The sequence below is a fragment of the Parapedobacter defluvii genome (assembly GCF_014642075.1).
Lineage (GTDB): Bacteria > Bacteroidota > Bacteroidia > Sphingobacteriales > Sphingobacteriaceae > Parapedobacter > Parapedobacter defluvii.
The window spans coordinates 1-57,671 of the sequence record NZ_BMIK01000004.1 but is presented as its reverse complement, the minus strand read 5'-3'; the positions used below and the strand labels follow the sequence as shown (position 1 = coordinate 57,671).

The 57,671-nt window shown below is 48.0% G+C and carries 56 protein-coding genes (1 of these 56 running past the window's edge); 22 read left to right on the top strand and 34 right to left on the bottom strand.

What is annotated here, in order from left to right; translation table 11 throughout:
* The 6 genes from porX to IEX60_RS08415 form a co-directional block, all read left to right on the top strand.
* A protein-coding gene (porX, locus tag IEX60_RS08440) for a T9SS response regulator signal transducer PorX (protein ID WP_188749495.1) crosses the window boundary here: on the top strand, nucleotides 1-167 show its final stretch. It extends 1,387 nt beyond the left edge of the window; 167 of the gene's 1,554 nt are visible here — the last part of the coding sequence; its start codon lies off the left edge, out of view; it ends in the stop codon at nucleotides 165-167.
* Nucleotides 168-190: 23 nt separating this feature from the next.
* On the top strand, nucleotides 191-604 hold the full coding sequence (tsaE, locus tag IEX60_RS08435) for a tRNA (adenosine(37)-N6)-threonylcarbamoyltransferase complex ATPase subunit type 1 TsaE (protein WP_188749492.1): 414 nt from the start codon (nucleotides 191-193) through the stop codon (nucleotides 602-604).
* Between the two features lie 66 nt (nucleotides 605-670).
* Complete coding sequence (locus tag IEX60_RS08430; RefSeq protein ID WP_188749483.1) at nucleotides 671-1,228, top strand: RNA polymerase sigma factor; 558 nt, start codon at nucleotides 671-673, stop codon at nucleotides 1,226-1,228.
* Nucleotides 1,215-2,012, top strand: a complete 798-nt coding sequence (locus tag IEX60_RS08425; protein WP_188749481.1) for a hypothetical protein — start codon at nucleotides 1,215-1,217, stop codon at nucleotides 2,010-2,012. Before IEX60_RS08430 ends, IEX60_RS08425 begins: the two co-directional genes overlap by 14 nt.
* 31 nt (nucleotides 2,013-2,043) lie before the next feature.
* Nucleotides 2,044-2,958: an outer membrane beta-barrel protein gene (locus IEX60_RS08420; RefSeq protein WP_188749478.1), complete on the top strand. Its 915-nt coding sequence runs from the start codon at nucleotides 2,044-2,046 to the stop codon at nucleotides 2,956-2,958.
* A gap of 74 nt (nucleotides 2,959-3,032) precedes the next feature.
* Complete coding sequence (locus IEX60_RS08415) at nucleotides 3,033-4,058, top strand: ABC transporter ATP-binding protein (protein WP_229717482.1); 1,026 nt, start codon at nucleotides 3,033-3,035, stop codon at nucleotides 4,056-4,058.
* Here IEX60_RS08415 and IEX60_RS08410 read toward each other — a convergent pair.
* The 6 genes from IEX60_RS08410 to IEX60_RS08385 form a co-directional block, all read right to left on the bottom strand.
* On the bottom strand, nucleotides 4,055-5,389 hold the full coding sequence (locus IEX60_RS08410; RefSeq protein WP_188749474.1) for a TolC family protein: 1,335 nt from the start codon (nucleotides 5,387-5,389) through the stop codon (nucleotides 4,055-4,057). The two genes, IEX60_RS08415 and IEX60_RS08410, sit on opposite strands and share 4 nt — an antisense overlap.
* A gap of 144 nt (nucleotides 5,390-5,533) precedes the next feature.
* The gene (locus tag IEX60_RS08405; RefSeq protein ID WP_229717481.1) at nucleotides 5,534-6,223 is read right to left on the bottom strand and encodes a LytR/AlgR family response regulator transcription factor; all 690 of its coding nucleotides are present in this window, start codon (nucleotides 6,221-6,223) and stop codon (nucleotides 5,534-5,536) included.
* 23 nt (nucleotides 6,224-6,246) lie between these two features.
* Nucleotides 6,247-7,674 carry a sensor histidine kinase gene (locus tag IEX60_RS08400; RefSeq protein WP_188749472.1) on the bottom strand — a complete coding sequence of 476 codons (1,428 nt, stop codon included), beginning with the start codon at nucleotides 7,672-7,674 and terminating at the stop codon, nucleotides 6,247-6,249.
* A 99-nt stretch (nucleotides 7,675-7,773) separates the two neighbouring features.
* Entirely contained in the window at nucleotides 7,774-8,868 is a 1,095-nt protein-coding gene (locus IEX60_RS08395) for a DUF4407 domain-containing protein (protein ID WP_188749470.1), read from the bottom strand.
* Between the two features lie 180 nt (nucleotides 8,869-9,048).
* Nucleotides 9,049-11,634, bottom strand: coding sequence for a phosphatidylglycerol lysyltransferase domain-containing protein (locus IEX60_RS08390; protein WP_188749468.1), 2,586 nt, complete (start codon nucleotides 11,632-11,634; stop codon nucleotides 9,049-9,051).
* Between the two features lie 76 nt (nucleotides 11,635-11,710).
* Nucleotides 11,711-12,478, bottom strand: a complete 768-nt coding sequence (locus IEX60_RS08385; RefSeq protein ID WP_188749466.1) for an NIPSNAP family protein — start codon at nucleotides 12,476-12,478, stop codon at nucleotides 11,711-11,713.
* Between the two features lie 151 nt (nucleotides 12,479-12,629).
* Here IEX60_RS08385 and IEX60_RS08380 point away from each other — a divergent pair, with 151 nt between their 5' ends.
* The 6 genes from IEX60_RS08380 to dusB all read left to right on the top strand — a co-directional run bounded on the left by IEX60_RS08380 (nucleotide 12,630) and on the right by dusB (nucleotide 19,153).
* A complete protein-coding gene (locus IEX60_RS08380; protein ID WP_188749463.1) occupies nucleotides 12,630-13,907 on the top strand; it encodes a PQQ-dependent sugar dehydrogenase in 1,278 nt (425 codons plus the stop codon).
* Between the two features lie 38 nt (nucleotides 13,908-13,945).
* On the top strand, nucleotides 13,946-14,941 hold the full coding sequence (locus tag IEX60_RS08375) for an aldo/keto reductase (RefSeq protein WP_188749461.1): 996 nt from the start codon (nucleotides 13,946-13,948) through the stop codon (nucleotides 14,939-14,941).
* Nucleotides 14,942-15,164: 223 nt separating this feature from the next.
* The gene (locus tag IEX60_RS08370) at nucleotides 15,165-16,574 is read left to right on the top strand and encodes an anthranilate synthase component I family protein (protein WP_188749459.1); all 1,410 of its coding nucleotides are present in this window, start codon (nucleotides 15,165-15,167) and stop codon (nucleotides 16,572-16,574) included.
* Nucleotides 16,575-16,581: 7 nt separating this feature from the next.
* Nucleotides 16,582-17,229: an anthranilate synthase component II gene (locus tag IEX60_RS08365; protein ID WP_188749457.1), complete on the top strand. Its 648-nt coding sequence runs from the start codon at nucleotides 16,582-16,584 to the stop codon at nucleotides 17,227-17,229.
* A 26-nt stretch (nucleotides 17,230-17,255) separates the two neighbouring features.
* A complete protein-coding gene (gene trpC / locus IEX60_RS08360) occupies nucleotides 17,256-18,038 on the top strand; it encodes an indole-3-glycerol phosphate synthase TrpC (RefSeq protein WP_188749455.1) in 783 nt (260 codons plus the stop codon).
* 119 nt (nucleotides 18,039-18,157) lie between these two features.
* A complete protein-coding gene (gene dusB, locus IEX60_RS08355) occupies nucleotides 18,158-19,153 on the top strand; it encodes a tRNA dihydrouridine synthase DusB (RefSeq protein ID WP_188749453.1) in 996 nt (331 codons plus the stop codon).
* 1 nt (nucleotide 19,154) lies between these two features.
* Here dusB and IEX60_RS08350 read toward each other — a convergent pair whose 3' ends face one another.
* The 3 genes from IEX60_RS08350 to IEX60_RS08340 all read right to left on the bottom strand — a co-directional run bounded on the left by IEX60_RS08350 (nucleotide 19,155) and on the right by IEX60_RS08340 (nucleotide 21,644).
* Complete coding sequence (locus IEX60_RS08350; protein WP_188749451.1) at nucleotides 19,155-20,648, bottom strand: lipopolysaccharide biosynthesis protein; 1,494 nt, start codon at nucleotides 20,646-20,648, stop codon at nucleotides 19,155-19,157.
* A gap of 16 nt (nucleotides 20,649-20,664) precedes the next feature.
* Nucleotides 20,665-20,964, bottom strand: coding sequence for an acylphosphatase (locus tag IEX60_RS08345; protein ID WP_188749448.1), 300 nt, complete (start codon nucleotides 20,962-20,964; stop codon nucleotides 20,665-20,667).
* A gap of 113 nt (nucleotides 20,965-21,077) precedes the next feature.
* A complete protein-coding gene (locus tag IEX60_RS08340) occupies nucleotides 21,078-21,644 on the bottom strand; it encodes an AAA family ATPase (RefSeq protein WP_188749447.1) in 567 nt (188 codons plus the stop codon).
* 220 nt (nucleotides 21,645-21,864) lie between these two features.
* On the opposite strand from IEX60_RS08340, the gene IEX60_RS08335 reads away from it, so the two are divergent.
* Both IEX60_RS08335 and IEX60_RS08330 read left to right on the top strand, forming a co-directional pair.
* Nucleotides 21,865-22,521, top strand: coding sequence for an HAD family hydrolase (locus IEX60_RS08335; protein ID WP_188749445.1), 657 nt, complete (start codon nucleotides 21,865-21,867; stop codon nucleotides 22,519-22,521).
* A gap of 27 nt (nucleotides 22,522-22,548) precedes the next feature.
* Nucleotides 22,549-23,103, top strand: a complete 555-nt coding sequence (locus IEX60_RS08330) for an NADPH-dependent FMN reductase (protein WP_188749443.1) — start codon at nucleotides 22,549-22,551, stop codon at nucleotides 23,101-23,103.
* A gap of 63 nt (nucleotides 23,104-23,166) precedes the next feature.
* Here the strand turns inward: IEX60_RS08330 and IEX60_RS08325 are convergent, their stop codons facing one another.
* Entirely contained in the window at nucleotides 23,167-23,733 is a 567-nt protein-coding gene (locus tag IEX60_RS08325; protein WP_188749441.1) for a phosphoribosyltransferase, read from the bottom strand.
* A 339-nt stretch (nucleotides 23,734-24,072) separates the two neighbouring features.
* On the opposite strand from IEX60_RS08325, the gene IEX60_RS08320 reads away from it, so the two are divergent.
* Nucleotides 24,073-24,435: a hypothetical protein gene (locus tag IEX60_RS08320; protein ID WP_188749439.1), complete on the top strand. Its 363-nt coding sequence runs from the start codon at nucleotides 24,073-24,075 to the stop codon at nucleotides 24,433-24,435.
* 152 nt (nucleotides 24,436-24,587) lie between these two features.
* The gene (locus tag IEX60_RS08315; protein ID WP_188749437.1) at nucleotides 24,588-25,112 is read left to right on the top strand and encodes an RNA polymerase sigma factor; all 525 of its coding nucleotides are present in this window, start codon (nucleotides 24,588-24,590) and stop codon (nucleotides 25,110-25,112) included.
* A 21-nt stretch (nucleotides 25,113-25,133) separates the two neighbouring features.
* Here the strand turns inward: IEX60_RS08315 and IEX60_RS08310 are convergent, their stop codons facing one another.
* Genes IEX60_RS08310 through IEX60_RS08300 form a run of 3 tightly spaced genes read right to left on the bottom strand, consistent with a single transcriptional unit; the run spans nucleotide 25,134 to nucleotide 26,244 of the window.
* Nucleotides 25,134-25,574 (bottom strand): DUF421 domain-containing protein, encoded by a 441-nt coding sequence (locus IEX60_RS08310; protein ID WP_188749436.1) that lies wholly within the window; start codon nucleotides 25,572-25,574, stop codon nucleotides 25,134-25,136.
* A 1-nt stretch (nucleotide 25,575) separates the two neighbouring features.
* Complete coding sequence (locus IEX60_RS08305) at nucleotides 25,576-26,073, bottom strand: hypothetical protein (RefSeq protein WP_188749434.1); 498 nt, start codon at nucleotides 26,071-26,073, stop codon at nucleotides 25,576-25,578.
* A gap of 9 nt (nucleotides 26,074-26,082) precedes the next feature.
* Nucleotides 26,083-26,244: a hypothetical protein gene (locus IEX60_RS08300; RefSeq protein WP_188749432.1), complete on the bottom strand. Its 162-nt coding sequence runs from the start codon at nucleotides 26,242-26,244 to the stop codon at nucleotides 26,083-26,085.
* A gap of 152 nt (nucleotides 26,245-26,396) precedes the next feature.
* Between IEX60_RS08300 and IEX60_RS08295 the strand changes: the two genes are divergently transcribed.
* Nucleotides 26,397-27,125, top strand: a complete 729-nt coding sequence (locus tag IEX60_RS08295; protein ID WP_188749430.1) for a YciE/YciF ferroxidase family protein — start codon at nucleotides 26,397-26,399, stop codon at nucleotides 27,123-27,125.
* A 6-nt stretch (nucleotides 27,126-27,131) separates the two neighbouring features.
* Here IEX60_RS08295 and IEX60_RS08290 read toward each other — a convergent pair whose 3' ends face one another.
* Entirely contained in the window at nucleotides 27,132-27,908 is a 777-nt protein-coding gene (locus IEX60_RS08290; RefSeq protein WP_188749428.1) for an SDR family NAD(P)-dependent oxidoreductase, read from the bottom strand.
* A gap of 94 nt (nucleotides 27,909-28,002) precedes the next feature.
* Between IEX60_RS08290 and IEX60_RS08285 the strand changes: the two genes are divergently transcribed.
* Nucleotides 28,003-28,203 carry a KTSC domain-containing protein gene (locus IEX60_RS08285; RefSeq protein WP_188749426.1) on the top strand — a complete coding sequence of 67 codons (201 nt, stop codon included), beginning with the start codon at nucleotides 28,003-28,005 and terminating at the stop codon, nucleotides 28,201-28,203.
* Between the two features lie 9 nt (nucleotides 28,204-28,212).
* On the opposite strand, the gene IEX60_RS08280 is transcribed toward IEX60_RS08285, so the two are convergent.
* Nucleotides 28,213-29,751 (bottom strand): FAD-dependent oxidoreductase, encoded by a 1,539-nt coding sequence (locus IEX60_RS08280; RefSeq protein WP_188749424.1) that lies wholly within the window; start codon nucleotides 29,749-29,751, stop codon nucleotides 28,213-28,215.
* 172 nt (nucleotides 29,752-29,923) lie between these two features.
* Here IEX60_RS08280 and IEX60_RS08275 point away from each other — a divergent pair, with 172 nt between their 5' ends.
* Nucleotides 29,924-32,119 (top strand): bifunctional alpha,alpha-trehalose-phosphate synthase (UDP-forming)/trehalose-phosphatase, encoded by a 2,196-nt coding sequence (locus IEX60_RS08275; RefSeq protein WP_188749422.1) that lies wholly within the window; start codon nucleotides 29,924-29,926, stop codon nucleotides 32,117-32,119.
* Here the strand turns inward: IEX60_RS08275 and IEX60_RS08270 are convergent.
* From IEX60_RS08270 to polA, 19 genes are all read right to left on the bottom strand, one after another.
* Complete coding sequence (locus IEX60_RS08270; RefSeq protein WP_188749420.1) at nucleotides 32,109-33,896, bottom strand: glycoside hydrolase family 15 protein; 1,788 nt, start codon at nucleotides 33,894-33,896, stop codon at nucleotides 32,109-32,111. The two genes, IEX60_RS08275 and IEX60_RS08270, sit on opposite strands and share 11 nt — an antisense overlap.
* A 71-nt stretch (nucleotides 33,897-33,967) precedes the next feature.
* Entirely contained in the window at nucleotides 33,968-34,771 is an 804-nt protein-coding gene (locus IEX60_RS08265) for a metallophosphoesterase family protein (RefSeq protein ID WP_188749418.1), read from the bottom strand.
* 8 nt (nucleotides 34,772-34,779) lie between these two features.
* Nucleotides 34,780-35,505 carry a nucleotidyltransferase gene (locus IEX60_RS08260; protein WP_188749416.1) on the bottom strand — a complete coding sequence of 242 codons (726 nt, stop codon included), beginning with the start codon at nucleotides 35,503-35,505 and terminating at the stop codon, nucleotides 34,780-34,782.
* A gap of 54 nt (nucleotides 35,506-35,559) precedes the next feature.
* Nucleotides 35,560-36,069, bottom strand: a complete 510-nt coding sequence (locus IEX60_RS08255) for a GNAT family N-acetyltransferase (RefSeq protein WP_188749414.1) — start codon at nucleotides 36,067-36,069, stop codon at nucleotides 35,560-35,562.
* A gap of 3 nt (nucleotides 36,070-36,072) precedes the next feature.
* Complete coding sequence (locus tag IEX60_RS08250; RefSeq protein ID WP_188749412.1) at nucleotides 36,073-36,636, bottom strand: thiamine diphosphokinase; 564 nt, start codon at nucleotides 36,634-36,636, stop codon at nucleotides 36,073-36,075.
* A gap of 12 nt (nucleotides 36,637-36,648) precedes the next feature.
* Nucleotides 36,649-37,830: a M20 metallopeptidase family protein gene (locus tag IEX60_RS08245; RefSeq protein ID WP_188749410.1), complete on the bottom strand. Its 1,182-nt coding sequence runs from the start codon at nucleotides 37,828-37,830 to the stop codon at nucleotides 36,649-36,651.
* Between the two features lie 15 nt (nucleotides 37,831-37,845).
* Nucleotides 37,846-38,289 carry an SPOR domain-containing protein gene (locus IEX60_RS08240; RefSeq protein ID WP_188749408.1) on the bottom strand — a complete coding sequence of 148 codons (444 nt, stop codon included), beginning with the start codon at nucleotides 38,287-38,289 and terminating at the stop codon, nucleotides 37,846-37,848.
* Nucleotides 38,290-38,310: 21 nt separating this feature from the next.
* Nucleotides 38,311-41,604 (bottom strand): preprotein translocase subunit SecA, encoded by a 3,294-nt coding sequence (gene secA, locus IEX60_RS08235; RefSeq protein ID WP_188749406.1) that lies wholly within the window; start codon nucleotides 41,602-41,604, stop codon nucleotides 38,311-38,313.
* 164 nt (nucleotides 41,605-41,768) lie between these two features.
* On the bottom strand, nucleotides 41,769-42,632 hold the full coding sequence (locus IEX60_RS08230; RefSeq protein ID WP_188749404.1) for a 1,4-dihydroxy-6-naphtoate synthase: 864 nt from the start codon (nucleotides 42,630-42,632) through the stop codon (nucleotides 41,769-41,771).
* A 188-nt stretch (nucleotides 42,633-42,820) separates the two neighbouring features.
* Complete coding sequence (locus tag IEX60_RS08225; RefSeq protein ID WP_188749402.1) at nucleotides 42,821-43,084, bottom strand: hypothetical protein; 264 nt, start codon at nucleotides 43,082-43,084, stop codon at nucleotides 42,821-42,823.
* A 3-nt stretch (nucleotides 43,085-43,087) separates the two neighbouring features.
* Complete coding sequence (gene surE, locus IEX60_RS08220; RefSeq protein WP_188749400.1) at nucleotides 43,088-43,864, bottom strand: 5'/3'-nucleotidase SurE; 777 nt, start codon at nucleotides 43,862-43,864, stop codon at nucleotides 43,088-43,090.
* A 73-nt stretch (nucleotides 43,865-43,937) separates the two neighbouring features.
* On the bottom strand, nucleotides 43,938-44,123 hold the full coding sequence (locus IEX60_RS08215; protein WP_188749398.1) for a CsbD family protein: 186 nt from the start codon (nucleotides 44,121-44,123) through the stop codon (nucleotides 43,938-43,940).
* A 129-nt stretch (nucleotides 44,124-44,252) separates the two neighbouring features.
* On the bottom strand, nucleotides 44,253-45,629 hold the full coding sequence (locus IEX60_RS08210) for an OmpA family protein (RefSeq protein ID WP_188749396.1): 1,377 nt from the start codon (nucleotides 45,627-45,629) through the stop codon (nucleotides 44,253-44,255).
* A 402-nt stretch (nucleotides 45,630-46,031) separates the two neighbouring features.
* Nucleotides 46,032-47,042 carry an inorganic phosphate transporter gene (locus tag IEX60_RS08205; RefSeq protein ID WP_188749394.1) on the bottom strand — a complete coding sequence of 337 codons (1,011 nt, stop codon included), beginning with the start codon at nucleotides 47,040-47,042 and terminating at the stop codon, nucleotides 46,032-46,034.
* Nucleotides 47,043-47,064: 22 nt separating this feature from the next.
* Entirely contained in the window at nucleotides 47,065-47,712 is a 648-nt protein-coding gene (locus IEX60_RS08200; RefSeq protein WP_188749392.1) for a DUF47 domain-containing protein, read from the bottom strand.
* A 69-nt stretch (nucleotides 47,713-47,781) separates the two neighbouring features.
* Nucleotides 47,782-48,813: a sensor histidine kinase gene (locus IEX60_RS08195; protein ID WP_188749390.1), complete on the bottom strand. Its 1,032-nt coding sequence runs from the start codon at nucleotides 48,811-48,813 to the stop codon at nucleotides 47,782-47,784.
* 20 nt (nucleotides 48,814-48,833) lie between these two features.
* On the bottom strand, nucleotides 48,834-49,493 hold the full coding sequence (locus IEX60_RS08190; RefSeq protein WP_188749388.1) for a phosphatidylserine decarboxylase family protein: 660 nt from the start codon (nucleotides 49,491-49,493) through the stop codon (nucleotides 48,834-48,836).
* Between the two features lie 51 nt (nucleotides 49,494-49,544).
* Nucleotides 49,545-50,666: a toxin-antitoxin system YwqK family antitoxin gene (locus tag IEX60_RS08185; RefSeq protein WP_188749386.1), complete on the bottom strand. Its 1,122-nt coding sequence runs from the start codon at nucleotides 50,664-50,666 to the stop codon at nucleotides 49,545-49,547.
* A 14-nt stretch (nucleotides 50,667-50,680) separates the two neighbouring features.
* Nucleotides 50,681-53,482, bottom strand: coding sequence for a DNA polymerase I (gene polA / locus IEX60_RS08180; RefSeq protein WP_188749384.1), 2,802 nt, complete (start codon nucleotides 53,480-53,482; stop codon nucleotides 50,681-50,683).
* 139 nt (nucleotides 53,483-53,621) lie between these two features.
* Here polA and rsgA point away from each other — a divergent pair, with 139 nt between their 5' ends.
* From rsgA to IEX60_RS08165, 3 genes are read left to right on the top strand one after another with little or no spacing between them, the layout of a single operon-like run.
* A complete protein-coding gene (gene rsgA / locus IEX60_RS08175) occupies nucleotides 53,622-54,548 on the top strand; it encodes a ribosome small subunit-dependent GTPase A (protein WP_188749382.1) in 927 nt (308 codons plus the stop codon).
* 54 nt (nucleotides 54,549-54,602) lie between these two features.
* The gene (locus IEX60_RS08170; protein ID WP_188749380.1) at nucleotides 54,603-55,421 is read left to right on the top strand and encodes a purine-nucleoside phosphorylase; all 819 of its coding nucleotides are present in this window, start codon (nucleotides 54,603-54,605) and stop codon (nucleotides 55,419-55,421) included.
* Nucleotides 55,418-57,406, top strand: a complete 1,989-nt coding sequence (locus IEX60_RS08165) for a putative porin (protein ID WP_188749377.1) — start codon at nucleotides 55,418-55,420, stop codon at nucleotides 57,404-57,406. The genes IEX60_RS08170 and IEX60_RS08165 overlap by 4 nt, the downstream gene beginning before the upstream one ends.
* The last annotated feature ends 265 nt before the right edge of the window (nucleotides 57,407-57,671 follow it).

Sequence of the window (57,671 nt, the reverse complement as noted above, 5' to 3'; positions counted from 1 at the left end):
CCAAGTTGCACGTCAGTTCCAGCTTCATTTTTGCTAAGGAAGACATCTACTTTGTATATCCCAACAATTACAATCATTTTGTCAATTATTTCAATGAAACCTTCCAGCACGGTGGCATATCGCTGGAAGAAATGATTATCCCATTTGCAACTTATACGACCAAGTAGGCAAAAAGCGTATTTTTGCACGCATGGTTATTAGACTGGCAAGTTTATCGGAATTGCCGGATGTCGCGGCCCGTATACTTGCCGCTGCAGACGAAAGGCGTATTTTTCTTTTTTATGGAGAGATGGGTGCAGGAAAAACAACACTCATCAAAGCGCTATGTGCCCACCTGGGTGTTGTGGATGCTACTTCCAGCCCCACGTTTGCCATCGTTAACGAATACACATCCCCCCAGGGTCCGGTTTACCATTTTGATTTTTACCGGATCAAATCCCAACAGGAGGCGTTTGACCTGGGCTATGAAGACTATTTTTATTCCCATCGGTATTGCTTCGTGGAATGGCCGGAGAAGATTGCCGGCTTGTTACCTGCCGATGCAGTTTCCGTGCAGATAACGGTACAGCCGGATGGCAGCCGCCGGGTTGAAGTGGAAGATTAAAATAAAACCAACCTACCGTGCAACCTTTTTACCTATCTTATCATCTTAGTAATAAACACACGCAAGTTGGAGCAAACGGTTACCATAGAGAGTTTGTACGAAGGTTGCAAGGCAGGCAACCGGCAAGCACAGGAGAAGCTGTACCATGCCATGGCCTCAAAGATGCTGGGAGTTTGCTTACGCTATGCCAGCAGTACGTTTGAAGCGGAGGACGTGCTTCAAACGGGGTTTATCAAGGTATTCCGCCACATAGATAGTTACCGGGGAGCAGGATCGTTTGAAGGGTGGATACGAAGGATCATGGTCAATACGGCCATTGAGACCTACCGTAAAAACCAGCGGGGCGGATTATCGGTTGAAATGGAGGAGGTATACGAAGACACCCAGCAAACATTTTCAATGGATGCCCTGGAGTGTGAAGATTTGCTTCGGATTATCCAAACGCTGCCCGATGGTTACCGTATGGTTTTTAACATGTACGCGTTGGAGGGGTTTTCGCACAAGGAGATTGCCGAGGCATTGCAGATCAGCGAGGGGGCGTCGAAGTCACAACTGTCGAGGGCAAGAACATGGCTCAAAGAGAAATTAAAACAATTGGAAGGAGGGAATTATGAATCGAGGTGAAAACAAAGAATTTGACAAACAACTGCGCGACAAATTTGAGGGCTTTAGGCCGGAGGTTCCCAAGGGTTTGTGGGACAAGATTGCTACCCAACTGGATGAAGCGGAACCCCGTTCCGTTGTGGCCATGCCAGCGAAGCGACGCCGGTTCCCTACCTGGTGGATGGCTGCAGCCGCTGTACTCTTGGTTGCCTGCGGTGTACTCTATTGGCAAAGCCGTCCCGTGTCTGTTACGTACCTGCACGCCCATGTGGATGCGGAAGCAGAACCCGAAGAAGCAACCGTGGAACCAAGCACCCCTGAGGAAGCACCGGAGCCCCTAGCCGAGCCATTGGATCTGGAAAGGTTAAAACGGGTATTTGCGAAAAAAGGGCGGCAGGTGAAGGAACCCAAGCCACTGCCGGTGGTAGAAGGCGAAGAGCAACCGGAGGAAGCTTTACCTATTGAAGCGGTTGAACCCCAACAATTGGCTGTGAATGAACGGACAAGCCCTTCGCCCATCCTGCTTCCCAAGCAAAGGGATAGTTTGGAGAATGGGCAAACCGAGATAGCCGGCGTGCCTGACATTGAGCCTTTGGTGGTACTGGAAGACGAAGAAGAAATGATGCTGGCATCCACGGAACAACGTAAGCAGCCCTTCGGGATCAGCAACATTCTTAACTACGTTGTTGGTACAGTGGATCAGCGCGACGAAAAATTAGTCACCTTTTCGAACGATGAGGAAGGATCGCTGAAACTGGATTTCAATTTCGGCTTGGCTAAAAACAAGAAGAGGAAACTTAAATAGTATTAAATCAAACCTTAAATAATTAGACACAATGAAATACGTTAGCCTTACAGTGTTGTTCTGCACCGTTTTAGTACTGGCTTCCGCACAGGAGAAAAAGCAGCCCGACAGCCCCCGGAAAAGCAGGGGAACCGCCATTGATACGGTAATCATGGAAGATGTTAACACCGGGGAGAAGCGCAAGGTGCGCATCATCATACCGGGTAAGGATGAAGGGGTGATTACCATCGAGAAATCGGAAAAGACCTATGAGTATGCGCCGGAAAATGAGCCGCGCAAAAAGGAATCGCACACGGAGGTGACAGTAGACAACCCACGGAAATCACGCCCTATTTATGGAATTACGTTTTCACGGATTGACCTCGGGCTGGTTAAGCTGATTGACAACGGTAGTTTTACCCTATCAGATGACAACCGTGACTTCCGTTATCGCCCCGGAAAGACAGTTAATTTTGGTTTTGATGTACTGCAGGCGGGCTACCGGTTCAACGATAATTTCCGGATTTTCTTATCCGGCGGCTTCGATTGGACCTACATACGCTTGCGGGAAAACATTGATTTTTTGGAGAACACCACACCGCTTACGTGGGAACATTCCGACATCGATTATTCCAAAAACCGGCTTACATCCACCTACTTACGTTTGCCCCTTACCTTTGAATTGCGCAGCAAAAGTTACAGCGGGCTTGGGCGGCTCCGCTTTGCCTTTGGGCCAGAGGGGGGCTTTCTGTTGAAGGGAACACAACGTTTCAAAAGTGAGGAGTTGGGTAAACAGAAATTCAAAGACGATTATAACTTCACCCAGTTCCGCTACGGGGCATTTGCCCGGTTCGGCGTGGGTTCATTTGGTATTTATGGCAAATATTACTTCAATGACCTCTTTGAAAACAGCCCCAACCAAGCGGGTTTGCAGAACTTTACATTCGGTGTAATGCTTGGGTTTTAACCCCGTATCAATATATTTTGTACTTTTGTGCTGTCCCGATACCATATCGGGACAGCTTTTTTATGGTTTGTTCGGTGCCTAACGATATACAGCGCGAGGGTCTTCCGCTGATACATGGTAGAGACGTAAGCCGTTCCTTTCAAGGCAAAGAGGTAATCGCAGCGGTCCGTGGGTTGTCTTTTGGTATTGACGAAGGTCGGATTACCGCGATTATCGGCGAAAGCGGAAGCGGAAAAAGTACGATGTTGAAGCTTATATACGGCTTGCTGGGGCCCGATGACGGAGAAGTGCGTTATCGGGGCTGGCGGGTGCCCAATCCCCGGGAAAAGCTGATTCCAGGGCACGACGCGATGCGCATGGTATCCCAGGGTTTTGACGACCTGAATACTTACGCTAACGTGTGGGACAATGTGGCTTCTCAATTGCCGAACACCGATTTGGAAGCGAAATTCCATCACACTGCACGTATCTTGGATCGTTTGCGGATTGCACATTTGAAAACGCAGCGGATCGCAGATCTGAGTGGAGGTGAGAAGCAACGCGTGGCCATCGCACGGGCATTGGTCAACGAACCCGAGGTGTTGTTGATGGACGAACCTTTTAATCAAGTGGATGCGTCGTTCCGGGAAACCCTACAGGCAGATATCCGGCACATTGTGGCAGATACCGGCTTAACCGTGGTGCTGGTATCCCACGATCCGGCGGAGGTACTGTCCATGGCCGATGAGCTTATGGTACTAAAAAGCGGGAAATTGGTGGCAATGGGCAAACCGGAGGAGCTATACAATCGCCCTCCCAATGCATACACCGCAAGGTTGCTGGCCAAAAGCAACATCCTGAATGTGGAGGAAGCCTCGTTATTGGGCATTAAAAGCAACAGGGCGGTAGCCATTCATCCCGAATGGGTAGTGCTGCGTATACAGCCGGATGCGGCGTTTGAAGTCTTGGCCATACGATTCAAAGGGTTTTACGAAGAATTATCGGTAGGTAGCGGCTCGTTTCAGCTGAACGCCATCAATACCATCCCCGGGCAGTATCCGATTGGGTGTAAGGTGGATGTAACCCTTTCAACCTACGAGGTGCTTCCCGGTGAGGGCTAGTCCGTTTTTGGCAGAACCAGCTCTCCATGGTAATATTCCACGATCCGCTGGCGCAGGTGCCATTGGTAACGAGCGATAACCAGGTTAGCGGTTGCGTTATCCAATTTGTTTTTGGCAAACAAGTAATCCACGGAATTGATGGCACCGGCATTAAAGCGCACTTCCGCGATACGGAATGATTCCGCATAGTTTTCTACCTGGTCCATCAGATTTTTATACCGTTCTTTGGCTGCGTCCAGGTTAAATAATGCCTGGCTGGCAGCTTGCTGCAATTCGTTGCGGCGTGTTTGCGCGTTATTCTCAGCGTCCAGTAAGTCAAGTTTTGCCCGGGCAACGTTGTTGCGGACCTGGAACCGGTTTAAGATGGGAATGGATAAGGTAAATCCGAGGTTTTGCCCGATGCGGTCCCGTACCTGATCGACGTATGCTCCGTTGCCGTGGATATAGCTGCTGGACAATCCGGCGCCCATGGATAGGGACGGAAAATAAGACGAGCGCGCGGCTTTTAATCCAAACTGAGCCTGTTTTTTCCAATTTTCCGCCGCCTTAAGGATACCCAGGCGGTCGGCTGCGGTTTGGTAGAGCTGCTCATCGGTAAGGGTATCGGTAGTGGCCAGGGGCAGCTCCTGGAAAGAGGCGAGTTTGGTTTCTGCGTTGAACGGAAGATTAATCAGTTGGAAAAGTGACACCAGGGCCTCGTTGTATTGATTTCTGGCTTCATTCAAATTATTGAGGTCGCTTGCATACTGTCCTTTCAGGTCGTAATAATCACCCGGGTTTGAGGCTCCCTGGTTGAAAAGTAAGGTGCTTCGTTCCACTTGACGTCGCATGACGGCGGCAAGACTGTCTGCCTGGGCAACGACATCCCGTGCAGCGAGCGCCTGAATGTAGGCGCGGGTGACGTTAAGGGCGATCTGCTCCTTGGCATATTGTTCGTCCAATTGGGTGGCACGGTACGCATAGGCCTGTTGGGTGATGTCATGGAACATCCGTAGCCCATCGAACAATACCACGGAGCTGCTTACGCTTTGGTTGCCATAGCGGTTGGTGACGTTGTTGAGGTATTGGTTGGTTTCCGGGTCTATGGCCCGTCCTACTTCAAAAGAGTGGCCCAGCCGCGCATTCAAATCAGGAAGGAGGTTGTTTTTTGCCTGCCGCAAATTGATGGCTTGGTTTTGCGTGCGGATTTGGCTTTGCTGGACCTCCAGGTTCTGTTTCAGCGCCAGCTTAATGGATTGTTCGAGGGTCAGGGTATCCTGTGCAAAAGCCGATAGACTGGCTAGGCCAAGCATTACCCCCCCCAAAATTACATAACGGATACGATCGCGCATTTCGTTGTTCTGTTTTGGCCTAAGGCATACATAGTCTGCGCCAAAAATCTAACTGCAAGATTATAAATAGCTTGTGTAATCAGTTTTGGGAAGTGTTTGTTCGATATCGGGCAGTAAAGTGTTCGGAAACGGACAGTTTTTCTGCTAAGGTTTGGCAGAAAGTTGCTTGATAGCCGCCAGATAGGATGCGCCGATTGGCAAAATGCTACTGCCCACGGCAAGTTGATGCCGCTCGATTTTTTCCACCTTATCAATGGACACAATAAAGGAGCGATGAACACGTATGAACTGACCCGGGGGTAAGAGTGCTTCGCATTCGGTGATGGTCATCCGGCTCAATACGTGGCGGTCGCCAAGGGCGAAATTGACGTAATTGCCGGTGGCTTCGAGGTAGTCGATATCTTCGAAATCCACCCTGACCTGATCGTATCCGGTTTTGACAAAGAGGTATCCCGGCTTTGTTCCGTTTGCCCGGGGCAGTTGCTGCCATTCCTGCGCTTTGTTACATGCTTTGAGAAACCGTGCCAACGAAAACGGCTTGAGTAAGTAATCTACCGCATCAAGCTCAAAGCCAGCAACAGCGTGCTCCGAATAAGCCGTGGTAAAGATCGTCATCGGCTTTTTGCTGAGGCTCCTGAAAAATTCGATACCGGAGATATCCGGCATTTTGATGTCGAGGAACAGAAGGTCAATTGGGTGCTGCTGCAAATAGTCCATCGCTTCAAAAGCATTGGTAAAAGTAGCCTGCAAATCCAGAAAGGGCACCTTGGCCGCATGGCTGCGGACTACGTCAAGCGCAATGGGTTCGTCGTCTATGGCGATGGCGGTCATCATTTGGCTCCAAGGTACTAAGTTTATCAGACTTGGCCAAGCGGCCGTTGTGTCAGTGTCAGGTGTACAAAAAACTCCTGAGTGGTTTCCCGGATCACCAATTCATGATTGCCTGCATATAGCATCGCCAACCGCTGCTTCACATTTTCCAGTCCCACACCCGAATGACTCCGTTCCGGGTCAGCTTCTGCCTTGCGGTGTATGCTATTGTGCACATCGAAATACAGCCGTTGGTCCGATTCATACAGGCTGATTTTTATCCACGACTTTTCCTGCAGACTGATTCCGTGCTTGAATGCATTCTCCACAAACGGGATGAGCAGCATGGGTGCGATATAGGTGCCTTCCAACGCATCCTGGATGTCACATTCTACGGTAATGCCGGGAGTGCTAGCCGTACGCAGTTGCTGCAGGTCAATGTAGTTGCGCAGGTATTCGATTTCTCTTGCCAACAGGATACGGTCCTGATTATTTTCGTGTAGCATAAACCGCATCATATCGCCTAATTTTTGAATGCCCGAAGCAGTGCGCTCCGCATTTTCCTGCAATGCCAGGCCATACAGCGTGTTGAGGATATTGAACAGGAAATGGGGGTTGATCTGTGAGCGAAGGAAACTCAGGTCGGCCGAGGCCTGGCCCAACTCAATCTTTAAGTTGACCCATTGCGCGATGCGTTCTTTTTGGCGTTGATAGATATAATACGATAACGGTAAAACGACCACGGTAATGAAGAACCATAAGGCGAAGAAAACGAAGCCACTGAATTGGGTAATTCCTAAGAAAAGCACGCCAAAGGGCACAAACGCGACAAATGAAATGGGGATAGCTATCAACAGATAGGTACCCGGGTCGTTGCGGCGTTTTTCGGAAAAAGGCATCAGCCAATACGTGTTTAATGCGAATAACAAGTAGGCGTAGGGAATGGAGACCAGCCAAAGCGCCCACAGATTTCTTTCAACGCTTAACAGCGGAAGTAATATGAGCAAACCGCCCCCCAATACAATGAGGCTTTCCTGAATAATACGTGCAGCCAGGCTTTTATTTTGGGCCTGCATATAGCGGATCATACGCTTTATTCCTTCGTAGGTAAACATCAGCAAAAAAACCATAGCAGATGCACCCAACGAAAGACCCTGGAGGAGGTAATGCTGGAAACCGTTGCCCCGGTATGATTGAAACCCCTGTATCCAAAGACATCCCGCCAAGCCTCCCCAGGTGAAGAAGAACAGCAGCAAGGTCAGTGCAATACCGGCTTCTATTTTCCGCTGGATAAAAAAGGCTGGCGTGATCCATTGGGTAAACACCATAAAGGTGCCATAGATGACACTGGTATAGGCCAGCCACGAGAAAAACACCCGCCGACTTTCATGCGGTGCGCCGTTGCTATAAAGGACGATCAGGATAAAAATGAAAATGGCGGTAGCCAAGATGGATTCAATGCGTCTAAGGTTCATAACCGTTCGTTTTGTTACGGCAATGTTAGGAAATCCGCTACCGCTAAGCAACAGGATGGGATGAAAGCAGGGATATCCGGGACGAATGGGGCGGAGTCTTTACGTATAGTCTTCTGCGTCCAATTCCCGTGTACGGCGATGTATCAACGTTTGTATATGGTGGTCGTGGGTTTGGTCCATGGCGTTTATTTCGGCGTCACGGTTTTTGCCTGAGTGGTGGATATCCACTTTTTGCTGGTCGTACAACGTGATGTCGTATGCATCGCGTGCACTCATCAACTTCACGAAAACAGGAAGGCATTCAAAAAAGATGAAAAGCAGCATGATGAAAGTGATGGACCAATAATTGGTACTGTTTACGCTGCCATCTTGATTATATTTTAAGTTACCCAATGCAGCGTTCCGGTCGGCAAAGCCGGCGAGGTTTACGACGCTGTCAAGCGAACCACCGGTAAGCAATTGGTTGTCCAGCAGCCCTTCGAACTGTTTGCGTTGCCGGAGATAAATCTCCTGCTGCTGGATCCGGGATCGGAGTGTATCCAGGTATTGTTCCTGCTTATCAAGCTCGGCCTGTCGCTGCTTCGCATACGGCCCATACCCCACGATACCCGACGTTTCCACTGTTTTTTCACCGAAGGTCTCCATTTTCAGCTTGATACGGTCGGATTTAATGGCAGATTCGAGCGAATCCCGCTCGGTTTTCAATTCTGCCGTCTTGGCTAATTCGATTGCATATTTACCCTCAAAGGCTTTATTGAGCGTATCGATATGAGCACGTTGGCGGTCCAGGTAGGTGGTCCGCAGCTGTTCGCGGATTTCTTTGTCGAATACCTTAAGCTCCAAGGGCCGGGCGATGACAATGCCAATGAGGACAGCGAGCAGAATGCGCGGGGTGGCTTGCAGGAATTGCTTTCCTCCGGAAGCATTTTTGTTGATGCTCGATACGATATACCTGTCCATATTGAAAATGGCCAACCCCCACAGGAGGCCAAAAAGGAGTGCATATACGATGGAGAAGGATGTGCCACTGAAGACAAAATACAAGGCATACCCCCCAGACAGGGCCGCAAACAGTCCGGTGAAGAAAATGGTGGCCCCAATCCCCACGTATTTATTCTGTTCAGCGGGATATTTGGCTATTGTTGCCTGGTGTACACCACTGCACCACCAAAAAAATTGCGTCACCTTGTTCATTGTGTCGAGCTATTCCAAGTTATAAGACAAACGGGTTGTGTAAATTGTTACAGTCTGATCCTGATTGCCTTGCCACAAAATTAGCTGCGACGGGACAAATCAGGGAGCGGGTGGGATGAAACTGCCATAAAACGGGATGAAAAGTTGTTTGTTAACAAGATTTGGTTGAACGTATTGAATCTATCGGGAGGGCTTCATCACCTTAGCCAACGTCAACGGTGCCTGCAATAAGTCGTAGTGATGGTCAAATACCAGGTATTTGGTTTTCCACTCCGGATTGAACTTGTCTTTGAATTCCCGGAGTCCCTTATAATGCCGGAAAAGCTGAAGCCTTTCATAGGCAAATTTGACGGTGCGTTGCGGCAGGTCTGTGGGGCGCTCAATACCCGAAAAGGGTGCAAGTCCCATGTTCAATGCGGTGAGGCTACCGGACCGGCCATAATCGATCAATGCCACAATCAGGGCATCCATGCATCCGCCCGGTGCGTCGTCTGTTTTCCGGATGAGGTCGTATGTCAGTTCACCGGGCGCATAATCGGGAATGATGTTCAGGAAAGCCACTACTTTTTCGTCTGCGTTTTCCAAGGTGATGATGGTTTGCTGTTTCAGCTCGGCTTCGTCAAACATTCCTTGGGAAAAAACCTGCTCTTCCCGCTGCATGACTTCCAGCCAAGTATCAGACACGTGCCGGAGCTTCTGCAGCAGGCCGTCTTTAATGGGTGGCTGGTAAACTTGTATGCCATAACCCTTCTTGGCCACGCTGTTGAGGGCATTGCGGAGCGACTTCCGGTCTTTCCCTTCCAACCCGAACCCGGGAATGTCAACGACAGCCTCCTGACCGATAGGCAACGCCTTCCACCCGATGCCTTCATAAAACGGCAGACGCTCCTCGTCGATGCGGTAGTAGAATGTACGCAAACTGTTTTCTTTGCAAAATTGGTAAAAAGCCTGAATCAATTGGATGCGCTCGTCATCTGTCGCACACACCGGTTCATGCAGTACCACGGCATAATTGTTGGCTACCCGATAGGCGATTACCCCTTCAATACCTTCGGCAAAGAAAAACAGCTTATCCTTTGTTGCTTTGAAATGATCGCATGCCGAATTGCCGTAGCGGCTGATGTACATCTGTGCCCGCTCCCGCTCTACCTCCCCATGTTTGGTTTTCCAGATATACGGACGGATAAACGCATAGAAAAGCAGGGATAACGAAAACACGCCAAACAGATTGAGTGAATAGACGAAATACCGGGCAAATTCGGTTTGAGGCTGCAGGTAATCGGTATCCAGTAACACCAGGCAAGCGAACGTGTTTACGATGGACTCGCCCAGCGTAAAATCATCGCGGAAATGATGGATTTTGAGGAAATAGAAGCCAATGGTACCATAAATCACCACGGCCACGATCAGCAATACAGAGGTGCCTATACTGAAATAACGGATGTCCCTATGTCGTTTGATGTAATACTGTTTATACGTCAATGCCAATGTGACAATCGAAAACAGTGCAAGGGAAGCCTCCTCGTAATCAATGGCTTTGGCCATGTGACCAAAGAAAGACAGGATGCTGAGGCTCATGGCGATATACCACGCATTGCGCAGGCCTTTCAATAAAAAGGCTGAACAGATGATGAGCAGCACACCCATCAACAGCACCATGTAGGTCGAAAAATGGATGGCATCGTTGGGGATAAACTGATGCAGTATCCGCATACGCTGGGCGATTGCCGGGGTGAGCACGGACGCGATATTGATTACCCCCAGGAGGAAAAGTAGTAACGACGGAAAAATCCGCAGAAAGACATTCCCTTTTTGAAAGACAAAGCTCAGTACGCCGGCGATCAAAGGTAGCCAAAACTCAAAGAAGCGGTAAAGAAACGTTACCGACAGTGCCTGCGCATCCTCGAAGCCATAGTGGCGAAGTACGAGTACCATGGAGATCTCTACAGCTCCCAACCCTCTCATGAATGGCGATATGCATAAAAACAGGGTTGCGATGACATATCCCCCTACGGCAGCCGCCAGCGAAGGCGTTAAACCCAGGGCTTGCATCGCGATGTAAAGGTGTAGGATACCAATGGCTTCAATAGCCATGGAATAAGCCAATGTTTGCCCTAACCATCGCCTTGAAAATGACCCGGAATGGATTTCTTCGATCAGGTGTTCGAGTGAGGGCACGTAATGGACAAGTATCCGGTAGGCCCACTGTCTACGATAGAGGGATAGGCTGAGCCAGGTAACCAAGCCAACGGCCAAGACCAGCAGGGCAATCGCTTCCCATTCTCCATCCATGTGATGATCGGTAAGTGCCAGGTAAACGATAACGGGAATTGCGACCAATATGAGCGATACGATACCTACCAGTCCGTAAATGTAGGAGGCAAAGTTGATTTTGGTTTTGCTTATACCTGTCTTTTCGATTTCTTTGGTAAAAAAGATCAGCGAGGTAACGCCGCCGCCCGGGAGGAACACACTGATGAGGTTGCGTTTCAAAAACAGACCCAATGCCAGCGAAAAGCTTAAGCCGTTTCCCACGGCTTTAAAACTCGCCGTATACATCAAGGCCTGGCAACCGATATATACCGCGACCAATAACAGGCCTGCGGCCAGCCAGGAATAGGAACTCTGCTGGATGGCCGTTTTTACTTCCGCGACTTCATGGCTATGCTGCCGTAGGAAATAGACCCCGAGGATGATAAAAAGGAAGCCGAGGATTTCCTTGACGTAATAGTGCTGCGCCTTGAGGTGTGAGACAATCCGTTCCATCAATCAAAGAAACTAATTTATCTGCCAACGGAAAAGTACTGCAGTGTTAAATTTGTTTCCTGAATGGAGCTAGTCGTTAAATATCGGAATAGTCCGTCGGATGTAAGAAAATCTGTTGGTTGCGCGATACGTTATGTTGGTATTCGGGCCTGGCGGAAAGTTCTTTCCAGTACGCATCTTTGCTGAAAGCAGCCCAATGCTCGTCGCGTGATTGTTGGTTTTCAAATGTGGTGAGGTACATGAGGTTGGGCATACGGCTTCCTGCGACAACTTCACCGTAAAATACTGCATTGAATCCCAGCCGCTTGAACAGCCCGATTTCATCCCCTTTATTAAACATCTCCACTTTGTTGTGGTAGTAAGCCTCGGTTGGCCCTTCGTAGCTCCTCAATTCGTATACCCGTCCGGATTTCGGGGAAGTCAATTCCGGGAATTGGACGTGTGGGCTATTAACAAAGGCATTCAATAAAATGGTTTCAATCCGGTCGTACGGTGGGTGGTCATAAGGAGCGCGTAAATAAGCTTCGCCTGCCGTTTGATAGGCTTTATCCTGCTGTAAGACCTCGTCCAACGCTGTAAATTGGTCGTAGGAGGTATACGGGATAAATACATAAACGAGTTCTTCAGTTTCGGCTTCGGGGTTGGCAATGGGCTTGAATACGCCTACTTTTGGGATACCCGCGCGATGGAGCGCAGGCAGGTATGCATTTTGCAGGAAGTTATCTAATTGTTCCGACTGCTGAGCGGTTGTCAAATGATAGATTTTCAGTTGATAAAAATCACGGCCTCGGGCCAGTGAGGCCATTGAACAAACGATAAAAAGCAGCAATATTCTGGTTTTCATACTAAGGGGGAATAAAGAATAAAATCAGCGGTACCAAATTAACGGGATTTATGCGATATTAACGTAACAATCCTGTAACGTTTGGAGAATAATCTTACCTATTATCTGATAAATCATTGGAAATAAAAGGTGAAAGCGCGATTTTTGCTGTATGGCAAATCAATTGAAAAGCAGCTGTTTCTGGGGTGTTGCGTTGGGGGTGGCCCTTGCCTCCTGCAACCCGGATGGGAGCAAAATTGCCGCTGATGCAGACAATGCCGGTTTGACCCTGCCCAAAGGTTTCGAAGCGTTGAAAGTGGCAGATAGCATTGGCGCGGCACGGCACATAGCGGTCGGTTCAAAAGGGGGTATTTTTGTTAAACTGCAGCGACCGGTTGATAGCAAAGGCATCATCGTGCTTTCCGATACCGATGGAGATGGCCGGGCGGACGTGCAATCAGGTTTTGGGGATTATGGCGGCACGGGTATCGCGATCAAAGACGGCTTTCTCTATGCGTCTTCAAACAGCGAGGTATTCCGCTATGCGTTGGATGAGAACGAGGAGGTGCGCAATCCGATGGCACCGGACACCATCGTTTCCGGGCTGATTGACCGCGGACAGCATAATTCCAAATCGATCGCCTTAGACGGTGTTGGAAATATTTACGTGAATATTGGTGCTTACTCCAATGTATGTCAGGAGAAGGACCGGACATATGGGTCTCCGGGTATGCAGCCCTGTCCGATCCTGGATTCGGCCGGGGGTATCTGGCGATTCAAAGCAGACGGCATGAAACAGGGGTATGGCGACGGATTGCGCTATGCCACGGGACTGCGCAATGTGGTGGGACTGGATTGGAACCCGCAAGCGGGCGCGTTATTTGTGATGCAGCACGGACGTGACAACCTGCATGACTTTTACCCTGAAATGTATGATTCCGAAACGGGCGTTGATCTGCCTTCGGAAGCGATGTACCGTTTGAGTGAAGGATCTGATGCGGGTTGGCCCTATATCTATTATGACCAGCATCAAAAGAAAAAGATCGTCAATCCGGAATATGGTGGCGATGGCAAGCGGGAAGGCGGAGTGGATGTGCTGGACCCGGTAGTCGCTTTTCCGGGGCATATGGCACCCAATGCTTTGCTGTTTTATACCGGGGAATTATTTCCCGCTCGGTACAAAAATGGCGCTTTTGTAGCCTTCCATGGCTCGTGGAACCGATCACCGAATCAACGGGGTTATATGGTGGCCTTTGTGCCCTTTGAAAATGGCCAGCCTAGTGGCGATTGGGAAGTGTTTGCGAGCGGATTTGCCGGTGCAGACACCGTAGCTGCTCCCGGTGACGCGAAACACCGCCCATGCGGGTTGGCACAAGGACCGGATGGGTCGTTATATGTGTCGGATGATGTGACGGGAGCCATATACCGGATTCTTTACACGGGCGAATAGCGCTGCCTCTCGGGTCTTTTTTATAGAAATTCATTGCGATGCAATACAGCACATTAACAGGAACTGAACTGGATTTATCGGTCATTACCTTTGGCGCATGGGCCGTAGGCGGTTGGATGTGGGGTGGCACAGAGCGGAAAGATGCGGTGGAAGCAATCCGGGCTTCTTATGACCTGGGGGTAACAACGATTGATACCGCCCCGGTCTATGGGCAGGGTACGAGTGAGGAAATTGTTGGCGAAGCCATTAAAGGGATTCCACGTGACAGGGTTTATGTACTAACAAAATACGGGATGCGGTGGGACCTGGCACGGGGTACGCTTGCTTCCCACAGTAAGGACAATGCGGGGAAGAATATCGATATTTATAAATATGCGGGCAAGGAAAGTGTTGTTAAAGAATGCGAAGACAGTCTCCGTCGATTGAGAACCGATTACATTGACCTGTATCAAATCCATTGGCCGGATGTTACCACGCCGATCCAGGAAACCATGGAAGCCGTGGCACGACTGATCGAACAGGGGAAAGTCCGCTATGCGGGAGTGTGTAATTACAACGTTGAGCAGCTTGCAGAGGCATCCAAATATGTAGATGTGGTATCCAACCAGGTGCCTTACAGCATGGTGAAACGTGGTATTGAAGCGGAGGTGGTGCCTTATTGTATTGACCAGCAGAAATCTATCCTGGCATATAGCCCCATGGAACGGGGATTGCTTACTGGAAAGATAAAACCCGGCCATGTGTTTAGCGAGGGCGATCACCGTGCGGGACTTTATTTCTTCAGCGAAGAAAACTTGCGGCGTACCAACGCGTTTTTGGAAACGGTTAAGCCGGTGGCAGACGGAAAGGGAATTTCCCTGGGGCAACTGGCCCTGCTGTGGACCGTGCAGCAACCCGGAATTACCATTGCATTGGTTGGCGCCCGGAATGCTGAGCAAGCCATCCAAAATGCTCGAACCACGGATGCGGGCCTGACGGCCGAAGAAATCGCTTTTATCTCTGCGGAATTGAATAAATTGGAATTGGTGAAGTAAGGGGATTATTTTTTGCGCAAAAATTTGTTTACACAATATTTTTTATATTTTTGTCTCGTATGTTGATGAATAAGTTCCACACGGTAGCATGGTGGTGGCTCGGTGAAAAAAACGTCGGGCCAGTAGGAACAAGTATATATTCCTAATCAACCAAGGCTTTGGAATATTTAGCCCGACGTTTTTTAAAAATCCGTCGGGTTTTTTTGTGTTATTAAGTGAAGATATGGCATATCGATTTAAAACTACGTACAAACAGCTGCTGGCCGACACGACTACGCCGGTAAGCACTTATCTCCGGCTCAGGGATGTATTTCCAAACAGTTTGCTGTTGGAGAGTTCGGATTATCATAGCCGTGAAAACAACATGAGCTACATTTGCTGTGAACCCATAGCGGGCATTAAACTGGATAGGCATTTTCTCGAAATACAATACCCCCAAGGCAAGCCTGAGCGGAAGCCAGCGTCGGAGATCAATCTCCGGGAGGAGGTGTCGGGGTTCCGAAATGCATTCCAAGAGGCGGGCGATACGGATTTCAGGTTCATTTCCAATGGGCTTTTCGGTTTTTTCACGTTTGATACGGTTGCCCATTTTGAGGACATTGAGCTGAAGAGTCCGCCCGATCCGAACCGGGATATTCCCTATCTGCAATACCACGTTTATCGGTATGTGATTGCCATTGACCATTTCCGGAATCAGCTTTACATTTTCGAGCATCAGCTCGAAGACGAAGAGCGCCCATCGGGGCTGGAGAAAATGCAATACCTGATCCAGAATAAGAATTTTCCGGAGTATAGCTTTTCCCTCAACGGTGAGGAAACGTCCAATATGACGGACGAAGGGTTTGAATCGTTGGTCGCAACGATGAAAACACATATTTACCGGGGTGATGTTTTCCAGATTGTGCCCTCGCGGAGTTTTTCCCGTCCGTTTCTGGGTGACGAGTTCAACGTATACCGCACATTGCGGTCGATCAACCCGTCTCCCTATCTCTTTTATTTTGACTACGGCGATTTCAAGTTATTCGGTTCCTCGCCCGAGGCCCAATTGACCATCCGCAGACAGGAAGCCACCATCTACCCGATTGCCGGTACCTTTAAACGGAGCGGAAATCAGGAGCAGGATGAAAAAATAGCCGAGGCGCTGAAAGCGGATCCCAAGGAAAGTGCCGAGCACGTGATGCTGGTAGATCTGGCGCGGAACGATCTAAGTCGGCATTGTGAACAAGTGCACGTCAAGTCGTACAAAGAGGCGCAGTATTACTCGCACATCATCCACTTGGTATCGAAAGTGTGCGGAACATTGAAAGAAGGGGTTAATTCTTTCGATGTAGTGGGCGATACATTTCCCGCGGGTACGCTCAGCGGTGCCCCCAAGCATATGGCCATGCAATTGATTGACCGGTACGAAAATCAGCAGCGGAGTTTTTACAGCGGAGCCATCGGTTATATGGGTTTTAATGGTGATTTTAACCACGCCATCATGATCCGATCGTTTCTAAGCCGTCAGAACACGCTGCATTATCAGGCAGGGGCAGGCATTGTATCGGATTCCGATCCCGAAACCGAGCGTCAGGAAGTAAACAACAAAATAGCCGCATTGCGCAAAGCATTGGAATTGGCACAAGATATTTAATAGAAACATGAGCAGCTTGCAAACCACATCACCCAGCATTTTGGTGATAGACAACTACGATTCCTTTACGTTCAATTTGGTACATCTCCTGCATGAGTGCGGACATGACGCTACGGTATGGCGCAATGACAAGTTTGCACTGGCGGATGTAGCCGCTTTTGACAAGATTCTCCTGTCGCCCGGGCCGGGTATTCCTTCGGAAGCGGGGCTGTTATTGGATGTTATCCGCACGTATGGAGCCTCCAAAAGTATCCTCGGCATTTGCTTGGGGCAGCAGGCCATTGCCGAAGTATATGGGGGTATGCTCTATAACCTGGCGAGACCCGTGCATGGAACGGCTACGCCCATCCGTGTGACAGATCCGGAAGAACCGATTTTCAACGGATTGCCTTTGTCTTTTTCTGTGGGGCGGTACCATTCCTGGGCGGTTTCACACGAGGGGTTTCCCGATTCCCTTTCCATTACCGCCGAGGATGAACAAGGTGTTATCATGGCATTGTCTCACAAAACGTTGGACGTGAAAGGGTTGCAATTTCATCCTGAATCCGTGCTCACCGAACATGGAAGAGAAATGATTGCCAATTGGCTGGATACGGCTCGATGGAACGCAGATAACACGAATCAGGCGGATACGCATAGTTTACGCATCACATAAATACCCATGCTCAAAGGAAAAGAAAAATGACCATCCTAGACAAAATCATTGTTAAGAAAAAGGTAGAAGTCGAACAGGCTAAAGTGATTTCGACGATTGCAAATCTGGAGGCGATGCCGCTGTTTGAGCGATCGTGTCTGTCGCTGCACGACTCAATCCATCATACGGAACGGAATGGCATTATCGCAGAATATAAGCGAGCCTCACCTTCCAAAGGCATCATTAACGATCGCTCATCGGTAGCTGAGGTTGTTGTCGGTTATGAAGCAGCAGGGGCATCTGCCGTATCTGTGCTTACAGACCGGGAATTTTTCGGAGGAAGCCTGAATGACCTGGTGGCTGCGCGTGCTGAGTTGCATATTCCACTGCTCCGTAAGGAATTTATCATCGATGCATATCAGCTTGTGGAAGCAAAGGCACATGGGGCAGACATCATTTTACTGATTGCGGCTGTGCTCGACTCCAAGCAGGTGCAAGCGCTATCCGAATTTGCGCAATCGCTGGGGCTGAACGTGCTGCTGGAGGTACACAACCGGGAAGAGTTGGAACGCAGTATGGTGGACAGTGTGGATGCCATCGGCGTAAATAACCGTAATCTGAAAGATTTTTCGGTGTCGCTCGATCATTCGTTGGAGCTGGTGGATTTGATCCCTGACCGGTTCATCAAGGTGTCGGAAAGCGGTATCAGTGACCCGGAAACGATCCGGCAGTTACGCCAAGCCGGTTTCCAGGGATTCCTCATTGGCGAAAATTTCATGAAAACCGGAGATCCTGCGCAGGCAATCCGGGAGTTTGTAAACTTATTGTAAATGGGGTTTGTTTTGCGCAAAGCGTACAAACGCGTTTCGCTTTTTCGCAAAGAGTGCTGCGCGCCGTGTGAGAACCTTCGCGTAAAAATTTTTCCGTATTTTTGCGGCAGGTAACTCATATGTCTGTTAAAATCGGAAACCATATCGACTTGGGCGAATTCCCGCTACTCCTCGCACCCATGGAGGATGTGAGCGATCCGCCGTTTCGTTTTGTGTGCAAACAAAACGGGGTAGATATGATGTATACGGAGTTTATCTCTTCCGAGGGACTTATCCGGGCTGCCGCTAAGAGTCGCCAGAAGCTGGACATTTTCGAATATGAACGACCGATTGGTATCCAGATTTTCGGCAGTGACATCGATACGATGCGTGAAGCGACAGTAATTGCCTCACAGGTCGGACCTGATCTGATTGATATCAACTATGGCTGTCCGGTGAAAAATGTGGCCTGCCGAGGTGCTGGGGCAAGTCTGCTACAGGATATCGATAAGATGACAGCGATGACCAAGGCGGTGGTGGAAGCTACGCATCTGCCCGTTACGGTGAAGACACGCCTCGGTTGGGATGACAATACCAAGAATGTCTATGAAGTGGCCGAGCGGCTACAGGATGTTGGCATCCAGGCATTGAGCATCCATGGCCGTACCCGTTCCCAGCTATATAAAGGGCAGGCGGACTGGCACCTCATCCGCGAGGTGAAGCGCAATCCCCGCATCCGGATACCGATTTTCGGTAACGGCGATGTGGACAGTGTAGAAAAGGCCGCCGCATGGCGCATGGAGTATGAAGTGGATGGCATCATGATTGGCCGTGCATCCATCGGCTATCCTTGGATTTTCCGCGAAATCAAGCACTTCTTCCGTACGGGGGAATACCTCTCCGGACCGACCATTGCCGAACGGATAGCCGTTTGCCGTACGCATCTGGAAAAATCCGTGGCGTGGAAGGGTGAGAAAACCGGTATCTTTGAAATGCGCCGCCACTATGCCAACTATTTCAAGGGTATTCCCCACTTTAAGGAATACCGCATGAAACTGGTTTCGCTCAACGATATTGCAGATATCCATGCTGTGCTCGACGAAATCAACGAACTATTTGAGCCGGAGGTTGCCTAGGTTACTTTTTCAGCAGGGCGAATAACGCCTTACGCTCCAAAAAGAATGTCATTCCCGCAAATACCACGAAAAGCAGGTTACCGATGACCACATGGCGGTCAAATACGTCAAACATCAGCCAGCAAACTCCTGCACCTATCAAAATGTAAGTGAGGTTTTTGCCCACCCGGTAAGGGATGGGATATCGTTGCTGCCCCCATAGGTAAGACAGCATCACCATGATGCCATAGGCAAGCGTCGTCACCCAAACGGCTCCGACATAACTGTAACGGGGGATCAGGATCACGTTGAGTACCAGGGTGACGATGGCACCGATGCCCGATATGTAAAGCCCAAACCGGGTTTGGTCGGTCAGTTTGTACCATACCGACAGGTTCATGTAAATGCCCAGCAGTACGTAGTTGAGTAACAGGATGGGCACAATATGCAAACCCGACCAGTACAGCGCCTGTTGTTCGGCATCCTTACCCTCGATGAAATATTTGAGCCACTCGATGTTGACAGAGATACCGACCATCACCAGTACCATGGCGATGATGAAATAGTCCATGATGAGTGCATAGACGCGTCGGGCATTCTCATTTTTTGCGTAACTGAAGAAGAACGGCTCGGCACCCAGCCGGAATGCCTGGATGGCAATGCTCAAAAATACGGCAATCTTGGACACTGCCCCATAGATGCCATTGTCGGAAATACCCTGCTCACCCGGAATCAGCTTCGGGATCATGAGCTTGTCGAGGTACTCGTTGATGATAAAGGAAATATTGGCAATGAGTATGGGAAAGCTGTATGCAAACATCTCGCGAAGCAAGGCACGGTCGGGCCGCAACCGGATTTTCATCAATTCGGGCAAAAGGAGCAACAGCACCAACAGGCTGGCGCTGAGGTTGGCGATAAATACATAGCCCAGCCAGCCCGGCCGATACCAACCTTCAATATACGGTATGGTCTGTGGGACATGGGTCAAAAGCCAGGGAATGCAAACGATGAAGAACAGGTTGAGGGCAACGAGCGTAACCACGTTGGTCAGTTTGAGCCAGGCGAACCGCATGGCCCGACCCTCCGCACGTAGCTGGGCGAACGGGATGACCGCCAGTGCATCGGCAACCAAAAAAAGGGCAAAAAAACGGACATACATCACATAGTCGCCGTCGTACTGCCCATTGTTCAACCACGTTGCAATATCGGTGGCACTGGAAAAGACGGCACACAGGAACAGGGCGGAGATGATCAGCACGACAAAAAAGCTGTTGCTCAATACCCGGCCTTTATCTTCGTGCTTTTGCAGAAAGCGGAAAAAGGTGGTCTCCATGCCGAAGGCAAGGACGGCCTGTATCATGGCTGCCCAGCCGTATAAGTAGGTAAAAATCCCATATACGGCTGTGGGAAACTGCCGGACAAAGAGGGGCGTAAGCAGGAAATTAATCAGCCTGGCGATGATGGTGCTTAGCCCGTATATGGCGGTTTGCCCGGCAAATTTTCGAAGTACAGACAATGCTCAAACGTTAGGGTCAGCCCCGTGATCTCCTGATGACCTCAAAGTTACGATAGTTTTTCATTTCGCCCTCCACTTGATCTACTTTTTCCACTTCGGCCCGTTCAGGGCCTTCACGGCACCAGTCGAGAAAAGACTCCAGTGCAAAATCGTCGCCCTCCGCCTCGATGTATACCGTGCCGTCGGGTTTATTGAAAGCGATTCCCTTTATACCCAGTTGGTCTGCGACCGCCTTGGTCGTTAGCCGGAAGTATACACCCTGTACCTTGCCGTATACGGTGATATCCAGGTGTCTGCGTTGTCGGTGTTCAGCCATGGCCTTCTTCTTGTAATTTCAACGAACAAATTTCATAAACTTTTTCCGCTGTTTGAATAAACGGTTGGAAACAGCTTCTTGGTCAACAAAAACTTCTTTCAGCTGCCTCTACGTTAACGTAAAAGTAACTTTTTGGTTGTATTTTTGATGATAAACTGAACTCTTTCTTCCAGGGAAACCTTTGGGATTTCGATCAAGGAATAGCCCAGGAGCATATACACATTTGCCATGGCTTCATAGGTAGCTTTCGCTTCTTCGAAAGATTGTTTCCGTTCGTTATCGACAGTATAGATTTCCGACCATGGCGGTGCAATGAATACACGTGGATGATATCGGTATGTTTTTGCAGCAGTCCATAGCGTATCGGAGATAGGAAGGTTGCACAACATCAGGTATCCGATTACATCAGGAAGTCCTCTGTCAAAGAACGTATGCGTGTTGTTATGCAGGGCTTGTCCATAATCGGCCACGGCCCTATTGAACATTTCCTTTGCAAACCCCTGTCGATCTGCCCAGGGGAGGTTGTTGCCGCCAGATTTAAGTTCCGCCTGAATGATGTGCCGCCCGGATTCTTGCACACAAGGATATCCGATTTGTCCGAGCCTTTCGATAAGGGATGTTTTGCCCATTCCGGGGCCGCCGGTTATGATCATTGCTTTTTCGTTTAATTGAATGTCCATGAAATGCCATTTTTGGAAATTTTAATAGAAATCTAATGCTTTCAGGTGTAGTTAAAGAGGTAGGTGTAATTAAAAATAAGGCTTTTTTTGGCACGTCAAATTTAGCAAAATTTATATTGATCTGCAAGCATCATAAGCAGTAGTCACCGGGCGGGTAATCTATCCAGGGTTCTGTAGAATGCCTGTATTTGCTATCTTTACCAAGTATTTTAAAAAGCATATGATAAAAAACTGGAAGGCCGTATTGTTTGATATGGATGGGACGCTTATAGATTCGGAGTGGTTCTATTACAAAGCGTGGAGGGCGGCTCTCAAAGCGTATGGCTTCGCACTTGGAAGTGAATTGTGGCTGAATGAGCTGGCTGGAAAAACCGATGGACAGGCTTTTGAGTTTCTGCGAAGTAAACACGGTTTTGAAGCAAACCGGGAAGAGTTCTTTGAACAGGTACGTGCGCACATCGCCCAACAGCACGAAGAGGAAACTGTGCCGTTAATGCCCGGTGCTAGTGATCTGATCCATTTTTTACACCAACGGGAGATCACCATGGCCGTAGTTACTTCCAGTAAGCGTGAAGTTGCCATCTATCATCTTGAGCGAAATGGGATCAGGCATTTCTTTTCCGTATTGGTAACACGCACGGATGTACAGTGGCCCAAGCCGAATCCAGAACCCTACTTGCGTTGCGTGCAAGAACTGGGCCTGGCAGGTGAAGACTGCTTGGTACTGGAAGATTCGTTAACGGGCACCGAAGCGGCTAATTCCGCCGGTCTAACCTGCTTTGGTGTACAATCCCATGAATCCATCCGGCAGATGTTGAATGTGGATCGCTCGTTTGATAATCTCCATGAAGTACGTGAATTCTTAGAGAAATTATAGTTTGTTACTAGTTAATCGATACAAAGCATGCGTAAAGTCATAGGAATACTGGCAGGGAGCCTTCGCAAGGAATCTTTTTCAAAGAAAATAGCCAGGGTCATCACTTCAATGGCTCCCAAGGGGTTTGAATTCAATATCATTCCGCTGGATGATCTTCCCGTTTACAACCCCGATTTTGACGACGAAAATAGGGTGCCTGAATCCTATGTTGTTTTCAGAAATGCAGTAAAGGCCGTGGATGGGGTCATATTTATCACGCCGGAATACAACCGTTCGGTTCCCGGTGTTTTAAAAAACGCCCTGGATATCGGATCAAGGCCCATGGGCAGCAGTGTTTGGAGTGGAAAGCCTGCCGCCGTATTTAGTAACTCTCCCGGGAATTTGTCGGCTTTTGGCGCAAATCATCACTTAAGGCAAAGCCTTGTTTTCTTAAACATGCCGACTATGCAACAACCAGAAGTTTACCTAGCCCAGGTAAAAGAACTTTTTGACGAATCGGAAAACCTGAAAAGCGAAGAAACCGAAGATTTCTTGCAGAAAGCGGTGAATGCCTATATCGATTGGTTTATGAAAGTTATTTAAAAGCGGCTGAGCATTTTGGGATCGGTTTTCGGCAAAAATGTCGGATCGCGTGGAAAACATAGTTTAGTCCTGTGGTTCATCATGTCTCGAATCGCTTACTAACTTCACCAACTCGTTGTCTGAGAAATCACCAAAGTGACGGTAGGCTTGGCCTACGGCGTAGAAATTACGGGGCTGCACCAGTATCACAATATCGTCTGCTTCTTTCAGCCGAAGGTCAAAGTGCATTCCTGAAACGGGAGCCGCAATAACTACGTTGGATGCCCCGCGTTTTCGACAGAGTTCCAATAGGGGTACAAGTGTAACTCCGGTAGCGATTCCGTCGTCTACAAGGATAACCGTTCGGCCTTCCATGGGTGGTAAGGGTTTATTCTGCCGATATTTATGGATACGCTCTTCGATTTCAGCCAACTGCCTGGCTACGATGGCATCAATGGATGCTGGGCTGAGTGCTTCCGCACGGCCTGGGTCTACATAACGTGTCCCGTCTTCGGCTACCGCCCCGAACCCGTATTCTGGATTTCCCGGATACGGCAATTTCTTGGCCATAATGGGATACAATTCGGCGTGTAGCCTACGGGCTACGTAGTAAGCAACTTCCACCCCACCACGTGCTACGCCGAAGACCAATTTTTGTCTCGGGGCTTTTACGAAGTTGGCACTCGTCAATTACTCAAAATGCAAAAAAATCTGGTGCCCAATGGCATCTATCAGTCCCTGCTCAACGCCATCCATTCATTTAAGCTTATGTCCGCTTCATAGCAAAAGCCTTTTTGGCAGGCTTGGGAGATGGGAATGCCCTCTCCTTTATATAAATCGCCCTTGTTAGTGTTCTCCAAGATGACAGTTTAACCCTAAAATTGTTGGTCGGAATTAAAAATAAGCCACTAAAAAAAATGATACTGCCAAACAAACCTGTCCCTGGAGGGTTAGAAAAAAGACAGGTTGCGGCGAAAGGAGGATAAGCTTGTGAGATTTACAATTCCTGATTTCACATTGTTGACGGAGCTGGCACCCAAGGCAGCTTCCTTAGCGGGTCGAGTGATAATTTTTCATTTTCCGACACACACTATTCTTGAGCTTTTGGAAGCCCAAAATCCGATACTTCGAACCATTAGCCCTCGCTATGAATGGGAGCGTGTCAACAAATATGGTGAAATTGAGCAGTTTGCTTTTATTGTGCACCGGTATGTGACGGATGACCTTAATAAAGTATTTGAGCAGGCTAAGGCTTGGTATGAGGGAGTATTGAATTCGTTTGACGAACAGCATGATGCAATCGATGATTTTCTTGATGTATGGGAAAGGCGTTCCGATGATCTGCCCAATTAGGGGTATCCCATGAAGTCCAGCATCCGATAAATTTTAAAAGAATTCAAACAATTTTGGCGTCTTTTTGTCTGCTTTTTTGCCAGCACATTGAAACCAAGGATACTAGACAGCGTGATAAAATGTTGAATTACTTTCTAATTAAAAATGAAGCTATGAATAAGATAGAATTTAGCAACAAAGTAGTCCAGGAAACAGGAGCATTAACCAGTTACGCACGGTATTTTACACGGGATCCGGAAAATGCGAGTGATTTGGTACAGGACACACTGCTAAAAGCGTTTTCTTATTACAACAAATTCAGAGAAGGAACAAATTTGCAGGCGTGGCTTTACACGATCCTCAAGAATACGTTTATCAATTATTACCGGAGGAAGGTTAAAACCAATTCCCTCATTGTCAAATCAGAGGCCCTCTCCTCTTCCGATCTTTACATGAGTTCGCTGCGCAACCAAGCTGAAGGAAAGTTTGTGATGAAGGATATTGAATATGCGCTTTCGAAGCTTTCTGAAGAATATTATTATCCGTTTACGATGTACTACGAGGGTTATAAATACCACGAAATTGCGGAGCAATTCCAAATTCCGATCGGAACAGTAAAAACGCGGATCCACATGGCCCGGCAGCAACTGAAAAAGACGCTAAAGCCTTATGCCAAAGCGGCAGACCGAAAGGTTTAAACAAATCTTGAAATTCCGTTGTTAGGAAGGTATAATTGAAATTTGTCCATCTCGTTCCAATACGGCATATTTTATTTGGTGCATCTGCTCCAGTCCGTGGCTGATGCGTGCTGCCTCCAGAATGTCTTCGGTATCGACTTTGGCTTCTTTCATCCTTCCTTTTAACGGTTTCCCGTGATCCACTAAAATTAGTGGGGTTCCCTCCAATAACCTGTCCAACTTCTTGTATTTTCCCTTTAGTTTTACAAAAGCGAGGTCAATACCCATCAGTACGGTGATCAATACAAGTGCGTTGGTGGTCGAAAAATCGTTGCCTAACAACGCCTGCTGTGTTGCTTCTCCAATAATCAACAATAGGACGAAATCAAATGTTGTCGTTTCGGCGAGGCTACGTTTTCCGAGTACGCGGAAAAGCAGCAAAAGAAACAGATAAAGGGCTGCGCCGCGAAGAATAAGTTCCATATCAGGGGTAAATAAAGTGTCTCAATTGAAAACGCTGTTTATTGACCAGCCATTCGCCAGTAACGTTTCCTGTCTTTTGGGGATTCAGGTAAAAGTGGACCGGTGTCTCCGTTGTTTTACCTGACTTAAAAGTGTAGCTGACATATCCGTTGGCAGTGGCCGTTTCGTATCCCTCCGGAATGACTTTTTCGACTTTGAAACGGTCGAGATACTGCAAGGGAATCCGGATTTGGATTTCTTCTTGACCGGCTATCGTCCACTGGACGTCCATTTCCTTTTCATAGCGTAAAAATCTTTCGTATTGAAGAGAGGTGCCGTTTTTTTCGATTTTTTTATTGCTTAACAATCCATTGCCAAATAGGCCGAGGGCGGTCAGGAAAATGATAGTCCCAATCAGTACACGACCTATTTTCTGAACCATCCAACCTTTCAATTGCTGGTCCAGTTTTTCTTCCAGCTCAAGCGAATGCTCGATTCTTTCGACGCCTGTTCGTTTCATGACCGGCCCTTATTCATCCTCCTCCTTCTCATCGGGCTCGTTGTGTGGTTGTGAATACGATGGGGGATCACTCGCAGGGAATGATTGCTCGATTTCTTCATCTAATTTCCGATCCTTTTCTTCCTTCTTTTTTTTGCTTTCCGCTTCTTTGGATTCTTTTTTATGTTGCATCACGTTATCATTTAAAATTTCAACCTGTTTGTGCAAGGATAACAAGCGATGTGGCATTCTGTTTTATCATGAAATTCTTAAAACCGACGACCTGCGCTTTTGTTAACTCATCACCGCAAGCAAAAAGAAACAGGTAACGAAATTATACGAACATGACAACCCAGGAAAAAGAAACGCCGTCTGGTTTGGAGCTCTTCTACCGGACCATGTTGCAGGAAATCTATTGGTGTGAACTGCACCTGCGCGACGTGTTGGATAACATGGAGGAACGTGCGGGTACGGACGAATTAAAGTTGGCCTTCCGTACCCATCGAGCGGAAACAAATGACCACATAGCCCGACTGGAAAAAATATTCTACCTCGAAGGCATGGGGGCACAACCCATCTTCTGCGTGGGCATGCAAGGGTTGTTTGATGAGGGGTGGCTGGTGATCGATGAGACGGAAGAGGGTTCAGCCCACCGCGATGCCGCATTGATTGTGGCTGCTCAGAAAGTGGAGCATTACGAGATTGCTGCTTACGGAAGCTTAAGCACCCTGGCAAAAACGCTGGGTTTTCAGGAAGCTGCAGACCTGCTGGAACAAACGTTGGCCGAAGAGAAGAAGACGGATGGAATACTTACCCAATTAGCCGAAAGTGATATTAACATCGACGCCAGTATTGAGCCGGTTAACAAGGAACAACTTTCCCCGCCCGATACGGGAAGCATTACGACGGAATCCGAACCGGCCATAGCCACTATGAAGGGTGCAATAAAAGGTATGGATGCCGGTGCGGGTTCAAAAGCTACCCAAGCGGGTAACGAGGCGGGTATCCCCGGATCGGCCGAAGCCCTTTTGGTGAATGACTCGGGAAAACCCAAAAGAACCAAAAGAACGTGAAATCGTCTATGCCCCCTGTCCGAGTAGGATCATTAATCCTCCATCCACCGCATAAGTAGTGCCTGTAACGTAAGCGCTTTCAGGTGAGGCAAGGAAAACAGCCACATTCGCCACATCTTCGGGTGTCCCCGCCCGTTTCATGGGAATGTGCTGTTCTTTTTCCTTTCTTATCTCTTGATTTTCCATGGCTTCTTGGTTCATTTCCGTCAATATCATTCCGGGAGCGATATTATTGACCCGGATGTTTTTATCGGCCAACTCCAGCGACAGGCTGCGGCTGAAATTCTTTATTGCCGCCTTTGAGGCATTGTAATCGGCATTTCCAGCGGTATTCACGTCTTCATGAATCGAACTGATGAAAATGATATTTCCCTCGGAATCAGGGTGTACGCGTTTGCGAAGGTACTCCCGACAGCAAAAGAAAGGGCCATATAGATTTGTTTTTAGGCACTTGTCAAATGTATCGGTATTCATTTCCGCGACCGGTACGTCGCTGCCGTTGACTCCGGCGTTGTTGACAAGGATATCAATCTTTCCGTATTGTCGGATAATCTCGTCAAATGCAGCCGTTACGCTGGTTTCGTCGCTTACATCCAGGTGCAGGCAGATGGCTTCCGAGCCCTGAGCTTGGATGTCTTCAGCCGTGCGTTTTCCCCCTTCTTCATCGGAGCGATAGGTAACCCCAACCTTTGCTCCTTCTGCACCGTATGCAAGCGCGATGGCCCGGCCAATTCCGGAGTCTGAGCCGGTAATCAGGGCTACTTTATCTTTCAGTCTGTCCATATGGGGAATAACAGCATGGCCTGGCGTTTGTTTCGGATTCAGTCATCGAAACAAACACGGGATTCCCGGCGTTATTCCCTATATACGAAAAGAAATGCCCTCCAGCGTCATCAAATACATGGATTACAAAGCGGAAACACACGTCTTGAAAATCATCTTCCAAACGGGAGCGGTCTATCGGTATTTTGACGTCCCCGAAGCGGTATACGTAGGACTCCGGCAGGCACGGTCAAAGGGACGCTATTTTAACAAGCATATTTCCGGTGTCTTTCCTTTTGAGCGGCTTTCTTCCTGAATCTGTGTATCAGCCGTTAGAAATAAGTGGAATGGCCCGCAGGTTCTCCCGGGGTGGCCCGGTTAACACATTCCCATAAACATCGTATCGTCCGCCATGACAGGGGCAATCCCAGCTTTTTTCCGCATCATTCCATGTCACCACGCACCCTGCGTGTGTACACACCGGGCTTAAGGCACGGATGTTTCCCTCGGGCGACTTGTACAGGGCGATCTTTTCCTGTTCATAGTTGACTACCGCGCCAGTTCCGGGGGGCAGCTCCGCCAACACATCCAGCTTCTCAGTGTTGATCCGGTCGGATACAAACCGATAGGCCACGTCTGCATTTTCCCGTATGAAATTCGTGAAACCGGCAACGGGCTTTATCCGCGACGGCGAAAAAAGGCCTTTGTAGGGATTTTCCCTGCCGAGAATCAGATCGGCCAATAATAACCCGGAAAAACTTCCAAATAAGATGCCGTTGCCACTGAATCCTGTGGCTACGTAGGTTTCTTCATCGGCTCCCGGAAGTTTGCCGATGTAAGGCAAACCGTCGGTGGGTTCGAAATACTGGGCGGACCACCGGTAATCAATCGACGATACCTGAAAGTGCGTTCGGACATAAGCTTCAAGCGTTTGGAAAGCATTGAGTGGTGATCCGTGCCCGGTTTTATGGTCGGCTCCACCGGCAATCAGGTACGGGACGCCGTTGACCACGTGTGTACGGAAATAATGGTAGGGTTCCTGCATGTCGTAAGCGGGGTTATCCGGATAATTACCATCGGTGAGTTGCAGTGCCAACACATAGCTCCGATACGGAGCACATTTCAAGTGGAGGATGTTCAATCCCGGTGGAATGTGGGTTGCATAGACGAGCTGCCGACTCCTGAAGGGGAGGCCGGTTGTCTCAATTTGATGGACGTCGCCCTTGCGCGCGCTGCCCATTACCCGGGTATGCTCCAGGATTATGCCTCCATTGCTGGTGAAACGATCTGCTAATCCATAGACATAGTTTAGCGGGTGTATTTGTGCCTGTTTGGTGTATGTAATGGCTTTCCGGAATTCCAGGGGTACGGGTATGTGCGTCGCAGGTTCCACTTCCACCCCCGCACGTCGGGATGCCGCATATATTTTCTCCAGTTCGGCAGCTTCCTTTTCGGTTTCGGCAAATAGAAATCCGTCTTTGTATTCAAAGTCACAGGCAATGCCGTAATTGGAAACATTTTGAGCAATGAGGTCCCGTGCTGCCCGCGCCGCATGGGCCGCGATCTTTGCACCTGACGGGCCGAAATTGCTTTCAATGGTATGATAAGGCGTATCTAGCATCGTGTTGATATGCGCAGTAGTGCCTCCGGTGGTGCCAAAACCTAGGGTGTGCGCTTCTACGAGTGCACAAGTTAAGCCGGCTTCCTGCAGCAGCAGTGCCGTAGTCAGTCCGGTGATGCCGCCCCCCACAATCAGCGCATCCCAAGTCTGGTCAGTCGCTGCATTGGAGGTTTTCACCGATGTGTCAGGGACTGCAATCCCCTGTTGCCACAGGCTGGGCAACGTGCCATCTCTTGTACCCATAATGATCGTTTTCTGTGATAACAGGGAGAGATTGGGATTGTTTAGATTAAAAAAAAGGGCCAAAAAAAACCTAAACTTTTGGAGGTTTGCTTGTTTATCATTATATTAGGAAGGTTCAACTATCCGTATTTATGCAGGCATGGGAGCGTGCATATCAACAGTAAAAGCAGAAGTGAGTAAGACTATCATTGTATCCAATCGTTTACCCATCAAAATTACCGAAGATGAACAGGGCTATGCGCTACAACCCAGCGAGGGGGGGCTGGCAACCGGGTTGGCTTCCATACATGCACAGGGAGACAATAGCTGGATCGGTTGGCCGGGTATTTCAATCAGCGATCCGCAACAACGGGCGTATTTTACCTCAGCCTTAAAAGAGAAGCGATTGGTTCCACTTTTCTTAGATGAAGAAGAAATCAAGGGGTTTTACGAAGGGTTTTCCAACGAGGTGTTGTGGCCCATTTTTCATTATTTCCCTAATTATGCCAATTATAGCCTACAAAATTGGGAAACATACGTCCGCGTTAATCATAAGTTTCTGGAGCTGATTTTACGGGAGGCCGGGCCGGATGACACCATTTGGATTCACGACTATCAACTATTGTTGCTTCCGGGCATGCTGCGGAAAGCCCTGCCGGATGCGTCGATCGGTTTTTTCCAGCATATTCCGTTTCCATCGCAGGAGTTATTTCGACTCATCCCTTGGCGGAAAGAATTATTGGAGGGCATGTTGGGAGCCGACCTGCTTGGCTTTCATACCTTTGACGATGTCCGTCACTTTATCAGTTCGGCCACCCGTCTGATCGGAACAAACAATAACGCCAATCGGCTCGAAGTAGATGGCCGGCCGGTTTTTGTTGAGCCTTTTCCCATGGGGATCGATAGCAAGCGTTTTTCGGATTTATCATCGGCTGAGGCGGTTAAGAATCGGGTTGCCGAGTTGAAATCCAATTTCAGCGGACAGAAAATCGTTCTTTCCATCGACCGTCTGGACTACAGTAAAGGCATTCTCCAGCGGTTGGAGGCATTTGAGCTGTTCCTCCGTGAGAATCCGAATTTCCATAAAAAGGTGACGTTGTATATGATTGTGGTGCCCTCGCGTGATACGGTGCCTCACTATCGTGAGCTCAAGGATCAAATAGATCGCTTGGTGGGTCACATCAACGCACAATATGGGGCTTATGACTGGTATCCGGTGGCGTATTTCTATCACGGATACCCCATAACCGAAATATCCGCTGTTTACAATGTCGCTGACGTATGTTTGGTGACCCCCATGCGCGATGGGATGAATTTAGTAAGCAAAGAGTATGTCGCCAGCAGAAAAGATGAAACCGGTGTATTGATCTTGAGTGAGATGGCAGGCGCTGCCAAAGAACTGATTGACGCCGTCATCGTAAACCCGAATAATATCCACGATATCCGAAACGCCTTGTTAACCGCACTGAATATGCCGCTGGCCGAAATGAAAAAGCGGATGAAATCCATGCAGGCCATCGTATTCAAATTTACGGTGCAACACTGGGCAACCTTATTTATGAGCAGACTACAAGAGATCAAAAACGTACAATCAACCACCAAAGCGAGATTGGTGGGAGCGAGCATTGAAGAACAAATCATTACACAATATAAAGATGCCAGCAGCCGCCTATTGCTGCTTGACTACGATGGCACATTGGTCGGATTTCAGGATGATATCGATAAGGCATCGCCGGATGAGGAGCTCTATCAGCTGCTCGATACGCTGGAAGGGGATATCCTGAATCACTTGGTGATCATCAGCGGAAGAAAGCATAGTACACTCGAAAAATGGTTTCAGGGCAGGAACTATAGTTTGATTGCCGAACACGGGGTGTGGACCAAGGAACCGGGTACCGAATGGAGACTTAAAAGCGGACTTTCCAACAGTTGGAAAGACGAGGTAGGTTCACTCATGGAAGCATTCGCTGACCGTACGCCGGGTGCTTTTGTCGAAGAAAAAAGTTTTTCGCTTGCCTGGCATTACCGCAAGGTACAGCGGGACCTGGGCCCGCTGCGTGCACATGAGCTGATCGATAGCCTGCGTGATTATTCAGCAGCTTATGGATTGCAACTTCTGGATGGCGATAAAGTGGTGGAAATACGGAGCGCCGAAGTAAATAAAGGCCGTGCAACCTTAGACATCCTTCATGAAAACCGGTATGACTTTATCCTTTCGATTGGCGATGACCGTACGGATGAGGATACGTTTCAGGTGCTACCACCGGAAGCATGCACCATTAAAGTGGGAACAGAAGTGTCTGCAGCGAGGTTTTACCTGAAACAGCAATCCGATGTACGGGCATTGCTCAAGAAGCTGGCAGCAATTTCGGCTGCTCCTACCCAATAAAAATAGGGCGGTCCAGTTTCATTGAAATGCGGTATGCAGCATTCATCAACCCTACATGGCTGTATGCCTGCGGGAAATTACCCCATTGACTTCCGTTAGACTCATCGATGTCTTCACTGAAAAGCATCAGGTGATTGGCGTAGGTCAATAACCGTTCGAACGTTTCAACGGCTTCATCGATACGCCCTACACAGGCCAATGCCTCTACATACCAAAACGCACAGATCAGAAAGGTGGATTTCGGTTTGCCGAAATCATCTGCATGCAGGTAGCGATAGAAAAGTCCCTGCGGCGTTTTCAGTTCACGTTCCAATGCTTCCAGGTGGGCACGGGCTTTTTCGGATGCCGGATCGAGGTAGTGCATCATAATCAGTTGCAAGGTGCTGGCATCCAGGTAAGGGCTGCCGGCCGCATTGGCGTAGACCTTACGCTTGCTATCGTAGCAGGCTTCAATATGATATGCAGCACGCTTCATCAATGTTTCTGCCCGGCTCATCAATTGCGGGTCGTCAATGACTTTCCCAATTTTATAAGCCGCTGAACTGCCTGCCCACTGGAAAAGATTGGAATAACAGTGATGGTTCGCAAAATTCCGGAACTCCCAGATGCCCGCATCTTTTTCATCAATGGTTTTTTCGATTTTCTGGAGGATGTAATCGACCCAACGGCCGGTGTCCGAACGTTCTTTAAATACAAAGCGGTAATCGGTATAGAGGGGAAGCAATGCAATCATCGCCTGTCCATATACATCGTTCTGAATGTGTTCGTAGGCTTGGTTGCCGATACGCACAGGCTTGTTCCCCATGTATCCCTCCAGGTTGTCCAAAATGTGCTCCGTTAATTCGAACTGGCTGTTTATTCCATAAAGGGGTTGTAACCTTCCCCGATCGGCATGCGTGATGTTGGTAATGTAATGGGCATACAATTCCATTTCTTCAAATTGGCCAATGTGGTTCAGAGCCGTAATTACGTAATAGCTGTCGCGCAGCCAGCAGTAGCGATAATCCCAGTTGCGGCCGCTGCCCGGATGTTCGGGCAGGCTGGTGGTTCCTGCGGCAATAATAGCACCTGTATCTTCATATTGGTGTATTTTTAACGCAAGAGCCGACCGGATAACCGAGGCTTGGTAAAACGGGGCAATGGTTGCATGCTTGATCCAGGTACGCCAGTAGCCGATTGTTTCCCGGAGAAAATGCTCCACGGTATGTTCAAGGGGCGCCTCAAGAGGTTGCCCGTAAGTGAGTACTAAATATTTGGGTTCACTCAGCACAAAAGATTGTTCTCCAAAGAAATGGCTAATGGAGACATTGGTTGTGAGCCGCATTTGCTCGATCCCGTTGCTGAATTCCACGTGATTACTCCCTCTGAATTTCTGGAAAGATTGTTGGCCGTAATCAGATACAGGTTCGCAAATCACGCGGATGCGGGGGTTATTGTCCAGCGGTTCGATCTTACGGATCAACATCAAAGGCTTAAAATACCGTTCGTACTGCCGGAACCGGGGAGCAAAATCGGTAATCCGATAGGTGCCGTCGGCCGTCGTGACTTCCGTGCGCAGTACATTGGTGTTTTCGATGTAATATTGGTTGGTCGTAAATTCACCTACCGGCCGGATGGAAAACTGTCCTCCCTTTTTGGAGTCGAGAAGACTTCCAAAAACAAACGAACTATCAAACGAAGGCCAACATAACCAAGAAACATTCGTATCTTTTTGGATGTGGGCCAAATACGCACAATTTCCGATGATTCCGCTGTTATAGACATGTCGTTTTTCCATACGTTTTGTTCGTGAGGTGTTTCAAGAAAGGTGTAAGATACGATCCGTAGCCCAAAAATAAAAAAACACGATTACTTAATGGGTAATCTTTCGAACGTATCGGGCACTTCGTCGACTTCAATTTCGAGTAAGTGGAATGGATGAGGTTTTCCCTGGCGGGCAAGAACCGGTAATGAAACATTCCACACTTTGGTACCATCGGGTGTTTCCCCCTCGTATTGCCCCATATGGGCGTGCCCATGGAATACGGCGGCTACCGTTGTGCGCTGAAGCGGTTCAAGCAACCGGGACGAACCGAGGAACGGATAGATCTCTCGTGGCTCGCCTTCCACCGTTTCGGGAATCGGCGCATAGTGCATGACGGCTATTTTGGTTACTTTTCCCCGATGCTGTCCCAGCCGCGACAAGGCGCGTTCCAACTTCAGCCCTTCGTCAACCGCTTCCTGCACAAACGACTTCATCATGTCTTCGCCGAACCGTGCGAGCATACGTGGGCCAAACCCGCCACCGAATCCTTTGATGCCTGCAAATCCAATCCCCTCGATCACCGTTGATTCTCCGTCCAGCACCTGCATATTGGCTTGGGAAAGAATTTCTTTGATAATTTTATGGCGTCCTTTTTCATAATCGTGATTGCCCAATACGCCGACGATGGGAAGATGGTTACCCTGCAACTCTTCGGTAAACAGAGTGGCTTCATCCTCGTCCCCCGTATCGGTAATATCGCCCGCAATCACTAGGATATCCGCTTCCCGGTTAATTGCGGCGAAATAGTCTTTCCATTTCCCCCGATCTGTGTCGCGCACATGCAGATCACCGATAGCGGCTATTCGTATGCGTTTTTTCGTTTCTGTTTTTTTCGTTTCTGTTTCCATACTACGTTTTATACTGTCTTTATGGTATATGCCTTATAGTTCCATGCTTTGATATCCACCTCATATTGTGTTTGGTCAATAAGCGGTCCCTGGCACACCCGTTCAAGGGAGGGAGGCAGCTCGTACTGTTCTTTGGCGCGGTCAAGCAGGTCGTAAAACAACCAATCGGGCACGATGCTGCGATAATCGGATGGATACACGAATTGAAAGATCAATAGCTGTGCCAGTAGTAAATGCCAATGAGTATCCAGCCGCTTCCAAAGCCGCGTCCAATCCAGCCGATGACCTGCCTTTAGCAGCAAATGGTTGACGTCTGCACCATCGTAGCGCTCTCTGTTCTGCACATATATTTTACACCAGATCAGCTCTTCAGGGGGGATGTATTTAACGGGTATGCCGTGGAATTCACCCTCTTCCGCATGTTCATACCAGGTATCGTCTACTTTACAGATGTTATTGACGGTATCAAAAATGATATCGATGAAATAATCGTCCTTAAATACCTTGGCCAGCCACCGCGAATCCGTCAATTCGGTGCGATAGCCATTGTCGGCAAAACATTTTAAGATTTTGGGATATTCCTGAGGCCGGCAGAAGATGTCCAGATCTTTGGTAGCCCGTGGCACGCCCGTATAGTGAACTACGGCATACCCGCCGCCGATCATAAATTCACACTGGCAATTCTGTAATACCGTTAAGGCGTTGCAATAAATCGTACTAATTTTTTCGTTCATCAGCTTTCATGGGCTATTGCACTTCTTGAAGAGATGCCCCATGATGAGAGACAATCAGAGGGATGTCATTGTTTGGCACTTTTGCATGATGTAATCATTCAACGTATAGCCATGGTATGGGATATCCACCTCGGATACTACCTTAAAACCTTGCCGTTCATAAAATGTCTTTGCAGGATTATGACGATAAACATTTAATTCCAGGCAGTGGATGCCTACTGCTGATGCCAGCATTTCCACATGGTTAATCAGCTGCCTACCGGTTCCTTTTCCCTGTTCCGCCGGTAAAACGTACAGCTTTTCGATCCGCATAATGGATTCCGCCGGTTTAGCTTGAAAGCCGACGAATCCCACTGCGGTACCGTTTCTCACGGCAAACACAAACTGTTGGCCATTTTTCAGCTGATCCAATAAGGCCGATTCGGAATACATCAATTCCAGCATCAGACTAATCTGCCCATGAGGCAACAAGTCGCGGTAAGTAGGCCACCAAATTGCATGGGCCAATGTGCTGATTGTCGGTACATCGGCCGATGTGGCTGCTTGAATCTCTGTTTCGTTCATGCGTTAAATCTGTTCGCCTACCAAACCATGGGACTGGTCAAAATGGATGGAATAAAAGCCATCGTGCGCAGTAATGTATTCATTTTCCCCGGTTTGCTGTAACCCCTTGGTCTCAATTACCTGATTGCTGTGGAGAAACACCGATTCCCCTTTTGGTTTCCACTTTGTAAATCCGGATTTGACGACGAAAGTCCTTCTGCCGTTGCTTAAAAGGACTACCTGAATTTTCGCTGCATACCGGAGGAGCAGGTTAGGGTCCACATCTGTTGATAGAATGTTCGCGGCGCGGCACCCCCGTTTTATCAAATAGGTAAGAGCAATATCCAAAAACGACGTAGTCAGGGGTAAGACAAAGACATGATCCTGGGAGAGGTCCGCTGGTTCATCGGTTACCAACACATCTACTTTAATACCTAACTGCACAACGTGTTCCAGGTTACGCCCATCCGTAATGACAATCGGATTCCATTCCAATAACTGGTTTAGTAAAGATGATGGGATACGATCTGTTGCCGCAATGATCAGTGCAGGTTCCTGGTCTTCTTTGACAATGTGATGCGAAGACATGGCGGTATACCCTTAATTACCCAATTGCCGTAACGCAATATAGGCCATCAGTCCCGTGCTGAGTGCTAATGCATTTTCATCGATATCAAATGTTGGCGTGTGCACCGCCGAAGTGATACCCTTTGCCTCGTTACCGGTACCCAGGCGATAAAAACAGGCATTGGTTTCCTGCGAGTAATAGGCAAAGTCCTCTCCCGCAAGCCAAAGGTCAAGGTCAATTACATTTTCTTTGCCGAGGAATTCTTCCGCGTAGCCCCGGACTTCGGCGGTTAATTTTTCCTCGTTCACCAGAAAAGGGTATCCAACCCGGATGTCAAAATCGCAGGTAGCACCCATGCTTTCAGCGATGCCTGTTGCCATTTTTTTCATGCGTTTGTGGGCCTCTTTACGCCATTTTTCGTCAAATGTGCGAAAGGTACCTTCCAGGTACACCTCATTCGGGATTACGTTTGTGGCACCATTGGCTATTACTTTGCCAAAAGACAGAACCGTGGGCATTCTGGGATCGGCAATGCGGCTTATAACCTGCTGTAACGCTGTAATGATGTGAGCGGTAATAACCACAGGATCTATGTTCTGCTGTGGCTGTGCCCCGTGGCCCCCTTTTCCCGTTACGGTTACATACAATTCGTCGGTCGATGCCATGTACTTTCCGGCCCGGAAGCCAACCTTGCCGATCGGAATGGCGGGCATCACGTGCTGGCCAATGACTGCTTGGGGAGCAGGATTCTGCAACACTCCCTCTTTAATCATCAAACTGGCACCGCCGGGCAGCCGCTCCTCTCCCGGTTGGAAAATCAATTTAACCATCCCTCCGAAATCCGCTTTCAGCGACTGCAGAATACGGGCGGTACCCAATAAAGAGGAGGTATGTACATCGTGACCGCAGGCGTGCATGACACCCGCTCGTTTCGAACCGTATTCCCGACCGGGTATTTCGATAATGGGTAGGGCATCCATATCTGCCCGTAGTGCAACTACCCGGTCAGAAGGGCGTTCGCCGCTTATGTAGGCCACGACTCCCGTATTTGCCATGGAGATATGGGGTATTCCCAGCTTATCCAGTTCAGCTTTTACAAATGCAGACGTCTCATATTCTTCGAATGACAGCTCGGGATGTTGGTGAAGGTGCCTCCGGTTGGCTACTGTCTCTTCATGGATTTGCGTCGCAATTGAGCTGATTTTATCCCTCATTACCTCTCTTTTTTCTTATTGGTATACGTATATCTCTTCGGTAAAGATAAATACGTTATTAAACTGTTTCCGCAGGCCCTGCATAAGATCCTGGGCTTCACTCCGGCTTCGGAAATCGCCCACCTTTACACGATAATTGGGTTCTTCGTAAGTTATGTAGGTGTCAATATCCTTGTAGAGGGCTTTGAAGCGGGCTTGTTCGGCATAAGCCTCCGAGCGGTTCGCCCCGGAATAGATCTGAACCCGAAACCCCATGGCTGTGGAGCGCGTCGCATTTTTCTTATCTACGGGTGGCTTGCTAGTTGACCCAGCCAGGATATTTGTGCCCATCCGGTTCCGTTGCATCAGGCTGATGAGCGGATCGGCCACCACCTCTACCGCTCCCCGCTGTTGGGCATAGCCCACAGATCCGGAAAAACAGATCAATAAACCGATGAGCGCCAAACCTATTTTAACCATAGTATTTATGTTTTTCGTTTCCTATGCACCGTGGCAATTTTTGTATTTTTTTCCGCTTCCACAGGGACAAGGATCGTTTCTTCCTACTTTTTGCTCGTTGCGGACAGGCTGTGTGCGCTGTATTTCGCGGGTATCTTCAACCGGTGCGCTGCCTCCTCCAGAGGCTACTAACTCGGGTTTCGATGTTTTTACCCGTGCTTCCTGCCGGGGCAGCGGCCGTGCTTCACGCACATCCTGTGGTTGCTGGTTGGGGATTTCGCCTTTGAACAAGAATCCAACCACATCTTTATTCATGTTAACCAGCATTTCCTTGAACAGGTTGAACGCCTCCATTTTGTAGATGATAATGGGGTCTTTTTGTTCATATACCGCATTTTGCACGGATTGTTTCAGCTCATCCATATCTCTGAGATGCTCTTTCCAAGCCTCGTCGATCAATGCCAGGACAACACCTTTTTCAAAAGATTTGAAGACTTCCTTGCCGCCGGACTCGACAGCTTTTTTAAGGTTTGTAGCTACTTGGATACCGCGTAAGCCATCCGAAAAGGGAACCACAATGTTTTCGATTTGCCCGCCCCGCGTCACAAACACATCCGTTAAGACAGGCAGTGTCTGCTTGGCAATTTTTTCTGCCTTTTCGTGGTAGTACCTAATGACCTGTGCAAAGAGCTTGTCTGTAAGCGTTGCAATGTTGCTTTGTGCAAATTCATCGGCGTCAATATCCGGATCAACTGAGAAAATACGGATTACTTCCAGTTGGAACTCCTCGTATGTGCCGGCTTCTTTGCTGGCAGCAACCAGTTCTTCTACCACATCGAAAATGGTATTGTTGAGATCCACATCCAAGCGTTCACCAAACAACGCGTTTTTACGTTTGGCGTAGATTACCGTACGCTGAGAGTTCATCACATCGTCATACTCTAACAGGCGTTTCCGGATGCCGAAGTTATTTTCCTCTACCTTCTTTTGTGCCCGTTCGATGGATTTGGTAAGCATGCTATGTTGCATAACTTCACCTTCCTGTACACCCATGCGCACCATGATGTTGGAAATCCGCTCAGAGGCAAATAAACGCATCAGCGGGTCCTCAAGCGATACAAAGAATTGAGATGATCCTGGGTCTCCCTGACGTCCTGCACGTCCACGCAACTGCCGGTCTACACGGCGTGATTCGTGTCGTTCCGTACCGATGATCGCCAGACCTCCAGCTTCCTTAACTCCGGGGCCTAGCTTGATGTCTGTACCACGGCCTGCCATGTTAGTCGCAATGGTTACCATGCTCGGTTGTCCCGCTTCGGCTACGATATCTGCCTCACGTTGGTGCAGCTTTGCATTCAGCACGTTATGTTTTACCCCACGCAATTTGAGCATGCGGCTCAGCAACTCGGAGATTTCCACGGAAGTAGTACCCACAAGCACCGGCCGCCCCTCTTGGGTAAGCCGATGGATTTCCTCAGCGACAGCGTTGTATTTTTCACGGGCCGTACGGTAGATCAAATCGTGGCGGTCCTCACGTTGAATCGGTACATTGGTCGGAATTTCGACCACATCCAATTTGTAAATCTGCCAAAGTTCCCCTGCTTCTGTAATTGCTGTACCGGTCATACCCGCCAGCTTATGATACATGCGGAAGTAATTCTGTAAGGTGATCGTAGCATACGTTTGGGTTGCGTCCTCGACCTTCACATTTTCCTTGGCCTCGATGGCTTGGTGCAACCCGTCTGAATAGCGGCGGCCCTCCATGATACGGCCCGTCTGTTCATCGACGATCTTAACCTTGCCCTCGTCAATGATATATTCGTCATCCCGCTCGAACAGGGTATAGGCTTTAAGTAATTGATTGACGGAGTGAATACGTTCAGATTTCACGGAAAAGTCACGCATTAACTCCTCTTTTTTAGCTAACTTTTCTTCAGGACTAAGGCTTGACTTTTCGATTTCCGCCACATCCGTCCCCACATCAGGCATAATAAAGAAATTAGGATCTTCTCCCGAAGCGGTAATCAGCTCAATGCCTTTTTCGGTGAGCTCTACCTGATTATTTTTCTCGTCGATGACGAAATATAACTCGGCATCCACCTTGGGCATGTTCTTGCTTTGTTCCTGCAGGTAGTAGTTTTCCGTCTTTTGGAGAACTTGACGGTTGCTACCTTCACTGAGAAATTTAATGAGTGCTTTGTTTTTGGGTAGCCCGCGGTGTGCACGTAACAGGGCCAATCCACCACCTTCTACGCTGGTGTCTCCTGCGGCAATTGCTCTTTTAGCGTCATTCAATACACCGTTAATGAATGCTTTCTGTGTATTGACCAGGCGCTCGATACGCGGTTTAAGTTCATAAAACTCATGCTGGTCGCCCCGAGGTATCGGTCCTGAGATGATCAGGGGAGTACGGGCATCGTCAATCAGTACGGAGTCCACTTCGTCCACCATCGCAAAATGTAGCTTCCGTTGTACCAATGCATCGGGCGATTGCGCCATGTTGTCACGCAGGTAGTCAAAGCCAAATTCGTTGTTGGTACCGAACACGATATCCGCGGCATACGCATTCCGCCTGGCTGGTGAATTGGGTTGGTGTTTATCAATGCAATCGACCCGCAGGCCATGGAATTCAAACAGGGGACCGTTCCACTCGGAGTCCCGACGGGCCAGGTAGTCATTCACCGTTACGATATGTACTCCCTGGCCGGATAGGGCGTTCAGGTAAGCGGGGAGTGTACCCACCAAAGTCTTTCCTTCCCCGGTAGCCATTTCGGCGATTTTACCTTCGTGTAACACAATCCCTCCGATCAGCTGTACGTCGTAATGGATCATGTTCCACGTCACCTCGTTTCCGGCCGCGATCCATGTATGTTTCCAAAGAGCCTTATCGCCCACTATCTGTACATGAGGTTTTGAAGCCGCTACTTCGCGGTCAAAGTCTGATGCGGTTACCTCAAGTTCTTCGTTCTCTGTGAAGCGGCGTGCCGTTTCCTTCACGACTGCAAAGGATTCAGGCAGGATTTGCATTAAGACTTCTTCCAGTTTTTGATCCCGATCTTTACCCAACTTGTCGACCTTATCATAGAGGGCCGTTTTTTCGGTCATATCGATTCCCTCTTGTTCAGCCTCTCCTTTCAATGACGCGATTTCCGCATCAATGTCAGCAAGATATTCAGTGATACGGCGTTTAAAATCGATTGTTTTTGCACGGAGTTCATCGTTGGTAAGGGATTCCAGCTTCGCATACTCCACTTTGATTTTCTCGACTAACGGATAGATATGTTTGATGTCCCGCTCGGACTTACTACCAAATATTTTACTTAAAAATGTTAACATCAGTTGTTTTCTCTAAATGACATGCCATATGCTCAATAATAGCACCAAAAGACCATTACCGCCATTATGGCATAATTGGCAAAGTTAGTTATTAGATTTGAGATTTGGGACATCAGACTTGAGACAGTGGCTGTCAGCTGACGGTAGGCAGTCAGAACAAGCGCCTAAGATAGAAATAAATCATGGGTTGTTTGGGGGATCAGTTCCAATTCCCATGCTTTGTTAAAAAGTGTCCGGATTGCCGTTTTGCCTTCGTCTCCCAACGACACGGAAAACCGGTTGACATATAGTTCAATGTGTTTGTACATCACTTCTTCACTCATTTCCTGCGCATGTGAACGTATAAAATCAAGGCCGGATTTTGGGTTGGCGAACGCGTATTCTACGCTTCTGCGGATCACGCGATCAATTCGGTGTTGTATTTCTTCCGGCAGTTGCCGCTTCGCCACGATCCCACCCAGCGGGATAGGTGCCCCCGTGGTGCGCTCCCAATAATCGCCGAGATCCCTAATTTTATACAGGCCTTTCTCTTGGTAGGTAAAGCGGTTTTCATGGATAATGAGTCCAAGATCGATACGCTCGTCAAGGAGTGCCTGCTCGATAGCTGAAAACACCATTTCCTGTTTATTTGTCAATGTAGGGAATGCTAACCCCAGCAGGAAATTTGCGGTCGTATAGCGTCCGGGGATGCCCACCAACCACTCGTCACCGGCCGCCGATACCCGATCACTGTTCTCCGACAACCCTTCTATCAACTCATGCCGTTTGCAGATCAACAAAGGCCCGACACCAAAGCCGAGCGCACTTCCCGAATTCAGCAGTACATATTTTTCAACGGCATAAGCATATGCATGATAACTAAGTTTCGTGATATCCAATTCGCCGTTGAAGGCTTTGTGGTTTAACGTTTCTACATCGTCATAGTGCACTTCAAAGTCCAGCCCCTCGGTATCGATTTTATGGTGGATCAGTGCATCGAAGATGAACGTATCATTTGGGCAGGGAGAAAAGCCGAGACTTAATTTCATTAGAAAATAATTATTCTTTAATAGCCTAATGGAACCTGTATTTTCATCGCCTTTTGTGTATAGGCGCTGACATGGCAGGTTTCATCTGTAAATAATTTTATTCCATCGGTCAGATGGAGCTTATCCTATTTTAAAATTTACATTTCCTTGTGTGATAAAAATGAAATTTTAAACGTGGACGGTTCATATCAATTCAACGGCAGCTTTTGGGTAAAAATCAACAACATCGCCAGCACAAAGGTAATTAAAATCACGCCACGTGCCCTCTGCTCAAACCCTTTCCGGTAGAGATAACGGACAACCAATAGGTTAATTAACGCTGCGATGACATATAAACCCAGCGATTTGAATCCGAGGAGCATAGGTAGAGAAGTAAATTTCGTTACTATATGAGCAATTGTGGGAGCCAACATCCCGATACCCAGTCCCGAAAGAAAAGAATTTAGCCACATTCGCTATTGCGTTACGAATTCCCAGGAATTCAGTTCGGGTATTGCGTGATGTGCAGTCATATCGAATTGAACGGGTACGACTGAAACGTAGCCATTTTGCAAGGCCCATACATCGGTGTCCTCTCCCCGATCGCGTAATTGAAATACACCCGTAAGCCAATAATAGCTGCGGTTATTCGGATCTTTCCGCTCATCAAATTCCTCTGCCCATTTTGCATCGGCCTGTCGGCAGATCTTGATTCCTTTGATCTGATCGGTTTTCGGAAAATTTACATTCAGTAGCGTTCCTTTTGCCAATCCATTTGCCAATACCTGCTCTGTAATACTTCTGACATACGCCCGGCACTTCGAGAAATCTGCATCGTATTCCAGGTCGTCATACGAAAAACCGATGGAGGGAATTTCTTCAATTGCTCCTTCTACCGCGGCAGACATGGTGCCGGAATACAGTACATTGATGGAGCTATTCAGGCCGTGGTTGATGCCCGATACACAGATATCCGGCTTTCTTCCCTTGAACACCTTGTTTACGGCAAGCTTCACGCAATCGACCGGTGTGCCTGAACATTTATACATTTCGATATCCGGGTAAATGTAAATGCGATCGATGCGTAGGGGTTTCCCGATGGTAATCGCATGTCCGGTACCGGATTGCGGCCCCTCCGGAGCCACAACGGTGACATGGCCTAACTGCTGCATTTCTTCAATCAATACCTTGATGCCGGGTGCGGTAATGCCATCGTCATTAACGACTAATATAGACGGTTGTTTTTTTGACATGGGACGAAGTTAAAAAGAAAAGCGTTACGGACAACTTCCGTAACGCTTCCTCTTCATTCTAATGGAGGTTAATTTACAAACTATTCAACCATTCTACCACTTCATCCCGGGCCTTGCCCGTTTTCTGCTGAATACGGCCAATCAGCTCGTCTTCTTTCCCTTCTTCGTACAATAAATCGTCGTCCGTCAATTCAGCATACTGCTGTTTAACTTTTCCTTTTAACTTGTTCCAAGTTCCTTTTAATTTTAGATTACTCATTCTATAACATTTAAATCTAACACTGAATACTAAACAAGGACACTCGGAAAAAGTTTTATGCAGGGGCCTTAAAACACAAAACGGCTGCCTGTTACAGGCAGCCGTTTGCATCGTAATCTAAGAGATTACTTATCTTTTGATTTCAACACGACGGTTAAGTACGCGACCTTCTTCGGTTGCATTGGAAGCAATCGGAGCAGATTCGCCAAACGCTTGAACGTTGATTTTAGCAGCGTCTACGCCTGAATTAACCAAGTATTGTTTTACAGAGTTTGCACGGTCTCTTGACAAGTTCAAGTTATAAGCTTCTGAACCTTCAGCAGATGCGTGGCCATCTAAGGTAACGGAAGCACCGCTTTCACGAAGATCTGAAGACAACCGGTCAAGAATTGAGTAAGACTCGGTCTTCAATACAGAGCTGTCAAATTCAAACTGGATGTTTGGATAAGTAGCTGACTCTTGAACCTTAGGCTCAGGGAATTTAATGGGGCATCCAGCACCATCAACCTGAGTACCTGCAGGCGTGCCTGGGCATTTGTCAAATTTATCAGATACACCGTCACCATCTTCGTCACGGCTCAACTCGTCAACAAGACCTTCCAACGTAGATACGCGTTGTTTCAATGCTTCAAGTTCGTTGCGCAATGAAGGATCTTTCAACTCATCATACAACGTTGATACAGGGTTATGCCAAGTCAAATCCGGTTTTGAAGAAGAACCCAAAGAGAACTCTAAACCAGCATAGGTGTAAGAGAATTTGTCATTAGCAGAACGATTTGCTACCGGACCAAACAGTGCTTTATCGTCAACAAAGTTCATGGTATAACCCAAGTTCAATGCTACACGGTCAGACAGTTTGAACTTCACGCCAACACCAACCGGGATGTACGTTTCACGTTTGAAGTCGCGGTCAGTGGTCAAATTACGCTCGCCCGGATATTCTTCACCCCAGTTTCCTTTGTTGTCAAACGAAACAGTGTTTCCTTCTTTGTCAGAATACTGTACAGGGTTGAACGCCATAACACCGTAACCTACGCTAGCGTAAAAATTAACTGCATTTTCACGACGCAGGAAATCGATCGTAGCTAATTGGAATACACCATTCAAGCTTGCAGCATATTGAACTGAAGTCTCAGCGGATTCGAAACTAGCACCATTCCAGGGGTTAACTGTTCCAGCGGGATTGGGTTGTTGATTGAAGGCAAAAATTCTACCGCGGTTACCGGCAGCTTCTAAGCCAAACCAGCTAGACAATTGCTTACGAACCGTAATACCGTAGTACTCGCGCAATTTGTATTCACCAAAACCTACTTTGTAGTTTAAAGCATTCGATCCACCGATGATCACAGATGGTGTTGTAAAACCACCGTTGACCCCAATTGACCATGTCCTGTACTGGCGTCTTCCGCCAAATACAGTCGGCTCCTGTGCCTGCACTGTTTCGGTCAACCCTAAGGCCGCAACCAGCGAGCAAGCAACTGCCGTTTTGATTGTAGAATAATTCATACTCTTGTTTTTTTTAAGGTTAAAAATTTTTAATTGTCTAATTTTTCGCAAAAATAACCAATAGTTTGATTCACGCAATATTTGCAAATACTATTCCAGTTTTTTTCTTTTCCGTGATTTTCTAAAAAAATCCCCAAACTAATCATCCCAAAAACTAATTATAAAGAACTCATTCGGCTGTTTAACAATCAGTTACAAAAGTCTCTAAATCTGTAATGGAATATAACAATTCCCTGTCAACAAAGACCTAGAATACCTTCAAGAAACTAATTACACATGGCAACCATTTGATATATCGCCATTTAACATGTCTACTTTTATAGGCAGTTCGGCAAAAACGACGTAAATCTACGGATTAATCGTATCGTTTCCCAAAAAAATCAAAAAGAATTTGTTGCCTGATCAAAATAGATAGTGGATAATGGTATACGTAATGCCTGCGAGGATTGCTGATACCGGAATTGTAAGTACCCAAGCCCACAAGAGGCTGATGGTTACGCCCCATCGCACAGCAGAAACACGTTTCACCACGCCCACACCGATAATCGAACCGGTTATGGTATGTGTGGTAGACACCGGAATGCCGAAGTGTTCGGTAATTCCCAATGTTACCGCAGCAGCGGTTTCTGCACCCACACCTTCCAACGCATTTACTTTGGTAATCTTGGTACCCATCGTCTTTACAATTTTCCATCCGCCGCTCATGGTTCCCAATGCGATGGCCGAGTAGCAAGTGAGGGGTATCCATTCCGGCATCGGGGCATCGGATTGCAGATATCCTCCCGCCACCATTGCCACGAAGATAATCCCCATTACCTTTTGGGCATCATTTCCGCCGTGTGCGAAACTCAGTGCCGCCGAGGAGACCAATTGGAGTTTCCGGAACCACCACTCGGCAACCGACGGTTTAGCACGCTTCGATATATTGATAATCAACAAAGTCACAACTACAGCAATGAACATCCCGATCAACGGAGCCAGCGCAATAAAGGAGATGATCTGCAAGGTGGCTTTCAGGTTGATGGCTCCGAGGACATTGTCACCCAGAATAAATGCATGGGACATTCCCGCTCCGGCAAATCCACCTATTAAAGTATGGGAAGAGCTGGAAGGCACACCATAATACCAAGTGAAGAGATTCCATCCGATAGCGGCCATCAACCCTGCAAAAATTACTTCAAGCGTGATGTATTGTTCGAGCACGGTTTTGGCAATCGTATTAGCCACCTTGTGGTCGGTGAAATAGAAGTAGGCTGCAAAATTAAAAGCAGCGGCCCATAAAACTGCTTGGAAGGGTGACAACACTTTGGTTGACACAATGGTAGCGATCGAATTCGCGGCGTCATGAAATCCGTTGATGTAATCAAAAGCAACGGCAAGGATGATAACAATGACCAATAGTGTCGTGACCATAATACGCTTTTGGATGGTTTAATTAGGCGTTTTTCACTAAGATGCTCTCCAATACGTTGGCTACATCCTCACACTTATCAGTAGCGGTCTCCATGGCAGATAACACCTCTTTGTATTTTATCAGCGCGATTGCATCTTTTTCGAATTCAAACAGTTCGCCCACCGCTTTATCGAAAATATAGTCTGCCTTATTTTCGATGCTATTAATGCGTACGCATGAATCGGTTATATTCCGGATATTTTTCAGATTGCGCAATTCATGAACGGCTTTGGCTACATCTTCAGTAGCTTCCAGAATCAGATCGGCCATCTCAATAATCGGATCGGTAATTTTTTCTAATTTATACAAGTCGATGCGATTGGAGGCCCCGTGTATAAAATCTGCCACGTCATCCAGCGAACTGGTCAATGTATGGATATCTTCGCGGTCAAACGGTGTGATGAAATTTTTACCCAACTCCAAATGGATTTGGTGAGAGATATCATCACCGCGGTGTTCCAGGTCTTCAATCTTCCGGCAAAGTTCTTTCCGTTTGCCGGAATCGGGGAGGTTTACCAATTCCTTCAAAAGTTTCGCCATGTCAATCAGGTTACTACTGGCTTGCTCAAACAGGGGAAAGAACTTTTTGTCTTTCGGAACAAAATACTGGAATATACTATTGAGTGACATAGAACAAAATATTTCCGCAAAAATATAATGTTAATGTTAACTTAATGTTAAGTAACAGATTGTTTCGTGTTAAGGCTTTATTTTTTCGAGGGTGAATGCGAAGGTTGTGCCCATCCCTTCTGTGCTTCGCACATTGATGGTCTGTTGGTGGGCTTCGATGATATGTTTTACAATGGAAAGCCCCAGACCCGAACCGCCAATTTTGCGGGAGCGGCTTTTATCGGTCCGGTAAAACCGTTCGAAAACTCTTGGGAGATTCTTTTCCTCAATTCCAATGCCGTCGTCGGTTACCTCTACCAACACTGCTTCAAATAATTCGTAAATCCGTATATAGGTGTGACCCTGGGATTTCCCGTATTTTATTGAATTGCTTATCAGATTGACCAATACTTGCCTGATTTTTTCACGATCGGCCCGGACCTGCATGGAAGAATGATATTTTTCCTTGAAGACCAAGGAAATATCATGTGTTTTTGCTTTATCTTCCATAGACTCCAGCACCTCTTTTATGAGGTTCACCAAATCAAACTTTTGATAATTGATGGGTATCTGCCCGCTTTCCAGTTTGGATATTTCATCCAAATCTTTGATTAAGAATGTCAACCTATCCAGGTTTTGGGACGCTTTGGTCAAAAACTGCGTGGCCGTTTCCGGATCTTCCTGCATCATGCCATCCTGCAATGCATCGATATACCCCTGAATGGCGAACAACGGTGTTTTAAATTCGTGCGAAATATTGGCAAGGAACTCCCTTCGGAATTTTTCCTGTTCCTTTAATGCATCTATCTCCCGCTTTTTTTCCTTTGCCCAGTCCCTCACCTGCTGTTCCATATCGTTGATGGGGTCATCGCTCATTTTTTCACCAAGCGCTTCTTTCAGATCCTTTCCCAACTTGAGATTATGGATCAGTTTATAGATCAGCTTTATCTTATTATATATGTACCGCTGGAATAAATAATAGAATGCAAAGAAGCTGATGGCAAAAGATATGGCGAACGTAATGAGCAAGTGAAGCCAGCTATGCTGGAAATAAAAATTCACGCAAGCGATGGAAATTCCAACGGCACATGCATTGATGAAAACAAGCCAGAGAAACCTCATCGCCGCAATTGATTAAAAGATTATTGAAACCGACCCAACACCGTAAGGCCGCCGGATACCTTATCTCCGATTTTCACATCCACCTTAGCGTCCAGGGGAAGAAAAACATCCACCCGTGAGCCAAATTTGATAAATCCAAATTCAGCTCCCTGCTGTACGGGAGCACCTTCTTCCACGTACCAAACGATACGCCGGGCCATTGCGCCCGCAATCTGCCGGAAGAGTATTTCTTTCCCTTGTCCGGTCTGTACCGCGATTGTGGTCCGCTCATTAAGGGTAGATGATTTGGGATGCCAGGCAACCAAATACTTGCCCGGATGATAGCGGAAGAATGTAACCGTACCGCTTACTGGGTTCCGGTTGATATGTACATTGATAGGCGACATAAAGATGGATACCTGTATGCGTCTGTCTTGGAAATATTCCGTTTCCTCCACTTCTTCGATCACGACTACTTTGCCATCCGCCGGGCACAAGATCAGATTTTCATCGGTAGTAATGCGCCGCCGGGGATTTCTGAAAAACTGAAGGATGGTTACGAAGAGTAAAAATGAGAGGATGTAGGTGAGCCAGACAGCCCAGGTAGCATCCGGTATAAAATAGTGTACCAATGCATTGGCAACAAATATAACCAATGCAACAATTGCTAGGCTGGTATATCCTTCTTTGTGAATTGTCATATGTCGAATTTAGTAGGCGAAGTTAGGTAACTTGCTGAGGTTATGCAAGTGTCAAATACCTTTCTCGCGCCGTATCTTCACGTCAAAGAAGCGGAGTTTGCGTCCAACCGCATCGGGGAATGCTTCCATCGTGACGGTGAGCGTATCGTTGATGAATTCCCCTGCTGCAAATGAGGGGAACCAAAACCCCACCTGCTGGATTCCTTCCATCAATAGATTCGCATACCGTTTCTGTATAAACGTAGTATCCATTTCAATTTTTCCGGGTTCTCCCGTCCGGGTCACCGCTAGGGTGAATTTAATATTCAGCGGATCCGGCATCTCATCTACTTCACCTTCAAACCAGTCTTCCAAATGGTTGCTTAAGTAACCCGTAAATCCCGAATACTCATCAATGGAGCATTCCTTGCCGATCAGTGCCTCGGCCCGGGTGAAAAAATCCACAGGCAGTAAGCGGTATCTCGGTGCATCGAAAAACTCTTCGTCTTTATAGCTTTCGTACCCACGGATAAACCTGCCGTGCTGATACAGCTCGTGGCCTGCGCCCTCTTTTTTTCCGTCGCCAAAGACATATTCGATGATCCAATTGCCATGTGGCTGTCCATCTACCACCTTTCCTTTCCGGTTGTACCGCACGTACCCGAATTCGCTGTAGCCATCGGCTTCCACCTCAAATTGATACTGTCCGTTTCCGTCGGTAACCCGTTGCCGGCCCCTCCGATCCCAGAAACTACGGATATTTATTCCCTCGTAGCCGTATTCTACTTCGAGTAATGGCTTCCCATCGGGGTAGTAATATTTCCATAATCCATTCGGCGTATCCTGTGTGTAGTTACCTTCCCACTTGATCTGCCCATTGGGGTGATAGGCTGTAAATTTTCCTTCTTTCTTGCCGTTTTGGTAGCTTCCCCGTAAAACTCCCCGGCCCTCATTATTGAAATCAATGAAGGAACCGACGAACATCCGCTGCTGGAAATCATACCGGGCTACGCGTTCAATGGCCTTAAACTGACAATCTTTATCGGCCAGGAAATAACGGTCGTCATAAAAAAAACGAGTCTGTCCGTTGGATGCATTTTCGTAGTAAACAGGAGTCTTTGGGACGGTATCCAGCCCATTTGCGAAAACGATTGGTGAAACCGCCAACAAGCAGAAGAGCAACGGTAATCTCATACGGTTATTAACTGCTAATGGGCTTCCAGCCAATTGCGACCCTCCCCTAATTCAACCACGATGGGTACAGACATGACCAATGCATTTTTCATATGTGTTTCTGCAAGTTCCCGGAAAATGGGCAGTTCTTCCTTGGGGACATCAAATACCAACTCATCGTGCACCTGCATGGTCATCCTACCGCGCAATCCACGTTGTTTAATTGCCTCGTGAATGGCAATCATGGCTACCTTGATCATATCTGCCGCCGAACCCTGAATGGGTGCATTGATCGCATTTCGTTCGGCAAACCCTCTTACGGTTTGGTTGGCCGAATTGATATCCCTCAGGTAACGCCGCCGTTTAAGCAGGGTTTCGACATAGCCATTTTCCTTGGCGAAATTGATGGCATCATTCATATACCGTTTAATACCCGGATATTGCGTAAAATACTGTTCGATGATCTGTGCCGCTTCGGTACGGGGGATGCCCAAGTTTTGAGAGAGACCAAAAGCTGACTGGCCATAAATAATGCCGAAATTCACAGCCTTGGCATTCCGCCGTTGGTCAGGCGTCACTTCTTCCAACGGCACGCCATATACCTTGGCCGCGGTAGCCCGGTGAACATCCAGTCCTTTGGCAAAAGCATCCAGCATGCCCTCATCGCCGCTCATGTGCGCTACCAACCGCAATTCAATTTGTGAATAATCGGCCGATAAAATCACATGATCCTCATCCCGGGGGATGAACGCTTTGCGTACTTCCCGTCCGCGCTCGGTCCGGATGGGAATATTTTGTAGGTTGGGATTCGTTGAACTCAGCCGGCCTGTAGCGGCTACGGCTTGGTTATAAGACGTATGCACACGGCCGGTAATTGGATTGATCAGTTGCGGCAGCGCATCCACATAAGTCGACTTAAGTTTCTGCAATTGTCTGAATTCCAAGATGTCTTTAACAATATCACTCTTTGGAGCCAGGGCCAGTAGCACATCTTCACCGGTTTTATACTGTCCGGTTTTGGTTTTCTTGGCTTTGGGATCAAGCTGCAATTTTTCGAAGAGTACCTCACCCAACTGCTTGGGCGAAGCGATGTTAAAGCGCACGCCGGCTTTCTGGTAAATGGTTTTTTCGATAGCCGCCGAATCATGTTCCAAGGTTTCCGACAGCTGCCGCAATACCGGCACATCGATATTAACACCACATTGCTCCATTTCCGCAAGTACATGCACCAAGGGAAATTCCACTTTTCGGGCCAGTTCCGCAGCTTCGGCCTGCTCCAGTAACGGCTCAAAAACCGCCTTTAACTGCAGCGTAATGTCGGCGTCTTCAGCGGCATATTCTTTGATCGTTTCTACGTCAACATCCTGCATGTTTCCTTGCTTCTTACCTCTCGGCCCAATCAGTTCCGTAATGGAAATGGGGGTATAACCCAAGTAATTCTCAGCTAGCACATCCATGCCATGGCGCGTGTCCGGATCAATGAGGTAGTGTGCCAACATGGTATCGAACAAAGGGCCCCGTACGGCAACACCATACCGGGCAAGCAAGAGGATGTCATATTTGGTATTTTGGCCGATTTTTTCAATTGTTTCGTCTTCGAATACCGGTTTAAAATAGGCCAATAACCGCAAGCATTCTTCGCGGTCGGGGCAAGCAGGCACATACCACGCCTTGCCCGGCTCAATGGCAAAAGAAAGTCCTACTAAATCGGCTGTATTGGCATCTGTACCGGTAGTTTCCGTATCAAAACAAAAACTCCGCTGTCTAGCCAGCAATGCAGCCAGCTCCTGTTGCTGCTCAGGTGTGTCTGCCAAAAAATATTCATGCGGCGTGTTGTGGACACTCCGGCTTGCCGGTGGCGGTACATATTCGGTCGCCGTGCCGGGTACCTGCAGGCTGCTGTCGGACGCATTTCCAAACAGATCCATTTGCGTGCCTGTACCGGTCTTTGCCTCCAGCACATTAAACTCTTCGCCAAAAACACGCTTGCCCAAGGTACGGAATTCCAGTTCCGCAAAAAGGGGCTCCAACACTTCCCGGTCGGGTTCGCCAAGCGTCAATTTCTCCTCGTCCAGTTCGATGGGCACATCCAACTGGATTGTCGCCAACTTCTTCGAAATCAGCCCCTGCTCGGCAAATGTTTCGAGATTCTCCTTTTGCTTGCCCTTGAGTTGATCTGTATTAGCCAATATATTCTCCATCGAACCAAATCGCTTGATCAGGTCTTTGGCTGTCTTTTCGCCGATACCCGGTATGCCCGGAATGTTATCCACGGAATCGCCCCAAAGGCCCAGGATATCGATCACTTGCTTGACGTCGGTTACTTCCCATTTTTCCAATATTTCCTTTACACCGAGTACCTCGGCCCCATTGCCCAACCGGGCGGGTTTATAAATGAAAATACGTTCTGACACCAATTGCCCGAAATCCTTGTCGGGCGTCATGCAATATACCGTATAGCCCCGTGCCTCCGCCTGCTTTGCCAATGTACCGATGATATCGTCGGCCTCATAACCATCCATTGTGATGATGGGAATATTGAACCCTTCCACCAGTTTATATACATAAGGAATCGCTGCTGCGAGATCTTCTGGAATGGCCTGTCGATTTGCCTTGTAGGATTCAAATTCCGTATGGCGGTTAGTGGGGGCCATGGTGTCAAATACTACCGCAATATGAGAGGGTTGCTGTGTGCGCAATAATTCAAGTAACGTATTGGCAAACCCGAATATCGCGGAGGTATTAAACCCGGTTGATGTAATTCTCGGCGTTTTACTTAATGCAAAATAAGCCCTGTAAATCAAGGCCATTCCGTCTAAAAGAAATAATTTGTTCACGGGCACTCCACGTATTGGTATGCGTACAAAGATAGGCGATCGGGACGAGATGCGCGGCACAAATTGGTAACTTCACAAATAAATTTACGACTTTTGCGGTAATGGCAGCATGTACAAAGGGATACAACAAGGTAATCGGATGAAGGGTCTCGTCACCAAATCAACAGGAAGCTGGTACGAGGTGCTTGCCGACGATGGCAACAGCTATAAAAGCCGGATTAAGGGTAAATTCAGAACTAAGGATATTAAAACCACCAACCCGATAGCGGTCGGTGATTGGGTAGACATCATCCTCGAGACAGAAGCTGCCGGCAATACTGCCATTATTGTACACCTCCACGAACGGAAGAACTACATCATCCGTAAATCCGTAAACCTGTCGAAACAAGCGCAGATTATTGCCGCCAACCTAGACCAGGCATTTTTGGTCGTTACCTTAGCTTCTCCGTTCACTTCATTGGGATTCATCGACCGCTTTCTTGTCACTGCAGAAGCGTACGATATACCTGCTGGGTTGATATTCAATAAATTGGATCTATTTTCAGAAGAGGGATTAGCCATATTACGGGATTACGAGGCCATTTATAAAGCCATCGGGTACCCCTGTCATGAAGTATCAGCACTTCAAGGCACTAACATCGAAGTTTTCAAAGATTTGCTGCGGGACAGGACGACACTGATTTCCGGGCATTCCGGTGTGGGCAAATCTACGCTGATCAACGCTATCCATCCCCGTGCCGATCTCCGCACGGCGGCGGTTTCCGAATGGTCTGACAAAGGTAAGCATACAACAACTTTTGCGGAAATGATTATGCTCCCGTTTGGGGGAAAGCTGATTGATACGCCGGGGATACGGGAATTAGGCATTATTGATATCGAACAGCAGGAGCTTAGCCATTTCTTCCCCGAGATGCGTGTGCTGATGAACGACTGCCGCTTCAACAACTGCCGCCATATAAATGAGCCGGGTTGCGCGGTATTGAATGCCCTTTATGAAGGACAGATTGCCCCGAGCCGCTATGAAAGTTACCTGAGCATTTACCATGGCAACGATACGCGGATGTAGCTTTTTGTGACTCGCAAAATTTACGTTAAGTTTGAGGAGCAAGTTTTGATGACCATGTTTCATTTGATTGAAGAAACCATATCGTTTATTAAACATCGCATCGGCGATTTTACGCCCGAGTTTGGCATTATTCTGGGCACGGGCTTAGGGAAACTGGCTGAGGAAGTAGCGGTCGCGCATCAATTGATGTATGCCAATATCCCCAATTTCCCGATTTCCACCGTAGAATTTCATACGGGCAAACTGATCTTCGGCATGCTTCAGGGCAAGCCTGTCGTGGCCATGCAGGGGCGCCTTCACTATTATGAGGGATACAGTATGCAGCAGATTACCTTTCCGGTACGGGTTATGAAAGCATTGGGGATACAAAAACTATTTGTATCCAACGCTTCGGGATCACTTAATCCGGAGATACGGAAAGGTGACCTAGCCATCATTGACGATCATATAAATCTCCTGCCCGATAATCCCTTGCGCGGAGCTAATGATCCACGCTTTGGTCCTCGATTTCCGGACATGAGCCGGCCTTATGATATGGATATGATCCAACAGGGGTTAACCATCGCCCATCGGCATAGCATCAGAACTCACCGTGCGGTCTATGTATCGACCCCTGGGCCGAATTTGGAGACCCGGGCTGAATACCGTTACATGCGCCTCATCGGCGGAGACATCGTCGGGATGAGTACCGTGCCGGAAGTGATTGTGGCCAACCACATGGGTTTGCCGGTCTTCGCGATTTCGGTCATTACGGACGAAGGGTTTCACGACGACCTCCAGCCGGTCTCACTTGCCGAAATTGTTGAGGTAGCCGGAGCCGCTGAGCCGAAGATGGCGTTAATATTGAAAGAATTGGTAGCTTTGCAGCAATGAAGGCCCTGCTGCGCGTTTTGCTGCTCTCGCTGTGTTCGTTTTCTTTCCTGCCTGCACTGCACGCACAGGAGGGAGAATTTAGCAGTGCATTGGACTCAGCACGTGCCGCAGAAGACAACAAAGAAGATTCTGTAATTTACTCGGCAAGATACATCCGCTATACGACCCTTGCCATGATGAAGCAAGGCACATTTACGTATCAGATTGATACACTGCACCAGAATTTCCAATATTACAATCCGCAGAATCAGCCGATGAACCCCAGCATCCACTTAGGCAGTTATGGGCTGGCTACACGCGATCTACTCTTTGTTCCCAATAAAACCATTGGTTTTCAAACGGGGTTCCATAGTTTGGACAGATACCTTTACCGATCCGATTCCGTCAAGTATTACCGCGCCCGTGCGCCCTTTTCGGAATTGTATAATGTCGGTTTTTTCTTTGACGATCAGATTATCCGGGCAAAGGTAACGCAGAACATCAATCCCCGATTAAACGTCGGCGGTGAGTTTCATGCTGCACGTGCCGATGGCTATTACACGAATCAACGGTACAACGATTTAAAATCCGCTGTTTTTGCCTGGTATGAATCGTCGAACCACCGCTATAATCTACTAACAAATGCGGTGTTCAATAAACTTATTTCCACTGAAAATGGGTCCATACTTAATGACACCATTTTTCGGGATCCGGAACGGGGGGCGAGTGACTCGGAACCTACAAAACTTATCGGTACGCGTGATAACCGCCCCAGGCACACTTGGCGAGATAACAACATTTTCCTGCGGCAAAGCCTGTTCGTAGGGCGTTTGGATACCATCAACGCGGGGAAACCGGAACAGCAGATCCTGCCTACAAATCGTATGTCACATAGCCTGAATGTGCATTTTCAGAATTTTCAGTTTTATAAAAATGAAGAAGATGTGAATGGCGTATTCCCCTTCGTACAAAGCAGGCTAACAGACGACACCACTCGGGTGAACACCGTGACCAATGATTTTGGCTACAGCTTTTACCTGCGGGGAAAGTCACTAGCATTTATCAAAAATGAAGTGAAAATTGACCTGGGATATCAGCACGATATGCATTGGTATCGCGACAGTGGGTATCATGCATTCCTGCAAAACAGCACGCTTAAAGCCGGCATCGGGTATCGTTTCAGCGACCGCGTTACCATTACGGGAGACCTGAATCAGATCGTGCAGGGGGCAAACTTCGGAGATTATCTCTACGAAGCGAAAGCTGACATTTTGCTGAGCAATACCATCGGTCGGGTTGTATTAGGTGCTTATACGCAAAATAAATCACCCGAATGGCTGTTTCAACGGGTTAATTATACCTATCACCAATGGGAGCATAACTTCGAAAAGACCAAAACCACCAACTTTTCCTTTTCCTACCGGAATGCGGCCATTGGCTTCTCCGGAAAAGCTGAATATTTCCTTATCAGCAATCACCTGTATTATAAAGAGGTGGATAATCCCAGTTTGGATCCCCGTAAGTTACGTGTTGTTGAACCCGCGCAATTGGGGAACAACATCAACCTACTGAAACTGTCTGTAGGCCAAAACTTTACACTGGGAAGGTTTCATTTCAAAAATTACGCGGTATACCAGAAGTCTGATTACAATGCGGTACTTGCCGTTCCGGAACTTTATACCTGGCATAGCCTTTATTATAACGGATTACTTTATAAAATTGTTGACTTCAACCTAGGCTTTGATGTCCGTTTCAACACCCCTTTCAAGACGCCTTCATATGCCGTTAACATCGGGCAGTTTTACAACGATAATACGGGTATCGAATTCTCCACGTATCCCATTGTGGATGTGTGGACCACAGCTACCCTCAAACGTGCTAATCTTTTCCTGAGCTACAATTTCCTGAATCAGCACATATGGCCGGCTGGGTACTATACGGTGCGCCGGTATCCAATGAACAACGCTAATCTGCGGATAGGTATTGTATGGAAATTTTACGATTAGACTGAGAAAAAAGAACACCCGCCATTGGCGGGTGTTGGTGGGAGCTACTGGGTTCGAACCAGTGACCCTCCCGACTGTAAGTCGGGATGCTCTGAACCGGCTGGGCTAAGCATGGCGGACCATCTGTTCAATCCTTGTACGGCTTTTCCAAGCTTTGATCTCACCTTCCCTTATGGCCGCGCCGTGTTTTGAGGGATGTACCTCGCTGTAAACCAGCGTCCAGTCATTGGCTCGCCCGGTGAACCCGCTGTGGTTGGAGTTGTGC

Bases quoted from the DNA above. Each gene is read 5' to 3' on its own strand.
- tsaE (WP_188749492.1), top strand. From the start codon at position 191: ATGGTTATTAGACTGGCAAGTTTATCGGAATTGCCGGATGTCGCGGCC.
- IEX60_RS08425 (WP_188749481.1), top strand. From the start codon at position 1,215: ATGAATCGAGGTGAAAACAAAGAATTTGACAAACAACTGCGCGACAAA.
- IEX60_RS08420 (WP_188749478.1), top strand. From the start codon at position 2,044: ATGAAATACGTTAGCCTTACAGTGTTGTTCTGCACCGTTTTAGTACTG.
- IEX60_RS08410 (WP_188749474.1), bottom strand. From the start codon at position 5,389: ATGCGCGATCGTATCCGTTATGTAATTTTGGGGGGGGTAATGCTTGGC.
- IEX60_RS08405 (WP_229717481.1), bottom strand. From the start codon at position 6,223: ATGATGACCGCCATCGCCATAGACGACGAACCCATTGCGCTTGACGTA.
- IEX60_RS08400 (WP_188749472.1), bottom strand. From the start codon at position 7,674: ATGAACCTTAGACGCATTGAATCCATCTTGGCTACCGCCATTTTCATT.
- IEX60_RS08395 (WP_188749470.1), bottom strand. From the start codon at position 8,868: ATGAACAAGGTGACGCAATTTTTTTGGTGGTGCAGTGGTGTACACCAG.
- IEX60_RS08390 (WP_188749468.1), bottom strand. From the start codon at position 11,634: ATGGAACGGATTGTCTCACACCTCAAGGCGCAGCACTATTACGTCAAG.
- IEX60_RS08385 (WP_188749466.1), bottom strand. From the start codon at position 12,478: ATGAAAACCAGAATATTGCTGCTTTTTATCGTTTGTTCAATGGCCTCA.
- IEX60_RS08380 (WP_188749463.1), top strand. From the start codon at position 12,630: ATGGCAAATCAATTGAAAAGCAGCTGTTTCTGGGGTGTTGCGTTGGGG.
- IEX60_RS08375 (WP_188749461.1), top strand. From the start codon at position 13,946: ATGCAATACAGCACATTAACAGGAACTGAACTGGATTTATCGGTCATT.
- IEX60_RS08370 (WP_188749459.1), top strand. From the start codon at position 15,165: ATGGCATATCGATTTAAAACTACGTACAAACAGCTGCTGGCCGACACG.
- IEX60_RS08365 (WP_188749457.1), top strand. From the start codon at position 16,582: ATGAGCAGCTTGCAAACCACATCACCCAGCATTTTGGTGATAGACAAC.
- trpC (WP_188749455.1), top strand. From the start codon at position 17,256: ATGACCATCCTAGACAAAATCATTGTTAAGAAAAAGGTAGAAGTCGAA.
- dusB (WP_188749453.1), top strand. From the start codon at position 18,158: ATGTCTGTTAAAATCGGAAACCATATCGACTTGGGCGAATTCCCGCTA.
- IEX60_RS08345 (WP_188749448.1), bottom strand. From the start codon at position 20,964: ATGGCTGAACACCGACAACGCAGACACCTGGATATCACCGTATACGGC.
- IEX60_RS08340 (WP_188749447.1), bottom strand. From the start codon at position 21,644: ATGGACATTCAATTAAACGAAAAAGCAATGATCATAACCGGCGGCCCC.
- IEX60_RS08335 (WP_188749445.1), top strand. From the start codon at position 21,865: ATGATAAAAAACTGGAAGGCCGTATTGTTTGATATGGATGGGACGCTT.
- IEX60_RS08330 (WP_188749443.1), top strand. From the start codon at position 22,549: ATGCGTAAAGTCATAGGAATACTGGCAGGGAGCCTTCGCAAGGAATCT.
- IEX60_RS08315 (WP_188749437.1), top strand. From the start codon at position 24,588: ATGAATAAGATAGAATTTAGCAACAAAGTAGTCCAGGAAACAGGAGCA.
- IEX60_RS08310 (WP_188749436.1), bottom strand. From the start codon at position 25,574: ATGGAACTTATTCTTCGCGGCGCAGCCCTTTATCTGTTTCTTTTGCTG.
- IEX60_RS08305 (WP_188749434.1), bottom strand. From the start codon at position 26,073: ATGAAACGAACAGGCGTCGAAAGAATCGAGCATTCGCTTGAGCTGGAA.
- IEX60_RS08300 (WP_188749432.1), bottom strand. From the start codon at position 26,244: ATGCAACATAAAAAAGAATCCAAAGAAGCGGAAAGCAAAAAAAAGAAG.
- IEX60_RS08295 (WP_188749430.1), top strand. From the start codon at position 26,397: ATGACAACCCAGGAAAAAGAAACGCCGTCTGGTTTGGAGCTCTTCTAC.
- IEX60_RS08290 (WP_188749428.1), bottom strand. From the start codon at position 27,908: ATGGACAGACTGAAAGATAAAGTAGCCCTGATTACCGGCTCAGACTCC.
- IEX60_RS08285 (WP_188749426.1), top strand. From the start codon at position 28,003: ATGCCCTCCAGCGTCATCAAATACATGGATTACAAAGCGGAAACACAC.
- IEX60_RS08280 (WP_188749424.1), bottom strand. From the start codon at position 29,751: ATGGGTACAAGAGATGGCACGTTGCCCAGCCTGTGGCAACAGGGGATT.
- IEX60_RS08270 (WP_188749420.1), bottom strand. From the start codon at position 33,896: ATGGAAAAACGACATGTCTATAACAGCGGAATCATCGGAAATTGTGCG.
- IEX60_RS08265 (WP_188749418.1), bottom strand. From the start codon at position 34,771: ATGGAAACAGAAACGAAAAAAACAGAAACGAAAAAACGCATACGAATA.
- IEX60_RS08260 (WP_188749416.1), bottom strand. From the start codon at position 35,505: ATGAACGAAAAAATTAGTACGATTTATTGCAACGCCTTAACGGTATTA.
- IEX60_RS08255 (WP_188749414.1), bottom strand. From the start codon at position 36,069: ATGAACGAAACAGAGATTCAAGCAGCCACATCGGCCGATGTACCGACA.
- IEX60_RS08250 (WP_188749412.1), bottom strand. From the start codon at position 36,636: ATGTCTTCGCATCACATTGTCAAAGAAGACCAGGAACCTGCACTGATC.
- IEX60_RS08245 (WP_188749410.1), bottom strand. From the start codon at position 37,830: ATGAGGGATAAAATCAGCTCAATTGCGACGCAAATCCATGAAGAGACA.
- IEX60_RS08240 (WP_188749408.1), bottom strand. From the start codon at position 38,289: ATGGTTAAAATAGGTTTGGCGCTCATCGGTTTATTGATCTGTTTTTCC.
- secA (WP_188749406.1), bottom strand. From the start codon at position 41,604: ATGTTAACATTTTTAAGTAAAATATTTGGTAGTAAGTCCGAGCGGGAC.
- IEX60_RS08230 (WP_188749404.1), bottom strand. From the start codon at position 42,632: ATGAAATTAAGTCTCGGCTTTTCTCCCTGCCCAAATGATACGTTCATC.
- IEX60_RS08225 (WP_188749402.1), bottom strand. From the start codon at position 43,084: ATGTGGCTAAATTCTTTTCTTTCGGGACTGGGTATCGGGATGTTGGCT.
- surE (WP_188749400.1), bottom strand. From the start codon at position 43,864: ATGTCAAAAAAACAACCGTCTATATTAGTCGTTAATGACGATGGCATT.
- IEX60_RS08215 (WP_188749398.1), bottom strand. From the start codon at position 44,123: ATGAGTAATCTAAAATTAAAAGGAACTTGGAACAAGTTAAAAGGAAAA.
- IEX60_RS08210 (WP_188749396.1), bottom strand. From the start codon at position 45,629: ATGAATTATTCTACAATCAAAACGGCAGTTGCTTGCTCGCTGGTTGCG.
- IEX60_RS08205 (WP_188749394.1), bottom strand. From the start codon at position 47,042: ATGGTCACGACACTATTGGTCATTGTTATCATCCTTGCCGTTGCTTTT.
- IEX60_RS08200 (WP_188749392.1), bottom strand. From the start codon at position 47,712: ATGTCACTCAATAGTATATTCCAGTATTTTGTTCCGAAAGACAAAAAG.
- IEX60_RS08195 (WP_188749390.1), bottom strand. From the start codon at position 48,813: ATGAGGTTTCTCTGGCTTGTTTTCATCAATGCATGTGCCGTTGGAATT.
- IEX60_RS08190 (WP_188749388.1), bottom strand. From the start codon at position 49,493: ATGACAATTCACAAAGAAGGATATACCAGCCTAGCAATTGTTGCATTG.
- IEX60_RS08185 (WP_188749386.1), bottom strand. From the start codon at position 50,666: ATGAGATTACCGTTGCTCTTCTGCTTGTTGGCGGTTTCACCAATCGTT.
- rsgA (WP_188749382.1), top strand. From the start codon at position 53,622: ATGAAGGGTCTCGTCACCAAATCAACAGGAAGCTGGTACGAGGTGCTT.
- IEX60_RS08170 (WP_188749380.1), top strand. From the start codon at position 54,603: ATGTTTCATTTGATTGAAGAAACCATATCGTTTATTAAACATCGCATC.
- IEX60_RS08165 (WP_188749377.1), top strand. From the start codon at position 55,418: ATGAAGGCCCTGCTGCGCGTTTTGCTGCTCTCGCTGTGTTCGTTTTCT.